Annotated in this window: 41 protein-coding genes and 1 pseudogene (1 of these 42 only partly in view); 17 read left to right on the top strand and 25 right to left on the bottom strand. The window is 65.1% G+C overall.

All coding sequences use genetic code 11. The features are described from left to right. Window positions 1-494 (bottom strand): annotated as a pseudogene (locus MRBLMU1_RS07810) (hypothetical protein); the annotation flags it as partial. Between the two features lie 462 nt (window positions 495-956). Between MRBLMU1_RS07810 and MRBLMU1_RS07805 the strand changes: the two are divergent. The 9 genes from MRBLMU1_RS07805 (at window position 957) to MRBLMU1_RS07765 (ending at window position 9,248) form a co-directional block, all read left to right on the top strand. Continuing rightward, complete coding sequence (locus tag MRBLMU1_RS07805) at window positions 957-2,015, top strand: porin (RefSeq protein WP_363499434.1); 1,059 nt, start codon at window positions 957-959, stop codon at window positions 2,013-2,015. A gap of 163 nt (window positions 2,016-2,178) precedes the next feature. Continuing rightward, a complete protein-coding gene (locus MRBLMU1_RS07800; RefSeq protein WP_363499420.1) occupies window positions 2,179-2,847 on the top strand; it encodes a DUF484 family protein in 669 nt (222 codons plus the stop codon). Between the two features lie 6 nt (window positions 2,848-2,853). After that, a complete protein-coding gene (locus MRBLMU1_RS07795) occupies window positions 2,854-3,789 on the top strand; it encodes a tyrosine recombinase XerC (protein ID WP_363499418.1) in 936 nt (311 codons plus the stop codon). Between the two features lie 152 nt (window positions 3,790-3,941). Continuing rightward, window positions 3,942-5,009 carry a CobW family GTP-binding protein gene (locus tag MRBLMU1_RS07790; protein ID WP_363499416.1) on the top strand — a complete coding sequence of 356 codons (1,068 nt, stop codon included), beginning with the start codon at window positions 3,942-3,944 and terminating at the stop codon, window positions 5,007-5,009. Between the two features lie 113 nt (window positions 5,010-5,122). Next, complete coding sequence (gene dksA / locus MRBLMU1_RS07785) at window positions 5,123-5,569, top strand: RNA polymerase-binding protein DksA (RefSeq protein ID WP_363499414.1); 447 nt, start codon at window positions 5,123-5,125, stop codon at window positions 5,567-5,569. A gap of 136 nt (window positions 5,570-5,705) precedes the next feature. Then, window positions 5,706-7,076, top strand: a complete 1,371-nt coding sequence (locus MRBLMU1_RS07780; RefSeq protein ID WP_363499412.1) for a hypothetical protein — start codon at window positions 5,706-5,708, stop codon at window positions 7,074-7,076. Window positions 7,077-7,146: 70 nt separating this feature from the next. After that, window positions 7,147-7,689, top strand: a complete 543-nt coding sequence (gene hslV, locus MRBLMU1_RS07775; RefSeq protein ID WP_315220365.1) for an ATP-dependent protease subunit HslV — start codon at window positions 7,147-7,149, stop codon at window positions 7,687-7,689. Continuing rightward, window positions 7,686-9,026 (top strand): ATP-dependent protease ATPase subunit HslU, encoded by a 1,341-nt coding sequence (gene hslU, locus MRBLMU1_RS07770; protein WP_363499409.1) that lies wholly within the window; start codon window positions 7,686-7,688, stop codon window positions 9,024-9,026. The genes hslV and hslU overlap by 4 nt, the downstream gene beginning before the upstream one ends. A gap of 15 nt (window positions 9,027-9,041) precedes the next feature. Then, the gene (locus MRBLMU1_RS07765) at window positions 9,042-9,248 is read left to right on the top strand and encodes a hypothetical protein (protein WP_363499407.1); all 207 of its coding nucleotides are present in this window, start codon (window positions 9,042-9,044) and stop codon (window positions 9,246-9,248) included. A 45-nt stretch (window positions 9,249-9,293) separates the two neighbouring features. Here MRBLMU1_RS07765 and MRBLMU1_RS07760 read toward each other — a convergent pair whose 3' ends face one another. Further along, complete coding sequence (locus tag MRBLMU1_RS07760; protein WP_363499405.1) at window positions 9,294-9,890, bottom strand: outer membrane beta-barrel protein; 597 nt, start codon at window positions 9,888-9,890, stop codon at window positions 9,294-9,296. A gap of 166 nt (window positions 9,891-10,056) precedes the next feature. On the opposite strand from MRBLMU1_RS07760, the gene MRBLMU1_RS07755 reads away from it, so the two are divergent. Then, entirely contained in the window at window positions 10,057-10,818 is a 762-nt protein-coding gene (locus MRBLMU1_RS07755; RefSeq protein WP_363499403.1) for a helix-turn-helix domain-containing protein, read from the top strand. Between the two features lie 22 nt (window positions 10,819-10,840). On the opposite strand, the gene MRBLMU1_RS07750 is transcribed toward MRBLMU1_RS07755, so the two are convergent. The 20 genes from MRBLMU1_RS07750 to gpmA form a co-directional block, all read right to left on the bottom strand. Continuing rightward, window positions 10,841-11,707, bottom strand: a complete 867-nt coding sequence (locus MRBLMU1_RS07750) for a nucleotidyl transferase AbiEii/AbiGii toxin family protein (RefSeq protein ID WP_363499401.1) — start codon at window positions 11,705-11,707, stop codon at window positions 10,841-10,843. Beyond that, the gene (locus MRBLMU1_RS07745; protein WP_363499399.1) at window positions 11,695-12,777 is read right to left on the bottom strand and encodes a type IV toxin-antitoxin system AbiEi family antitoxin; all 1,083 of its coding nucleotides are present in this window, start codon (window positions 12,775-12,777) and stop codon (window positions 11,695-11,697) included. The genes MRBLMU1_RS07750 and MRBLMU1_RS07745 overlap by 13 nt, the downstream gene beginning before the upstream one ends. Window positions 12,778-12,847: 70 nt before the next feature. After that, window positions 12,848-15,121 carry a patatin-like phospholipase family protein gene (locus tag MRBLMU1_RS07740; protein ID WP_363499397.1) on the bottom strand — a complete coding sequence of 758 codons (2,274 nt, stop codon included), beginning with the start codon at window positions 15,119-15,121 and terminating at the stop codon, window positions 12,848-12,850. Window positions 15,122-15,130: 9 nt separating this feature from the next. Beyond that, window positions 15,131-15,799, bottom strand: a complete 669-nt coding sequence (locus MRBLMU1_RS07735) for a type II secretion system protein N (protein ID WP_363499395.1) — start codon at window positions 15,797-15,799, stop codon at window positions 15,131-15,133. 26 nt (window positions 15,800-15,825) lie between these two features. Beyond that, a complete protein-coding gene (gene gspF, locus MRBLMU1_RS07730; protein ID WP_363499392.1) occupies window positions 15,826-17,046 on the bottom strand; it encodes a type II secretion system inner membrane protein GspF in 1,221 nt (406 codons plus the stop codon). 17 nt (window positions 17,047-17,063) lie between these two features. Next, window positions 17,064-18,485 (bottom strand): type II secretion system ATPase GspE, encoded by a 1,422-nt coding sequence (gene gspE / locus MRBLMU1_RS07725; RefSeq protein WP_363499390.1) that lies wholly within the window; start codon window positions 18,483-18,485, stop codon window positions 17,064-17,066. A gap of 14 nt (window positions 18,486-18,499) precedes the next feature. After that, complete coding sequence (gene gspD, locus MRBLMU1_RS07720) at window positions 18,500-20,797, bottom strand: type II secretion system secretin GspD (RefSeq protein WP_363499388.1); 2,298 nt, start codon at window positions 20,795-20,797, stop codon at window positions 18,500-18,502. 130 nt (window positions 20,798-20,927) lie between these two features. Continuing rightward, window positions 20,928-21,701, bottom strand: coding sequence for a type II secretion system protein N (locus MRBLMU1_RS07715; RefSeq protein WP_363499386.1), 774 nt, complete (start codon window positions 21,699-21,701; stop codon window positions 20,928-20,930). 28 nt (window positions 21,702-21,729) lie between these two features. After that, entirely contained in the window at window positions 21,730-22,242 is a 513-nt protein-coding gene (gspM, locus tag MRBLMU1_RS07710) for a type II secretion system protein GspM (protein WP_363499384.1), read from the bottom strand. 34 nt (window positions 22,243-22,276) lie between these two features. Further along, window positions 22,277-23,527: a type II secretion system protein GspL gene (gene gspL, locus MRBLMU1_RS07705; protein WP_363499382.1), complete on the bottom strand. Its 1,251-nt coding sequence runs from the start codon at window positions 23,525-23,527 to the stop codon at window positions 22,277-22,279. A gap of 37 nt (window positions 23,528-23,564) precedes the next feature. Next, entirely contained in the window at window positions 23,565-24,611 is a 1,047-nt protein-coding gene (gene gspK / locus MRBLMU1_RS07700) for a type II secretion system minor pseudopilin GspK (protein ID WP_363499380.1), read from the bottom strand. Next, complete coding sequence (locus tag MRBLMU1_RS07695; protein WP_363499378.1) at window positions 24,608-25,222, bottom strand: PulJ/GspJ family protein; 615 nt, start codon at window positions 25,220-25,222, stop codon at window positions 24,608-24,610. The genes gspK and MRBLMU1_RS07695 overlap by 4 nt, the downstream gene beginning before the upstream one ends. 11 nt (window positions 25,223-25,233) lie before the next feature. Next, window positions 25,234-25,620, bottom strand: coding sequence for a type II secretion system minor pseudopilin GspI (gene gspI, locus MRBLMU1_RS07690; protein WP_363499376.1), 387 nt, complete (start codon window positions 25,618-25,620; stop codon window positions 25,234-25,236). Window positions 25,621-25,622: 2 nt separating this feature from the next. Next, complete coding sequence (gene gspH / locus MRBLMU1_RS07685) at window positions 25,623-26,099, bottom strand: type II secretion system minor pseudopilin GspH (protein ID WP_363499374.1); 477 nt, start codon at window positions 26,097-26,099, stop codon at window positions 25,623-25,625. A 20-nt stretch (window positions 26,100-26,119) separates the two neighbouring features. Next, window positions 26,120-26,563: a type II secretion system major pseudopilin GspG gene (gspG, locus tag MRBLMU1_RS07680; protein ID WP_363499372.1), complete on the bottom strand. Its 444-nt coding sequence runs from the start codon at window positions 26,561-26,563 to the stop codon at window positions 26,120-26,122. Window positions 26,564-26,748: 185 nt separating this feature from the next. Beyond that, a complete protein-coding gene (locus MRBLMU1_RS07675) occupies window positions 26,749-28,866 on the bottom strand; it encodes an amidohydrolase family protein (RefSeq protein ID WP_363499370.1) in 2,118 nt (705 codons plus the stop codon). Between the two features lie 37 nt (window positions 28,867-28,903). Next, window positions 28,904-29,677, bottom strand: coding sequence for a HesA/MoeB/ThiF family protein (locus MRBLMU1_RS07670; protein ID WP_363499368.1), 774 nt, complete (start codon window positions 29,675-29,677; stop codon window positions 28,904-28,906). Window positions 29,678-29,713: 36 nt separating this feature from the next. Beyond that, window positions 29,714-31,312, bottom strand: coding sequence for a S41 family peptidase (locus MRBLMU1_RS07665; protein ID WP_363499366.1), 1,599 nt, complete (start codon window positions 31,310-31,312; stop codon window positions 29,714-29,716). Between the two features lie 14 nt (window positions 31,313-31,326). After that, entirely contained in the window at window positions 31,327-32,820 is a 1,494-nt protein-coding gene (locus MRBLMU1_RS07660) for a murein hydrolase activator EnvC family protein (RefSeq protein WP_414646039.1), read from the bottom strand. Window positions 32,821-32,881: 61 nt separating this feature from the next. After that, window positions 32,882-33,628, bottom strand: coding sequence for a 2,3-diphosphoglycerate-dependent phosphoglycerate mutase (gene gpmA, locus MRBLMU1_RS07655; protein ID WP_090325546.1), 747 nt, complete (start codon window positions 33,626-33,628; stop codon window positions 32,882-32,884). Window positions 33,629-33,735: 107 nt separating this feature from the next. On the opposite strand from gpmA, the gene MRBLMU1_RS07650 reads away from it, so the two are divergent. The 5 genes from MRBLMU1_RS07650 to MRBLMU1_RS07630 all read left to right on the top strand — a co-directional run bounded on the left by MRBLMU1_RS07650 (window position 33,736) and on the right by MRBLMU1_RS07630 (window position 36,758). Further along, the gene (locus MRBLMU1_RS07650) at window positions 33,736-34,191 is read left to right on the top strand and encodes a rhodanese-like domain-containing protein (protein ID WP_363499363.1); all 456 of its coding nucleotides are present in this window, start codon (window positions 33,736-33,738) and stop codon (window positions 34,189-34,191) included. 15 nt (window positions 34,192-34,206) lie between these two features. Continuing rightward, window positions 34,207-34,467 carry a glutaredoxin 3 gene (gene grxC / locus MRBLMU1_RS07645; RefSeq protein WP_363499361.1) on the top strand — a complete coding sequence of 87 codons (261 nt, stop codon included), beginning with the start codon at window positions 34,207-34,209 and terminating at the stop codon, window positions 34,465-34,467. 158 nt (window positions 34,468-34,625) lie between these two features. Next, complete coding sequence (gene secB / locus MRBLMU1_RS07640; RefSeq protein ID WP_363499359.1) at window positions 34,626-35,105, top strand: protein-export chaperone SecB; 480 nt, start codon at window positions 34,626-34,628, stop codon at window positions 35,103-35,105. A gap of 117 nt (window positions 35,106-35,222) precedes the next feature. Further along, entirely contained in the window at window positions 35,223-35,666 is a 444-nt protein-coding gene (locus MRBLMU1_RS07635) for an SH3 domain-containing protein (RefSeq protein WP_363499357.1), read from the top strand. 48 nt (window positions 35,667-35,714) lie between these two features. Continuing rightward, a complete protein-coding gene (locus tag MRBLMU1_RS07630; protein WP_363499355.1) occupies window positions 35,715-36,758 on the top strand; it encodes an NAD(P)H-dependent glycerol-3-phosphate dehydrogenase in 1,044 nt (347 codons plus the stop codon). Window positions 36,759-36,853: 95 nt separating this feature from the next. Here the strand turns inward: MRBLMU1_RS07630 and MRBLMU1_RS07625 are convergent, their stop codons facing one another. Genes MRBLMU1_RS07625 through mscL form a run of 3 tightly spaced genes read right to left on the bottom strand, consistent with a single transcriptional unit; the run spans window position 36,854 to window position 39,198 of the window. Beyond that, window positions 36,854-37,546, bottom strand: a complete 693-nt coding sequence (locus MRBLMU1_RS07625) for a DUF2461 domain-containing protein (protein ID WP_363499353.1) — start codon at window positions 37,544-37,546, stop codon at window positions 36,854-36,856. Window positions 37,547-37,555: 9 nt separating this feature from the next. After that, entirely contained in the window at window positions 37,556-38,725 is a 1,170-nt protein-coding gene (locus MRBLMU1_RS07620) for a Do family serine endopeptidase (RefSeq protein ID WP_363499351.1), read from the bottom strand. Between the two features lie 47 nt (window positions 38,726-38,772). Further along, a complete protein-coding gene (gene mscL / locus MRBLMU1_RS07615) occupies window positions 38,773-39,198 on the bottom strand; it encodes a large conductance mechanosensitive channel protein MscL (RefSeq protein WP_363499349.1) in 426 nt (141 codons plus the stop codon). A 370-nt stretch (window positions 39,199-39,568) separates the two neighbouring features. Between mscL and petA the strand changes: the two genes are divergently transcribed. After that, on the top strand, window positions 39,569-40,177 hold the full coding sequence (petA, locus tag MRBLMU1_RS07610; RefSeq protein ID WP_363499347.1) for a ubiquinol-cytochrome c reductase iron-sulfur subunit: 609 nt from the start codon (window positions 39,569-39,571) through the stop codon (window positions 40,175-40,177). A gap of 3 nt (window positions 40,178-40,180) precedes the next feature. Then, window positions 40,181-40,414: the beginning of a cytochrome b gene (locus tag MRBLMU1_RS07605; protein WP_363499345.1), read on the top strand. Its footprint extends 1,179 nt past the window's final position; the window shows 234 of its 1,413 coding nt (coding positions 1-234); it begins with the start codon at window positions 40,181-40,183; its stop codon lies beyond the right edge, outside the window.

Here is a 40,414-nt window from a genome sequence, read left to right as displayed (position 1 = left end):
CGGCCGGCGCGCGCGGACGGCGGCGCCGACGCCAGCGCCGCATGGGCCGCCGGCGCGCCGCCCTGCTGGGCCAGCAGCCACTGCGCCTCGACCGAGCCGGAACGGGCGGCCGTGTCGAGCGCCTGCAGCGCCTTGTCGCGCAGCTGGGCGTGATGGGGGACTTGGGCGGCGTCGTGCAGCGCCGGCTGGTTCAGCACCAGTTGCGCCAGCACCACACCGGCTTGCTCGACACCGGCGTCGTACGCGCGGTCGTACCAGGACAGCACGGCTGGAAGGCAATGTTGGGCGTGTTCGAAAGGGACGTAACTACCGATCAGCATCCAGGCTTCATCCTGGTCCTGCAGCGCGGCGCGGTTCAGCCAGTGCAGCGCCGTTGGCAAGCTCAACGGCAAACTGGCGCCACCAAACAGATACAGCTTCCCCAACGCCAGCTGGCAGACCGCGTCTCCCGCGCGGGCGCCCCGTATGATCCCTAACTCTTCTCGATTTGCCATCGTCTCACTATGAATGTGATTTATCGAAGCGGGCGGTGCATTGGCGCCGTTGCCAGGCGGGCCGGATCACCATGAGACTCCAAGTGTAGCGTGCCATCGACGCCACACCCTAGACATAATGCGCGGCCCCTTGATCTGCCACAAGCCCGAACCCCCTGCCGCCCCTGTACGCTGGAGCTGTTTTGATGCTTCCATGAAAAGAAATAATGCAACAACAGCAGGTTAGTCCCTGTGACGGGGCGGGCCAAGAGCGCGGCTTGTGGAGCACCGATCAAGCGTTTCGAAAATACAACAAGAAGCCGCGATTCCCCTGCTTTTGACACAAACAAGCCGCCATAGTCGACCATTCCAACGCGTTTGTCCCGGTGAGCCTTTAAGGTTCGATCCAACCGGGGAGAGATGAAGCGGCCGGACAGCATTAGACCTTTGTACGTTTTACTCTAAAAAGGAATAACTCAAATGATCAAAAAATCTTTAGTGACCGTGGCACTCATGGGCGCGTTCGGCGCTGCATCCGCGCAATCGTCCGTCGCCATTTATGGCACTCTGGATGCTGGCCTTTCCAAGCGCACCAACTCCGGCAACACCTCCACCATGGTTGGCAAACGCGACAACAACAAACTGGGTTTCCGCGGCGTCGAGGACCTGGGCAACGGCCTCAAGGCCTTGTTCCAGCTGGAGATCCGCTATGAGCCGGACACCGGCGTCATCGAAAACACCACCCGTCCGCTGTTCCAGGGCCAGAGCCGGGTCGGCCTGCAGGGCGGCTTCGGCACCGTGCGCATCGGCCGCGGCCTGACCGCGTTCCAGGAAACCAGCACCGCCTTCGAGCCATGGAGCGGCATGCCGGCCACCGCCGGCTACCAGACCGACCTGCAAGTGGCCGGCTATACCAGCGATCCGCTGAGCGCCGCCGGCAACTCGGCCAACCGCTTCTCGAACGCCGTGTTCTACAACACGCCCGTGATCGGCGGCATCTTCCAGTTGAACGTCACCGTGGCCTCCAAGGACGCCAACAACAACCCGGTCATCATCGGCCGCGGCACCACGCTGGCGCCGCAGTTCCCGGCCAACAGCATGGCCGCCGTGGTGCCGTACTCGCTCAGCGCCACTGCCACCACCGGCCCGTTCGCCGCCTACGGCGCCTACGAGCGCAACGCCGTCGACACCAAGCTGTGGTCGGTCGGCGCGTCGTTCAAGCCGATCCCGGACTTGAAACTGATGGGCTCCTACCAAAAGCAGGACCAGGAAGAAAGCGTCCTGATCAATCCTGAAACCAAGGCATGGCTGGTCGGCGCCAACTACACCATCGGCCCGGGCATGATACGCGCCGGTTACGGCCAGAAAAAACCCGACAACCAAGCCAACAATCCGAACATCGCCAAGACCAAACAGGTCTCGGTCGGTTACGACTACAACCTGTCGGCCCGCACCTATCTGTACGTGGACGCGGCCCGCAAAAAAATCACCCCTGCCGCGACGTTCAATTTCTACAGTCTCGGCATACATCACAACTTCTAAACCTCGCGGTCGGCAAGAACCGCTGGTGTGACGTTGGGGATACGGACAAGGGCGACCTTGTCCGTTTTTTTTTCGCGCGGCGCAGCGTGCAGTTTTCGTTCAGTACAAAGCCTTGCGTCGGTTAAAATATGTGACTAGCCCCAACCTTGCAGATAGAGTACCCATGACCGTCCCACTGGATTCCACACTTGTCGCGCAGTATCTGACAGACCACCCGCACTTCTTCGAAGAACACGCTGACTTGCTCGGTGAAATCAAACTGGCCAGCCCCATCACCGGCCGCGCCGTCTCGCTGCAGGAGCGGCAGATGGAAGTGATGCGCGATAAGTACAAGGCGCTGGAACTGCGCATGAGCAACCTGATGCGCCTGGCTTCCGAAAACGAAGCCATCGCCAACAAATTCCACCGCTGGACCAAGGTGCTGCTGGAGGCCGAGGATGTGGGCTCCATGCCACACTCGGTCGTCAGCGGGCTGAAGTCGGCCTTCGACGTGCCGCAGGTGACCTTGCGCATCTGGGACACCGAGCCCGAGTACGACGGCGAATGGTTCGTCAAAGGCGTGTCGGAGGACGCGCGCATCTTCGCCAACAGCCTGATGGCGCCGTATTGCGGCACCAACAAGGACTTCGAAGCGGTGCGCTGGCTCGACGACGCCTCGGGCATCACGTCCACCGTGATCATCCCGCTGCGCAAGCCTGGCAACAAGAACGCCTTCGGCCTGCTGATCCTGGGCTCGGCCGATCCGGCCCGCTTCACCTCGCTGATGGCGACCGACTTCCTGGTCCACATCGGCGAAACCTCCAGCACCGCGCTGGCCTGGCTGCTGGCCTGAGCCGCCATGGGCGCCGAACCGGACAGCAAGCTGGCCTGGATCGACGCCTATCTCGGCTATTTGCGCACCGAGCGCAAGCTGTCGGCGCACACCACCTCCGCCTACGCGCACGACTTGCGGGAACTGGCCGCGCTGTCGGACGGCCACGACTGGCAGGACATCGACCATTTCCTGATCCGCCGGCTGACCGCCAAACTGCACGCAAAAGACCTCGATCCGCGCTCTATCGCGCGCAAACTCTCCAGCTGGCGCGGATTTTTCGGCTGGCTCGGCGACCGCATCGCGCTCTCCGCCAATCCGGTCCAGGGCGTGCGCGCGCCCAAACGCGCCAAGACGCTGCCGCGCGCCCTGTCGGTCGACGACGCGGTGCGGCTGGTGGCGCCGTCGACGCCGCGCGCCGGCACCGGCACCGAGCCGGCCGACCTGTGCAACCGCGCCATGTTCGAACTGTTGTATTCCAGCGGCCTGCGGGTGTCCGAGCTGGCCGGCCTGGACCTGGCCGCCGGCAAGGACGCGCTGGGCTGGGTCGACCTCGACAACCGTGAAGTGATCGTCACCGGCAAGGGCAACAAGCGCCGCGTGGTGCCGGTCGGCGCCGCCGCGCTCGAGGCGCTGGCGGCATGGATCGCCGTGCGCCCGGCCCCGCGCGACGGCGGCGACGCGCTGTTCGTCAGCACCCGCGGCACGCGCGTCTCGCCGCGCGTGATCCAGCAGCGTTTGCAGGCCCACGGCGTGGCCGGCGGCGCCCCGGTGCGCGTGCACCCGCACATGCTGCGCCATTCCTTCGCCTCGCACGTGCTGCAATCGTCGGGCGACCTGCGCGCGGTGCAGGAAATGCTGGGCCATTCGAGCATCAGCTCGACGCAGGTCTACACGGCGCTCGATTTCCAGCATCTGGCCGAGGTGTACGACAAGGCGCACCCGCGCGCGAAGGTGAAATAAGGCGCACTACCCCGGTAAATCCGGCCCGTGCTGACGTTGCTCAATCGGACCAATTGCTAGCACAATTGAAATTCCGGCATAATCGGCCGATTGTATTTTTGCGGTTGAGCCCAATATAGGGTTCCCGACCACCAGACTCAGGCTGCTAGAACATGGAACTGATCCCCACCACCATCCTGACCGGCTTCCTTGGCGCCGGCAAGACCACGTTGCTCAACCGCATCTTGCAGGAACAGCACGGCATGCGCATCGCCGTCATCGAGAACGAGTTCGGGCAGGAAAACATCGACAACGAAATCCTGGTCCAGGATAGCGGCGAGCAGATCGTCGAAATGAACAATGGCTGCATCTGCTGCACCGTGCGCGGCGACCTGATCGTGGCGCTGACCGGCCTGGCGCAAAAGCGCGCCGCCGGCGAACTGCATTTCGACCGCGTCGTCATCGAGACCACCGGCCTGGCCAATCCGGGACCGGTGGCGCAGACCTTCTTCGTCGACGAGGAAGTGGGCACTCACTATATGCTGGACGCGGTGGTCACGGTGGTCGACGCCCGCCACGCCATGGACCAGCTGGACCAGCACGAGGAAGCGCAGCGCCAGGTCGGGTTCGCCGACAAGATGCTGCTGTCCAAGACCGACCTGGTCACCGAGGAGGAGTTGGCGGCCTTGACCGCCCGCCTCAAGCGCATCAATCCGCGCGCACCGATCGGCAAGGCCGATTTCGGGCGCGCTCCGCTGACGGACGTGCTGGACCTCAAAGGCTTCAACCTGAACGACAAGCTCGAGCTGGACCCCGATTTCCTGGCGACCGACCAGGCCCACGACGACGACCACGTGCACGACGAGCACTGCGGCCACGATCATGGCCACGAAGGCCACGGACACGACGGCCACGACCACAACCACCATCACGGCCACCACAGCGACGACATCGCCGCGTTTGTGTTCAAAAGTACACGCCCGTTCGACACGGCCAAGCTGGACGAATTCCTCGGCGGGCTGGTAAACGTCTATGGTCCTCGCATGCTGCGCTACAAAGGCGTATTGTTGATGCAGGGCGCCGACCGCAAGGTGGTGTTCCAGGGCGTGCACCAGATCATGGGCAGCGATCTGGGCGCGAAATGGGGAGAAAACGACGTTCGCGGCAGCAAAATGGTGTTTATAGGTAAAAATCTGCCAAAAGACATCTTTATTAGCGGTTTGGAACAATGTCTGGTATAAACTATCCGGGTTTTGTGGGGATGGCTAAATTGCTACTGAATTGCCACGATAATTGCCACGAAATCCGGGCTGATTAATTTGAAAACTCTGTCGTATCGAAGGTAAGCGAAGTTATGACCAAAACTAATAAATCGACCCCCGCCGCCGCCGACCACATCCTGACCGAAGAAGAAATTCTGAAGATGGATGAAAAGGACTATATGAATCCGGCGCAAATGGCATTTTTCAAAGCAAAGCTGCAAGCCCTTGAGAAGGAGCTGCTGAAAAACGCCGGCGAAACCACCGAACACCTGCGCGAAACCGTGCTCGTGCCGGACCCGGCCGACCGCGCCACGATCGAAGAGGAACACGCGCTGGAACTGCGCACCCGCGACCGCGAGCGCAAGCTGCTCAAGAAGGTCCAGCAGTCGATCGTCGCCATCGACGGCGGCGACTACGGCTGGTGCGAGGAAACCGGCGAGCCGATCGGCATCCCGCGCCTGATCGCCCGCCCGACCGCCACCCTGTCGCTAGAAGCGCAACAGCGCCGCGAACTGAAGCAGAAATTGTACGGCGACTGATCACGCCGGCCGGCCCCCTGCGGCCGGCCGTCGCCAAGCCGGACCGGAAAGCACGCGCCCGCCGCGTGCTTTTTTACGTGCTTTTGCATACCCTTCCCATCCGTAACACGAAAACCGCTTTCCCTTCCGCTACACTATGTCGCAGGCGCCAGGTGCCGGCGCCGACGACGACGAGGAAAGCGTGGGACTGTTTTCGATTTTCAAAAAAACCGATCAACCGCGCCCGGACGAGGCGCCGGACCCGCTCAGCGACGACGACGCCGCGCGCCTGGCCGCCAACAGCGAAACGGCGCGCCAGCACCAGCAGGCGCGCCAGCGCGAGATCGCCCGCGCCACCGCCATGAAAATCGACGCCATCGAATCGGCGATGGCGTTCGACATCTTCAACGAACCCGAGCCGGCCTGGGGCAGCCAGCGCCCGTCCGCGCGGCGCCACAACGGCGCCGACAGCGGCGACGCGGACGCCGGCGCGCCGGCCGACGTCCCCACCACCCTGCTGCTGCGCGACGACGACCTGCCGGAGGCGGCGGTGGCGGCGCAGACCGCGCCGGTGGTCGAGGAAATCGCCATCCTCTACGCCAACGGCCAGGGCGCGGCGGCCGAGCAGATGCTGACCGACAGCGTGGGCGCCAGCCAGGACCGCACCGTCTGGTGGATGCTGTTCGACCTGTACCAGGTCAGTGGCCGGCAGGAGCGCTTCGACAACCTGTCGATCGACTACGTCAGCACCTTCGAGACCTCGCCGCCGTCGTGGAGCGCGCCGGCCGACCTGGCGGCCGCGTCGCCCGGCTGGGCCGGCGTCACGCCCACCACCACCTTCGGCGGCGTGCTTGGCGAATCCATCGCCGGCCAGCTCGAACACCTGCTGCGGCTGGCCGACGACCACCCGGTGCTGCGGCTGGAATTCCACCGCGTCACCGAGATCGAGGCGCCGGCCTGCTGGCTGCTGCTCGACACCCTACGCCGGCTGCAGGCCCGCCAGCGCGAGCTGATCCTGGTGGGCGCGGCCGAGCTGGCCGCGCAGATCCGCGCCGGCATCGCCATCGGCCGCCCCGACGACACCGAGGGGCCGTGGCTGCTGTTGCTCGAACTGCTGCAACTGCTCAACCGCGAGAAGGAATTCGAGGAGACCGGCATGGACTATTGCGTCACCTTCGAGGTGTCGCCGCCATCGTTCGTCGCCCCGCACAAGGTGGCGATGGCGCCGGCCCAGCGGGCGCCGGCCTCGCCGGACCGCTTCATGTTGCCACCGGTCATGGAAAACCAGCTCGGCCCCCTGCTGCCCGCCATCGAGCGCTACGCCGGCCAATACCAGAACATCGTGTTCGATTGCTCGCGGCTGCTGCGCATCGACTACCCGGCCGCCATCGGCCTGCACGCCTGCCTGCAGCCGCTCGCCGCCGAGGGCCGCAAAATCGAATTCCGCGACGTGAACCATCTGGTCACGGCCCTGTTAAGATTGCTCGGTTACGGCGACATCGCCCGGCTCTACCCGCACAAGTACTAACTTGCAATTCCGGTTTCCAGCCCCACTTTTCAAGTCTTGAAGCAGTTCGCGTCATTACTCTGAGGTCAATATGGAACAATTTCACGGTACCACCATCCTGTGCGTGCGCCGCGGCAAAGACGTCGCCCTCGGCGGCGACGGCCAGGTCACGCTGGGCAACATCGTCATGAAGGGCACGGCCCGCAAGGTGCGCAAGGTCTACCAGGGCAAGGTCCTGGTCGGCTTCGCCGGCGGCACCGCCGACGCCTTCACCCTGCTCGACCGCTTTGAAGGCAAGCTGGAAAAACACCAGGGCAATCTGCTGCGCGCCTCCGTCGAGCTGGCCAAGGACTGGCGCACCGACCGCGTGCTGCGCCGCCTGGAGGCGATGCTGCTGGTGGCCGACCACGAATCGACCCTGGTCATCACCGGCAACGGCGACGTGCTCGAGCCCGAGGACGGCATCGGCGCCATCGGCTCGGGCGGCACCTATGCCCAGTCCGCCGCCAAGGCTTTGGTGGAAAACACGGAACTGTCGCCCGCCGAAATCGTCAAAAAGTCACTGACCATCGCGGGCGAGTTGTGCATCTACACCAACTTGAACCACATCGTTGAAACACTGGAACCAGCATGAACATGACTCCCCATGAAATCGTCGGCGAACTCGACAAACACGTGGTCGGCCAGGGCAAGGCCAAGAAGGCGGTCGCCATCGCGCTGCGCAACCGCTGGCGCCGCCAGCAGGTCGAGGAGCCGCTGCGCCACGAGATCACGCCCAAGAACATCCTGATGATCGGCCCGACCGGCGTCGGCAAGACCGAGATCGCGCGCCGCCTGGCCAAGCTGGCCGACGCGCCGTTCATCAAGATCGAGGCCACCAAGTTCACCGAGGTCGGCTATGTGGGCCGCGACGTCGACACCATCATCCGCGACCTGATCGATATCGGCATCAAGCAGACCCGCTCGGCCGAAATGGCCAAGGTGCGCACCCGCGCCGAGGACGCCGCCGAGGACCGCGTGATCGACATCCTGCTGCCGCCGGCGCGCGACTTCGGCTTCCACCAGTCGACGCCGTCGGACGCGCCGCAGGCCGGCGACGCCACGCGCCAGACCTTCCGCAAGCGTCTGCGCCAGGGCGAGCTGGACGACAAGGAAATCGAGATCGAACTGGCCGAGACCGGCCCGCAGATGGAAATCATGGCCCCGCCGGGCATGGAGGAAATGACCGAGCAGATCAAGTCGATGTTCTCCGGCATCGGCGGCGCGCGCAAGAAGGCGCGCAAGGTCAAGATCAAGGAGGCGATGAAGTTCCTCATCGACGAGGAGGCCGCCAAGCTGGTCAACGACGACGAGATGAAACAGAAGGCGATCCAGAACGTCGAGCAGAACGGCATCGTCTTCCTCGACGAGATCGACAAGATCGCCTCGCGCTCGGAAGTGGGCGGTGCCGACGTCTCGCGCGCCGGCGTGCAGCGCGACCTGCTGCCGCTGGTCGAGGGCACCACCGTCAACACCAAGTACGGCATGATCCGCACCGACCACATCCTGTTCATCGCGTCGGGCGCCTTCCACCTGGCCAAGCCGTCCGACCTGATCCCGGAGCTGCAGGGCCGCTTCCCGATCCGGGTCGAACTGGAGTCGCTGTCGATCGCCGATTTCGAGCGCATCCTCACCAGCACCGACGCCTGCCTGACCAAGCAGTACGAGGCGCTGCTGGCGACCGAGAACGTCAAGATCGAGTTCTCGCCGGAAGGCATCACGCGCCTGGCGGAGATCGCCTATTCGGTCAACGAGCGCACCGAGAACATCGGCGCGCGGCGCCTGTACACGGTGATGGAAAAGCTGCTGGAGGAACTGTCGTTCACCGCCAGCGAGGACGGCGGCAAGGTCATCACGATCGACGCGGCCTATGTCAACGAGCGTCTGGATGCGCTGGCGGTCAACGAAGACCTGTCGCGCTACGTGTTGTAAGAAGGGGGGACGGCGATGGCGAACAAGGCCTTGTCGACGCGGCAGAAGATGACGATCCGCGTCGAGCCGTCGCAAAAGCCGCCGCGCAACCCGGTGGCGCTGGCGGCCAAGGCGCGCGCCGGCGGCGCCGGTCCGCACGCCAAACCGGCTGCTTCCGAACGCCAGGCCGCCAAGCGCCTGCTGGCCAAGGCCAGGCTGAAGCCGGACCCGGACGAGCAGTAAAAACCGTCAGCGGGCGCCGGTGGTGGCGCCCGCTCTCGGGTAATCTTAGAAGTTGTATTTGAGGCCGGCGCTCACCACCGCCGGATCGCTCTTGCTATAGCTGTCGAGCTTGATGGGCATGTAGTTTACGTCCACCGTGGCGGAAATGTTGGGGCTGAGCTTATAGGCCGCGCCAACGCCTGCGATGACGTTGGCCGTGTCACGACTCCAGTTGTAAGAGTTTGGGAGTTCGTAGCTGCGCTTGGTGTGAGTGTACGTCGCGCCCAGCCTGCTGGTCAGCGACCACTTGTCGTTCAGCTTCACGGCGGTGGTCCAGCTCAGGGCCGCGCCGTTGGCCTGGGTTTTGATGCCCGGAATGTAATAGTCGGCATACATGCCATAAGCGTCCTCTTTCATCCTGGTCGTATACAACATCAATTCCAACGCATGCACCTGCTGCAAGTCGAACGCCGTGCTGCTGCCTATCGTCAGACCGCCGTACACACGGGTGATCGCCCTGGTGTTGCCGTCGGCGACAATTGCGCCAATATCGGCGCCCAAATAACCGGGCGAAACCGGCGCGGCATCGGCCGCCTGGACGTTGGAGAAGCTGGACAGCGCGGCAATCATGCCCGCGCACAGGGTTTTGATCATGGTGGACATAGGTTTCCTGGATTGAAGTGGTTCGGGGCGCCGTCCCTTCTACGAGGGACAGCGGACGCAGTGTGGCCCACATCCGCGCGTTGTCCTATTTGAATGTTCCAGGAACCACTTTTCAGCACAGCAAGTACCGTGCTACGATACCTTTGTTTTTTTACTAAGGGCATCCATGAGTTCACCGGAATTGCTGTTGCAGGTACTGCGGACGCAGATGCGGACCGCCGGCGTCACCTACAAAATGCTCGCCGAGCGCATCGCCATGAGCGAGTCGAGCGTCAAGCGCATGTTCGGCCAGCAGGACATGTCGCTGTCGCGGCTGGCGCAGATCTGCAAGGCGGCCGGGGTGGCGATGGAGGACGTGCTGCGCGGCGCTGCCGACGCCACGCCACAGGCCGACGCGCTGACGTTGACCCAGGAAAAATCGCTGCTGACGCAGCCGCATCTGCTGTTGATGGCGATCTGCTGCCTCGGCCACTGGACCCTGGAGCAGGTGCTGGAAACCTACGACCTGACCGAACCCGAATGCATCATGCTGCTGGCCGAGCTGGACCGCCTTGGCGTGATCGAGCTCAAGCCGATGAACCGCTACCGCCTGCGCGTATCGAACGCGTTCCGCTGGCTGCCGGACGGCCCGGTGCAGCAATTTTTCCGCGAGCACGCGGTGGCCGACTACTTCGGCGGCAGCTTCGACGGCGCCGGCGAAACCTTGCTGTGCCTGCCCGCGCGGCTGTCGCTGCCGAGCGCGCAGGAGCTGGTGGGCCGCATCCAGCAGCTGGCGGGCGAGCTGGCGCGGCTGCACCAGGGCGACCGCAAGCTGGCGCCGCAGGAGCGCGACGGCTTCACCCTGCTGGTCGGCTTCCGCTCATGGGAATTCGCCGCCTTCACGGCGCTGCGGAGGGCGCGGGCGCAGCCCGAATCCAAGCCAACATGACGGCCTTGTCCTCGCGGCGCTTTTACCTCAAGCTTAGTGCCCGTAACCAGGCATCGACCTGTCCGAAAGCGTCTTGCTGCCATTGATCCGGGCTGCGAACGCCAAGCATGTTCGTATCTTCGACGAAGCGGCGCACACATGTCGGGCCGAAACCGTCGACGTTATCGAATTTGCCGGCGATGAAGCCGTAACCCGCCGCGCCGCTGGCATGATCAAGTAACGGTCGACACGCTTCGGCGAGCACCTCTGGGCCTCCGGGATAGTTCCGAATGCAGTAATAGATGTCGTAGGCGTCCTTCTGTTTGTAGCGTCCCTCGATGGCGTGGCCTTTCATCGCAAGGAGGGCAGGGATCGAGCAAACGGCGATCTCGACCCGGTTCATCCCTCCAGCGGGCATCGTGCCACTGATCGCCACCAACTGATAAAACCGCACGGCCAAATCGGCGCCGTCCGCTCTTTGCACCGCAAAGTCGCTGATCAGCGGCGGGACGTTCTTAACGATCTCGGCGTCGCGAGGCATCAGGAAATCAACAATGATGTCGATGGGTTTGCCACCATCTCCTGTGGCAACCTGACGGACGAGCTGAAAGCGGCGAAGCTCTCGACGCTGCAGATAGCCATGTCCCTGTAACGCTTCGATCAGGGTGGCGTATTCACCATCACCCAAAGCCTGCGCATCCAAGCCAAGATCGACGTCGAGCGTACCGACGTGTGGCATGTCCTCATTGCTGAGCAAAAGCCACGGTACGGCGCCGCCAACGACCGCGAATTTTCCCTTGAAGCTGCCAAGAATCTGGCCGATCTCGATCAGCACCATTTTGACGGCGGTGGTCGTGCGGTCGTCGTAGTCGGCGGCCGACTGCGGCTCGCCGGGAGTCATTTCATCCATACGAGCCTTTCTTGCCGCAAATGATCCGCCGCCTCGCGCCCGCGTTCGCCGGCGTTGGCAAGATCGAGATAGACTTGAACCGGGCTTGTGCAAACGGCTCCGGGTGCGGGTTCCTCCGTGTCGCGCAACAGGCCGGTATCATTGAGCAGCGTGACCACCACGTTTTCGCCTTTGGAAATCGCCGAGAGCTTCAAAGCTGCCTGTAGGCGTTCAAGGCCAACTTCGTCCGCATAGAAATATTGCGTCCCTGTCCTGGCATATGGCGCGAGCCAATGAGCCGCCGAGAACGATGCAAATGCCGCCAGGCCGATCTCGCCATCGGAGCGAAGCACGCGGCGGGCGGCTTCTTCCAACGCGCCGCCATGCAGGGTTGTATAGAAAGCCAAACGCTTCCCAACCGGTGGCTCGTAGGCGTCCCGCCATTCGTCAAGCAACGCATCCGGCTCCGATAGAAACAGGCCCTCGTCAGATACTTGCGCCCACTCCCGGTCAAGCAGGGCTACACGAACGTTGCTGACGTGGCCGAGGCTTACGCCGGCAACCTGGGCGAGCTCCGTCACGCGCCATGCCCGTTGGGGATCACGTAGCAACACCCGCAACACCTGCGCGGATTTTGGCTTGAACAGCGACTTGAGTTCACGCCGATCGGCGATCGGTTTATTTGCGACCTGACGTTCGATAAAGACGCTGTCGAAGACCAGGCGGGCGTTACCTTCGAGGTCGAGAAAGCCCACGTCGTTCTCGCGGCACAGTGCCTGGGCGCCGGGAGAGAGGTAGGGGGCGATGAAAACAGGCGTGGCCCCTCGCTCATGGCGGCTTAAATATTCGCGCAGCTGGAATAAGGCCATCCGCACATGGCGCGGCTGGCCGCTGGATTTTACTTCGCATGCGAGCACGTGCCGCCGGCCGCAAACATCGATATTTGCGACGATGTCAATGCCCCGGTCTAGCCCGCGGATCTGGTTCCCAAGGTCCAAAACCTTAATCGCAGGTACTTGCTCCAACAGCGAACGAAGCGCCTCGGCAGCTTGGACTTCCAGATTTTTCATTGAATAAGCACATTTCAGCATTTGTTGAAAATAGCACTTTTAGTGAAATTGTCAAGATTATTAGCCGTTTAGCTTAGCTATTCACCAAAGGTCACCAAATCGGCCCGAGGAACAGATACATGCTGCTATCGCCCGACTTGGTGGCGCCGGAACCGAAATACAGCGGCCCGAAGCGCGTATCGACCGCCACGAAGCCGCTGGCGGCATGCTTGAGCGAACCCACCTTGAGCGGGTTGTCGGGCCCGTAGGCGGCGCCGGTTTCCAGCGAAAAGCCCAGCCGCACGTCGCCGCCCAGCGCGGTCGGCATGACGCCGATCCGCTTGGCCATGACCACCCGGCCCAGCACCGTGCGGCTGCCCAGCACCGAGTCGGTGGTGGTGCCTGACAGCCGCAAGAAGCCGCCCAAGGTCGATTGCGCCGCACCGCCCTGGTTGCGCGCCCACTCGCCATACACGTGGCCGGCCCAGCTGCCGAAGCTGAACGCCTTCAGCCACTGCACGCTCTGCCGCGCCGGCACCGGGCCGTCGCGCCCGCGCGTCATCAGCCGCTGCAACTCCACGTTGAACAAGGTGCCGCGCGTCGGGAAAGCCACCGTGTCCAGGCTGTCGATATTGAACGACAGCACCCCGACGTTTTGCGACTCGCGCACCTCGCCCGGCTCGTGCGGGATGGTCTGCTGGGACGTGACCGTCTGGCGCACCGCCGTGTAGCGCACGTCGCCCCAGTTGCCGAGCTGGCGGCCCAGCGCCACCGACACGCTCTTGGCGTTGTAGCCGAAGCGCGCCTGGCGGAAGCCGGAGGCATCGAAGACGTCGAACGCCGACGAGCCGTACTGCAACTCGGGCGCGATGTACCATTGCGACCCCGCCCCCAGCGGCTGCCACCACTGCGTGCCGATCACGCGCTCGGTGCCCACGCGCGCGACCGTGCGCAGCTCCGCGCCCCAGTCGTTGAGCGAGGACAGCACATGCATGACCTTGAGCTCATAGGCGTTGTTGTCGGTGAAGTCGCTGTTCAATTCCAGGCCCACGCGCAGGCGGCTGCGCGCCCAGTCGGCCTCGGTCGGCTTGATCAACACGCTGCGGCCGTCCTGGTCGTCGCGGATCTCGGTTTCCACGCGCGCCAGGTCGCCGCGCCCGAACAGCTGGTTGCCCGCGCGCTGCGCCTGTTCGCTGGTGATCATTTGCCCGACCTTGAGTCCCGACTGCACGGCCAGCGCCTGCGGATTGATGCGTCCGCTGGGCGCGACCTCCAGCTTGGCCAGCCGGACCGGCTGGTCGATCGGCACCGGCGCCGACAGGCGGTTGGTCTCATACGCGGCGTACTGCGCCTCGGGCAGCGCCAGCCGCACCAGCTTGTCGCTCATGGACCGCACCGCCGCCTCGCCCTCCTTCATCGCGCGGTCGTGGCTGCCGAAATCGAGGAAGCCGATGCCGCCCAAATCCGGCGCCAGCAGGATGTCGCCGGGACGCAGGTCCTTGAGCGAGCGCTGGACGTTTTGCTCGGTCAGGATCTGCAGCATCTGCTGCGCGACGCTGACCGCGCTGACCAGTTCCTTCTCCTGCGCCAGCGGCGTGCCGACGTTGACGGCGATGATGATGTCGGCGCCCATCTCGCGCGCCACGTCGACCGGCAGGTTGCGCACCAGGCCGCCGTCGACCAGCAGGCGCTGGTTGACGCGCACCGGCGCGAACACGCCCGGCACCGCCAGCGAGGCGCGCATCGCCAGGAACAGCGGCGTGTCGCGCAGCTCCACCAGCTCGCCGGTGACGAGGTCCGAGGCGACCGAGCGGAACGGCAGTTGCAGCAGGTCGACCGGCTTGTCGCGCGCGCCGTGCGGCAGCACCCGCGTCAGCGCCAGCTCCAGCGCCTCGTTGCCGGCGGCGGCCGGCGGCAAGGTGACGCCGTCCATGCGGGCACCCAGCTCGATGCGCGACGGCAGCAGCAAATCCTCCTCGCGGCGGCGGAACACCAGCTGGTCGCGCGGCGGACGGTCCGCCACCACCGCGTTCCAGTCGGTGCGGCGCACCAGCTGCTCGAGCTGCTCGACCGAGCTGCCGGCGGCGAAGGCGCCGCCGACCACGCTGCCCATGCTGGTGCCGACGACGAAATCGACCGGGATGCGCAACTCCTGCAACGCGCGCAGCACGCCGATGTGGGCGAAGCCGCGCGCGCCGCCGCCGGACAGCACCAGCGCGATCTTGGGACGCGCCTTGGCGTCGGTGTCGGCGGGCGGCGGCGCGACCGCCGGCGCCACCGAGGCGGCGTTCGGATGGACGGGCGTCTGCGCCGACGCGCCGAGGCAGGCGATGGACAAGAAAAAGCCGCAGCAAACGGCTGCGGCCAGGGAGCGGGCGATAACCATAAGCCTCTCTTATTGTTGACGGTCGAAGCCGGGAACGGGCGCGATGGTGGTCGATGACGTGCTGGAACGTGGCGGATTCTGCTGCTGTTGCTGCTGTTGCTGCTGTAACTGCTGCTGTTGTTGCGGCGTCTGCATCGACGGCGGCGGTTGCATGGCCGGCGCCGGCTGCATCGCCGGCGGTGGCACCGGCGCGGGCGCCGGCGGCGCCCCCTGAGGCCCCTGCTGCCCCGGTTGCATCGACTGATACGGCTGGCCGCCGGCCGGCCCCGGCGAACTGGCGGCGCCGGCATCGCTCGGCAAATCGATGCGCTTGATGGCGCCGCCCTCGGACAGCAGCACGTACTTCGGATGCACTTCCTTGACGGTCACGCCCGGCACCACTTCCTTGCCGATGCCCAGCGCCAGCGCCGGCTTGTTGTCGACGGCCAGGATGGCGGCGCTGCCGGAGCCCTGCGAAGCGACCACGCCCTTGAGCTGGTAATTGCTGGCGGCGGCGACCGAGATCTGGCCGCCGAACAGGCCCTTGGCGGCGTCCAGGTTGAGCGCCACCGGCGGTGGCGGCGGCGGCGCGGCGATCGCGCGCTGTGGCGGCTTGAACAACTGCAAGCCCCAATACGCCAGCGACGCCGACAGCAGCACCACGGCCAGCACGCTGCCGACCAGGGGCAAACGCTTCATAGATTCATGCTTCATAACTTCCCTTGTCAGCGTACCAGCTGATTGATTTCGATGATAGGCATCAGCACGGCCAGCACGATCAGCAGCACCACCACGCCCATCGCCAGGATCAGCGCCGGTTCCAGCAGGCCGGCGATGGTCAAGGTGCGGCGCTCCAGGTCGGCCTCCTGCGCGGCGGCCGCGCGGTCCAGCATGGCCGGCAGTTCGCCGGTGATCTCGCCGGCGCGGATCATGTGGATCAGCATCGGCGGAAAATGCTTTTGCGCCGACAGCGAGCGCGCCAGGCTCACGCCCTCGCGCACGGCGTCGCTGGCCTCCTCCACCAGCTCCTTCATGGCGACGTTGGACAGGGTGTCGCGGCTGGTCTCCAGCGCGCGCAAAATCGGCACGCCGGAACCGGTGGTGATCGCCAAGGTGCTGGCGAAGCGCGCCGTGTTAAGGCTGCGCTCGAACTTGCCGTACAGCGGCGCCGTCAGCAGCCAGGTGTGCCAGCGGCGCTTCAGCGCCGGGTTCTGCAGCGCCCGGCGCCACATGAACCACGCGCCCACCAGCAGGATCGCCACCACGATGCCGTAGTTGCGCACGAAGTCCGACACGGCCAGCATGATGATGGTCAGCACCGGCAGCTTCTGCTTGGTGTTGGCGAACACCGAGACGATCTGCGGCACCACGTAGGTCAGCAGGAAGATCACGATCGAGAACGCCACCACGGTGACGATGGCCGGATAGGTGAACGCCAGCCGCACCTTTTGCACCAGCGCGTTGCGGCGCTCGATGTAGTCGGCCAGGCGTGAGAGCACGCGCGACAGTTGGCCGATCTGCTCGCCCGAGGCGACCAGCGCGCGGTAGATCTCGGCGAAGTCGCGCGGATGGCGTCCCAGCACGTCCGACAGCGCGGCGCCGCCGATCACCTCCGAGCGGATCGAGGCGATCAGGTCGCGCATGTACGGACGCTCGGCCTGCTCCAGCAGCGCGGTGAAGGCTTGCTCCAGCGGCAGGCCGGCCTCCAGCAGGCTGGCCAGCTGGCGCGTGAACAACGCCAGCTCGGTGGTCGACAGGCGCTCGCCGAAGCCGCGGCTCTTGGCCACGCCGGCGGCGTCGATCTGCGCGGCGATGGCGTCGACCTTCAGCGGCACCAGCCCCAGGGAGCGCAACTCCGAGCGGGCCGAACGCGCGCTGTCGGAGTTGAGCACGCCTTTTTTGGTGGCGCCGCCGGCGTCGACGGCTTCATAGCGGAATGCGGGCATCGTCGCTTACCTATCCTCTAGTCTTTGGTCACGCGCAGCAACTCGGCCTGCGTGGTGATGCCGGCGGCCAGCCAGCGCTCGCCGTCGTCGCGCATGGTTTGCATGCCGCTGCCGATGGCGGCGGCCTTCACTTCGGCCTCCGAGGCGCGGTTGTGGATCTGGGCGCGGATCTGCTCCGTCGTTTCCAGGAATTCGTAGACGCCGACGCGGCCCTGGTAGCCGGTGTGGCCGCAGTGCTCGCAGCCGACCGCGTGCCACAGCTGGCCGTCGAAGCTCTTGCAGTGGCCGCACAGCTTGCGCACCAGCCGCTGCGCCAGCACGCCCAGCAGCGAGGACGACAGCAGGAACGGTTCGATCCCCATGTCGAGCAGACGGGTGACGGCGGCGGCGGCGTCGTTGGTGTGCAGGGTCGCCAGCACCAGGTGGCCGGTCAGCGAAGCCTGCACGGCGATCTGCGCCGTTTCGAGGTCGCGGATCTCGCCGATCATGATCACGTCCGGGTCCTGGCGCAGGATCGCGCGCAGCGCCTTGGCGAAGGTCATGTCGATGCGCGGATTGACCTGCGTCTGGCCGACGCCGTTCAAGTCGTACTCGATCGGGTCTTCCACCGTCATGATGTTGGTGGTGGCCGCGTTCAGCAGCGACAGCGCCGCGTACAGGGTGGTGGTCTTGCCGGAGCCGGTCGGCCCGGTCACCAGCACGATGCCGTGCGGCTGGTTGATCAGGGCGTCGAACTTGGGCAGCATGGTCTCGCTCATGCCCAGGTGGTTCAGGTCGAGGCGGCCCGCCTCCTTGTCCAGCAGACGCAGCACGGCGCGCTCGCCGTGCCCGGTGGGCAAGGTCGAGACGCGCACGTCGACCGGCTTGCCGCCGATGCGCAAGGTGATGCGGCCGTCCTGCGGCAGGCGCTTCTCGGCGATGTCGAGCTGCGCCATGATCTTGATACGCGAGATCAGCGAGCCGTGGATCGCCTTGCGCGGGCGCACGATGTCGCGCAGCGAGCCGTCGACGCGGAAGCGCACCACCGAGGTCTGCTCGAACGGCTCGATGTGGATGTCGGAGGCGCTGTCGCGCAGCGCCTGCGTCAGCAGCGCGTTGATCATGCGGATCACCGGCGCGTCGTCGGACGATTCGAGCAAGTCCTCGATCGCCGGCACGTCCTGCAGCAGCTTGGTCAGGTCGAGCTCGGCGTCGAACTCGTCGGCCACCATCGAGGCGTTGCCGCCGGCGCTGGCGTAGGCGGTGGCGATGGCCGTCTCCAGGTCGGCGCGCGTCATGCTCTTGAGCTGGATGCGGCCGAAGCGGCGCGACACCTCGGCGATGGCGGCCGGCGCCGTGGCGCCGCACACCATGACGTCCACCGTGTGCTCGGCGGCGTCGCTCTGCTGCGCCAGCACGACGAAGTCGCGGGCGAAGGCGTAGGGTAGAAGATTACTCATCTCGTCGGCTCATCTCACTGCTGCGGTTGCTGCTGTTGCGGCTGCGGCTGCACATTGTCGGCGCGCCCCGGCACGCGCGGAATCGGCGCCGGCGGGATCGGCTTGGCGACCACGCCGCCACCGCTGAGCACGCCGTTCTGCAGCGCGGGCAGCACCGGCTGGCCCAGATCCTCGACCAGCACGCTTTGCGGCGGCTTGATCGCCTCCTGCGACGAGCGCATGTAGTCGTAGCGGTCGGTCGCCAGGCTGGTGCTCTGCTCCTGGTTGCGGATCACGACCGGGCGCAGGAACACCATCAGGTTGGTCTTCTTGCGGCTGCGCGTCTGGTACTTGAACAGGTTGCCGATGACGGGAATGTCGCCCAGGCCGCGCGTCTTGTCGGTGCTGTCGCCCTCGGTGTCCTCGATCAGGCCGCCGAGCACGATGATCTGGCCGTCGTCGGCGATCACGTTGTTCTCGATCACGCGCTTGTTGATGGTGATGCCGGCGGTGGCCGTCAACGTCGATTTGTCGACGCTCGACGTCTCGTGGTAGATCGCCAGCTTGATGGTGCCGCCTTCGGATATCTGCGGGCGCACCTTCAGCGTCAGGCCCACTTCCTTGCGGTCGATGGTCTGGAACGGGTTGCTGTTGGTGCCGGACGTGGTGGTGAACTGGCCGGTCAGGATCGGCACGTTCTGGCCGACCGAGATCGTCGCCAGTTCGTTGTCGAGCGTGATCATGTTCGGCGTCGACAGCACGTTGGCGTTGCCGTCGGACTCCAGCGAGCGCGCCAGCAAACCCAGGCCGAGGCCGCCGGCGACCTGCTTGAACAGGCCCACCGTCAGGCCCGAGCCGGGCAAGGTCGGCGTGGTGGTCGACGACGAGCCGTTGAGCAAGGACAGGGCGACGTTGCCGATGTTGTTGTTGCTGCCGCCGATCGACGACTGCTGCAGGCCGCCGAGCCGGTACTTGCTGTCGGAGTTGCCGGTCGCGCCCAGCCACTGCACGCCGAACTCGGACGCCTTGTCGGACGTCACCTCGACGATCAGCGACTCGATGTAGACCTGGGCGCGGCGCACGTCGAGCTGATCGATGACGGCGCGCAGGTTGCGGTACACCGATTCCGGCGCCGTGATGATCAGCGTGTTGGTGGTGGCGTCGGCCTGGATGTAGCCGGCCTGGCCGCCGCCGCCCTGCTGTTGCTGCGAATTGCCGCTGCCGGTCAGCAGGGGATTGGTCGGGCCGGTGCTGCCGCCGCTGGCCGAGCTGCCGCTGCTGGCGCCGCCGAAGCCGCCGGTGTTGCTGCTCTGGCCGCCCATGCCCTGGCCGCCCTGGCCGGTGCCGCCGGTGCCGGTGCCGCCCTGCTGGTTGGGCGACGAGGTGTCGCCCGACACCAGCGCGCGCAACGTCTGCGCCAGCTTGGTGGCCTCGGCGTTCTTCAGGTAGACCACGTGCACGTTGCCCAGTTCCTGGGTCGGCTGGTCGAGCTTGGCGATCAGCGACTTGGCCAGGTTGGAGCGGGCCGCCGACGGCGCGCGCAGGATCAGGGAATTGGTGCGCGGATCGGCCAGCACGCTGACCCGGCCGGCGTCGCCGCCGCCGGCGCCCGGCGCGCCACCGCCGCCGCTCGCGTCCATCAGTTTGTTGACCATCGACGCCAGGTCACTGGCGATGGCGTAGCGCACCGGGATCACGTCGAGGTCGGCCGTGGCCGGCGCGTCGAGCGCAGAGATGATCTTGGCCAGGCGTTTCAGGTTGTCGGCGTAGTCGGTGATCACCACCGTGTTGTTGCCCGGGTTGGCGTTGATGGTGTTGTTCGGCGAGATCAGCGGACGCAGCACAGTGACGACGTTGCCGGCCGACTCGTAGTTCAGGTGGAAGATCTGGCTGACGATCTGGTCGCCCTTGATCTGCGTCGGCGCCGAGCCGATCTGGGTCGGGCCCGACTGCAGCTTGGCGTCCGCCTCCGGCACCACCTTGGCGTAGCCGTCGCCGCTGACAACGGCGTAGCCCTGCAGGCGCAGCGCCGAGGTCAGCAGGCTGAAGGCCTGCGACTTGCTGATCGATTTTTCCGACACCAGCGTGATCGTGCCCTTGACGCGGGGGTCGATGACGAAGGTGATGTTGGTGTAGTGGCCGACGGCCTTGATCACCGACTCGATGTCGGCGCCGACAAAGTTCAGCGCGGCGTCATCGGCGGCGGCGTGGGCCAGGGCCGGCCACAGCAGCCCGGTGGTCGGCACGGCGCCGAGCGCACAGCACAGCATCGCACCCGCGCTCAAGCGGCGCAGCGCGGGAAGATTGGATTTGCTCACGGACTGTTTTTTCATTGTCTGAACTTTGTATCTAGTGTTGTTGTGACCACGATTGAAACTAATAATGACGACGTCGGCGGCGCTTGGCCGATTACGCGCTGCGCGCTAATCCGCCCTACGAAAAACACGTCTATCGAGAAACCTCTCAACGGACCTCCAACGCGATGACGTTGCGGTCGCTGCCGGGACGGCGCTGGCCGAGCAAATTCAACAGATTGGCCAGCGTGTCCTCGTATCCCTTCGCCGCCTCCGCCTGCCCGGAAAACTGCAGACGGCCATTATTCAGGTTGCCGCGACCGCTCAGCAACAGCGGCCCCTTGACGGAATCGAGCGTCAAGGCCGCCTGCTGGCCGCGCCAGTCGAGCGCCAGCGTGTAGCTGCCCAGCGGGCTGATCGGCGCCAGCCGCGACGACATGTCCGTCATCTCCAGCGTGGTGCGGCCGTTGACGGCGACCTGGCGGTCCTGCAGCGCCAGCTCCAGCGCGGTCCACGACAGGCGCATGATGCCGCTCGGCGCCAGCGTGTTGAGCGGCGCGCCCAGCCCGGCCAGGCCCTGCGCCGGCAACAGCAGCGCCGACGGACTCAATTGCCACTGCGACCAGCTGCCGCGGAAGGTCACCGGCTGCGCCAGCGCCTCGCTGTTTTCCAGCCGCAGGTCGACCATGCCGACCAGCGCCAGCGGCGAGATCCTCCAGCTGAAACGTCCTGGCAGCAAAGGCGTGACCGGCCTGTTGCCGCCGGCCGCGCCGCCGATGAAGGCCGAGCCGCGCCACAGCGTACCCTGCGCGTCACCCAAGGTCAAACGGCCGCCGGTGCGCTGCTCGACGATGGACCCGAGCCACGTGGCCGGGAAAAACACCGCCAGGGTCACCAGCACGCTGAGCGCGATGGTCAGCAACCATAGCACGGCGCGCTTCATGCATGGCCTTTTTGCGCAACCCGCACGCTCATCGCGCGCCCTGGCGCAAGGTCAGCGTGGCGTTGACCATGCCGGCCGTGTCCTGGGCCGAGAAATTGGCGTCCTGGACGGCGATGCGGCTCTCGTTGCGCACCGCGTCCAGCCAGACGACGATGCCGGCGAAGGCCACGTTGTTGAGCTGGACCTTGGCGTACTCGCCGGTGATGTTGACCGACTGCGGCGTCAGGCCGCGCGCGGCCAGGCTGGCCGTCAGGCTGTCGCGCGTCATCGGCGTCGGCTCGATGGTGTTCTGGCCGCGCAGCGCGGCCGCCTCCAGCGCCATCGCCTGCAACTCGGCGGCCTGCTGGCGCAGCACCGGCAACTCCTTGCTCAGTTTCTCGCGGCCCTCGAGCGCCGGCGACAGCAGCACGCCGTAGAACAGGCCCAGCACGACCACGACGCCGCCGATGACCAGCAGGCGGCGCTCCTGCTCGGTGCGCGCCAGCCAGAAGGCCGACGCGCGGGCACGGTAGTCCTGTATCGTTTGATCGAGTTTGCTCATGCCGTTGTGCTCATGGTTCTATTCATCGTGATGCTCATGGTTTGCCTGCGCCGGTGGTGGCGACGCGGATTTGCCAGGTGCCGGGATTGGCCTCCGTCAATTCCAGCTTGCGGGCCTGCAGCGCGGCGCGGATTTGCGTCATCGCGGCGGCGTCGACGGTATTGGGTTTGACCTTGGCCTGAAGAGCGCGTTCCCTATAGTCCAACGTGGCGATCACATCGCGCTTGGGCAACACGCTCAGCGCCTCGGCCAGGTTGGCGCTCATGGCGATGAAGCCGTCGGGCGCGGCCTGGCCGTCGTCGGCCTTGGCCAGCGAAATGTTCTTGCGCATTTGCGCGGCCGGATCGAGGATCACGGTCTCCTTCGGATAGGCCGCCTTGAAGGTTTGCATCATGGCCTGGCGCACTTCGTTCGCTTCGCGCTTGAGGCGCATCCACTCGACGTTCAGCCCGACCACGTTGACCAGCACCGCCAGCGCGGCGATGCGCAACGGCCAGCGCCAGCGTTGCCATTCGCGCGCCGAGGCGCCCGCAGCGCCCAGCGCCGGCGCGAGGTCCAGTCCTGCCGAGCGCGACGCCGCCACCCAATGCTGCCAATGGTCGTCGGCCAGGCTGATGCCATGCGGCGCCGTGGCGGCGTCGGCCAACAGCGGCTCGAACTGCTGCATTTGCTCCTGCGACAGGTACAAGGTGACCGGCTCGTCGCCGGCCATCGCGCGCAGGGTGTGCAGCGCCGCCACCGGCTCGGCCGGCAACGCCAGGCCCATGCCGTCGTATTGCGAGCGGCGCAGGATCAGCTCGTAGCCGGCGTCGCCCAGGCTCAGCGCTGCCGACACCGATCCGGGCTGGAACGGCAGGCACAGCTGCATCGGCAGCACCGAGACGCTGTGCGCGCCCTGCGCCAGCAGCGCCTTGACCAGCACTTCCAGCCAGGCGCGCTGCACCACGGCGACGGTGCGCACGCCGTCATCGTCGGCCGCGCCGGCGGCCAGCACGCAATCGGCCGTGTCGCCCAGCACTTGTTCCTCGACCAGCGCCGGCAGCGCCGCCTTCAGGCGCGAGGCCGACAGCGGCGGCGCCTTCACGCGCAGCAAGGTCGCGTCCGACGCGGCCAGCATCAGCACCACGCGGCGCGAGGCGGCGATCAGCTCCCCCAGATTGCCCAGCGGCGACGTGCCCTGCCGCTCCAGATGGCCGCCGTCGCCGACCAGCGCGAACGGACAGGTCTGGGCCGCGCCGCTGTCGACGCTGGCCTTGGCCGGATAGCGGATAAATAATGTACTCAAAAGGTCTCGCTTTCGTTGATCGCTCTAAATCGCTGCTCTAGTTTTCCCGTATCCAAACCACCGTGGTCAGGCCTGTCGGCGCCCGCGACAGCAAGGACACCGTGTCCAGCGCCGCGCGGTCCAGCTTGACCTGGCTGAAGGCCAGGAAATAGTCGCTGCGGACATCCACCGGCACCGCCGTCTTGCGCTGCGCCGCGCCCATCTGCGGCTGCTGCGTGAAATCGGCCATCTGCCGATAATAAGCGCCCTTGCGGGTGTTGACCATCGCCGCCGCGTCGCCCAGCGACAGGCCCGGCACCAGCGCCGCGATCAGCTCCGCCGGCGCGGTGTTCACGTTGACCTTGGTCGCCTGCGGCAGCACGATGACAAACTCGCGCAGCCGCTCGATCGCCTGCGGCGTGAAGCCGCTGACGGCCAGCAAGTCCTCCAGCCGGACGAAGCCCATCGGCTCGACGCTGCCCGAGACCGGCACCGTGCCCGCCGGTGCGCCGGTGCCGGTGGTCGTGCCGCCGGTGCCTGTGGTGGTGCCAGTCCCGGTGCCGCCCGTGCCGGACGTCGGCACGGTCTGGACCGGTTGCGCCATCGCCACCTGCATCGCCACCTGCTGCGCCAGATTCGGGTCTAATTGCAGATTTGTCAAGAGGCGCTGGAAGACGCCGATCTCCAGCTTGTCCGGAACCCGCGCGGCCGCCAGGTTGGCGAGATTGTAGCGCGACTGCGCGTCGACAATCTTGCCTGACAGGGTGGCGTTGAAATCCTCGCCCTCCCGGCGCTCGCGCTCGACGTAATCGTCCAGCCGCGTCTCCTCCAGCGGCGTCGACCAGATGCCGTTCTGGCGCGTGTACATCTGCGAATCCAGGAAGTCCTGGAACAGGATCAGGCGGCTCAAGTCCAGCGCGCCGCGCACGATCCAGCGCGTTTGCAGTTGCAGCCGCTGGTTTTCCATCGAGCGCACCTGTACCTGCTGCTGCCAGAACAGGCTGGTGACGATGGTCACGGCCAGGGTCGTCAGCAGCAGCGCCGTGATGACCGCCACGCCGCGTTGGCGGATCGGCGCGCGGCGTCGCAGCGCCGGCCGCGTCACAGCGCCCCCAGCAGGAAGGATTTGACCATCGGCACTTCCTGGCCCTGCAAGGCCAGCGACACTTCCAGCCCGGTCGGCGCGTTGCCGGAGCCGCCCGTGGTCACCCCGGCCGCCGGGCGCCACTCGGTGTTGATCCAGTAACGCGCGCCCATCGACAGCACGTCGGACTGCAGCGCCACGCTGGCGGCGGTGTCGGTATCGTTGAGCGCCGCCTGCCACAGCGCGTCCAGTTGCAGCAGATCGCGCGTGGCGTTCGATTCGCGCCGCGTCAGCACGCCGTCGCGCACGCGGTAGGCCACCACCTGCAGCCGGGTCGGCTCGTTTTCCGTCATCACCACGCGCACGAAGGTGAGGCGGTCGTTATCGGCCAGCATATAGGCGCGGTTGTTCAGCAAGCTTGCCGTGGCCAGGCTGGCGCAATCGCTCTGCAGCTGCGCGAACGCCAGTTGCAGGCCGCGCGTCTGCTCCATCTTGGCCGTCAGCGACTCGCGCGAACGGATGATGCCGTCCAGGCCGCGCCAGCCCAGCACGGCGACGATGGCGAGGATGGAGATGGCCACCAGCAGTTCGATCAAGGTGAAGCCACCGCGTCGGCCCCTCGTGCCCCTCATGCCGGTCATGCTCATGAATTCAGCACCAGTTGGACCAGCTTGATGATGCGGCGTTCCGGCTGCGCCTGGTCGTAGACGCTGACCTCGACCCGCCGGAAGCGCGGATTCGGGCTGGCGATGACTTCCTCTTCGCACATCAGCTTCATGTCGCCCTGCGGGCATTCGTAGGTTTGCTTGCCGACCGCCGGGAAGGTCTTGGACAGGCGCAGCTGCACCAGCCGGTTTTCGGCCGACCAGGTCGCCATCATGGCGCCACGCAGGCCGTTGCTGTTCTGGGTCAGGCTGCCGACCGCGCGCAGCGAGGCGCCCAGCGCGGTGCCGACGATGACCAGCGCCACCAGCACTTCGAGCAGGGTGAAGCCTTGGTTTTTGTGGGAGGGTCGACGCGTCTTGTCCATGATCAGTCCACCGTGAAATGGCCGATGCCGTCGGCGCGGATGGCCACGCTGCTGCCGCCGCCGGTCATGGTCAGCACGAACGGCTTGTCGACCGGTTCGCGGCCGAAGATGATGCGCAGGTTGTTGTCGTTCTGGGCGTTCGACGGCGGATCGAGCATCAACGTCACCGGCCCCTGCTTGAACTCGCGCTCGCGCAGCAGGTCGTCCTGCACCGCCAGGTCCCATTGCTTGTCGTTGCGGATCAGGAAGCGGTAGCCGTCCGGTCCGGCCTCGAAAGCGATCTGGCGGTTGCGCACGATCGCCTCGTCGCGCGCCAGTTGCAGCAGCAGCGCGATGCGTTGCGCGTCCTGCAGCATCGCCTGCTTCTGGCCGGGCATCGCGCTGAGCGAGACGATGCCCAAGGTGATGCCCAGGATGACCATCACCACCAGCAACTCAATCAGCGTGAAGCCTCGGCTGGGCCGGCACGCGGCGCGCATGATGGGCAAGCTCCGCGCGGTCAGTTTTCCCAGGAGCCGATGTCGGCGTCGTCGCCGGTGCCGCCCGGCGCGCCGTCGGCGCCCAGCGAGTACACATCGACTTCGCCCTTGATGCCCGGCGACAGGAACTGGTACGGCGCGCCCCACGGGTCCTTCGGCATCTTTTCCAGGTAGCCGCCGCTCTTCCAGCCGTTGGCGGCCGGGCCGCTGGTCGGCTTGGTCAGCAGCGCCTGCAGGCCCTGCTCCGTGGTCGGATAGCGCTGGTTGTCCAGCTTGTAGAGCTTGAGCGCCTGCATGACGGTGGCGATATCGACCTTGGCGGCGGCCACTTTCGATTCACCGGTGCGGCTCAGCAGCTTGGGCACGACCAGCGCCGCCAGCACACCCATGATGACCACCACCACCATGATTTCGATCAGGGTGAAACCGCGCGCGGCGCGACGTTGAGGTGTTGCTTTTTTCATAATCCACTACCAAATTAAAGTGAGTGCAGAGTATAAGGCCGAAACAGCGGTCTCAGAGCAAGCAGAGGTATGATTTTTGCGCGCCGGGGCTTAAACATGCCTTAATAATCGGCGGGTTTAACCGCCTTTTACACGCCTGTCACGAGTTTGTCATGGCATTGTCACACCGCTGTCATACCGGGTCCTTAGTCGTGTTTGCGGGCGGTCGCCTCGATGCGGTTGCGGGCGCCGTCGTTGCCGCCGCCGTGGCCGGCCTCGGCCACGGCGGCGGTCTTGGCCACCTGCGGCGCCTCCTTGACGAACGGGGCGATGCCCAGCGCGGCGTCGATTTCGCGCGGGTAAATCACATAGCCGCGCGTGATTACCGCCGACACCTTGCGCACATCCTTGATGTCCCTGGTCGGATCGCCGTCCACCAGCACCAGGTCGGCCAGCTTGCCCGGCGTGATGCTGCCGCGATCGTTGCTGGTGCGGGTATAGCGGGCGCCGTTGCGCGTGGCCACCTGCAAGGCCTGGGCCGGCGTCAAGCCCGCCTTGACCAGCAGCGCCAGCTCTGAATGCAAGGTGAAACCGGCGATGTCGTCGGTGCCGGCGACGATCGGCACGCCGGCGCGGTACATGACGCCGACGAAGTCGACCATCTTGCCGTACGACTTCTCGTAGCGCTTGAGCTGGTCGGCGCCGTCGATCTTCATGGTGCCGACGGAGAAGCCGCGCGCCACGTCGGGCGGCATGTTGGCGGCGAAGTCGGCGTACGGCTCGTTGACGTCGCCGTCGCGCTGCTTGAGGAAGGCGAACGCCGACATCGTCGGGTCGATGGCGATTTGCTTTTTGGCCAGCTGGGCGACGAAGTCCTTGACCGGCTTCGAATTGAAATCAAGATCGGCCACCTTTTCGGCGGGCAGCACGAAGCGGTTCAGGTTGCGCGTTTCGGTGTCGGGCTTGACGAAGAAGTTCAGCAGCACCTGGTTGATGTGCTGGATTTCGTCGTAGCCGGCGTCGAGCGCCTGCTGCGCGCGCAGGCCGGCCGGCACGTGGCCGGAGACGCGCATGCCGCGCGTGTGGGCGTAGGCGACCGTGTCCTTGAGGATGTCCTTGGGGAAGGAGTTGTAGATCTTCAACTGCGGATAGCCGCGTTGCGCGTACCAGTCGATCGCGTCCTTGGCGCCCTGCAGGTCCTTGACGACGAAACCGCCGCTGGCGCTGTACTGGCTCTCGCCTTCGAGGAAGCCGGCCGGCACCACCTGCGGACCGAGCAGCTTGCCGTCGGTGGTTTCGTCGAGCATCGCCTGCAGCTGGGCGTTGTCGTTGCCCATGTCGCGCACGCTGGTGACGCCGGCCGAGATGTTGAGCGCGCCGGACCAGCGGTCGACGTGGCCGTGCATGTCGAACAGGCCCGGCAGCACGATGCGGCCGCCGGCGTCGATGGTGTTGGCGGCGTCGCGCGCCAGCGAGCCGGCCGGCTGCACCGAGGTGATGCGTCCGCGCAGGATGTAGATGTCCGATGGCGCGCCGACGGTGGCTTTCTCGCTGTCGAACACGCGGGCGTTCTTGACCAGGGTCAGGCCCGGCAACGGGTGCTGCAACTTCTGCGCGACATCGGCCAGCATCTTGCTCTCGGCGGCCTTCTGGCGCTTGGCCAGTTCCGGGATGACGTTCTGCCAGCCCTCTTCCAGCGCGTTCATAAAGCCGGGAATGATGACGGCGAACAAGCGCGGCTTGGCGCCGGTGGTGGCCCACATGAACGAGGGCGACAGGCCGATGCCGGTTTGCGCCAGCAGCTGCACCGTCTGCTTTTGGCCGGAGGCGCTGGTGATTTCCAGCGAATCAAGCTTGGTCTGCGACAAGGTGCCGGACGGCAGCAGCGGCAGCTTGTTGTCCGGCGCGGCGGCCAGCGCGGTGATGGCGGTGGAGATGACCTCGAAGGAACTGTTCAGCGGCACATAGGCGGCCGGGCCGGCGACGGTTTTCTTGCCCTGCTCCGACGTCGATTTCCATTCGGCTTGGTCGCCCCTGCGCTCGAAGCGCTCGTCGACCACGGCGCCGAAGGTGGAATTGCCTTTGACGGCGTATTCGGTCATGGTGCCGTCCGGACCGACGCGGAATTGTTCGGTCAGCTCCGGGCCGCGGCCGTTGTTCTTGTAGATGAAACGCACCTTGGTCAGGCCGTCGTCCTGCTGCTCGACCACCTGCTCCCCCATCTGCTTGCCGCTTTCGGTGTAGATCAGATATTTGGTGGTGCTGGCGGCCTGCGCGCTGAAGGCGGCGGCCAGTGCCAGCGGAAGTACGGCGAGTCGTTTCATCAGCAAGGTCTTCTCCTGGTGGTGGTTTTGGCGGATTCTACGTTGTATTTTTCGTTGTCATTTTACCAGCGCCGCACACCGGGCAGGCGTCATTTCCACCGACGCCGATGCTGGTCCATTCCATGTTCAGGCCGTCGAGCATCAGCAGCCGCCCGGCCAGCGAGTTGCCAACGCCCATCAGCAGCTTGAGCGCCTCGGCCGCCTGCATGGCGCCGACCACGCCCACCAGCGGCGCGAACACGCCCATGGTGGAACAGGCGACGTCCTCGAACTGCTGATCCTGCGGGAACAGGCACGAATAACAGGGGTTGCCTTCCTTGCGCGGATCGAACACGCTGATCTGGCCGTCGAAGCGGATCACCGCGCCGGACACCAGCGGCTTGCCCAGCGCCACGCAAGCGCGGTTGACGGCGTGGCGGGTGGCGAAGTTGTCGGTGCAATCGAGCACGACGTCGGCGTCGGCCACCAGTTCGGCCAGGCGGGCGTCGTCGGCCCTTTCGGTGAGCGCGCTGACGACGACGCCGGGATTGATCTCCTGCAAGGTAATGCGCGCCGAGGCGGCCTTGGGCTGGCCGACCCGCGCCGTGGTGTGGGCGATCTGGCGCTGCAGGTTGGTCAGGTCGACGGTGTCGTCGTCGACCAGGGTGATGTGGCCGACGCCGGCCGACGCCAGGTACAGCGCCGCCGGCGAGCCGAGGCCGCCGGCGCCGATCACCAGCGCGTGCGCGGCCAGCAGCTTTTGCTGGCCTTCGATGCCGATTTCGTCGAGCAGGATGTGGCGCGAGTAGCGCAGCAGTTGCGAATCGTCCATGGTCTCAACCGGCGGCCGGGCCGCCATTCGGTGGTGTTATTCGGCGGTTGGCTGTTTCGCGGCTGGCTTGGTGTCGCTGGCTTTGGATTTGGCTTCGGGCTTGGCGGACGGCTTGTTGCCCGGCTTGGTGGCCGGCTTGCCGTCCGGCTTCACGTCCGACTTGATGTCCGGGACGCTATCCGACTTGATCTCGCCGACGCCGTCACCGCCGGCCGCCGCACCCGCCTCGACCTTCGACAGTTTGACCGGCAGGCCCTTGAAGTGGTTCAGCGCCTGCGCCAGCTGGAAGTCGTCCTTGGAGCCGAATTCGACCGGCTTGGATTTCTTCGCCAGCGACGCCAGGCGCTGCGCGTCCTCCAGCCCGTCGCGCTGGGCGTTCAGGGCCTTCTGCGCGATGCTCTCGCCCTCCGGGTCCTTGTCGTTGCCCAGGTGTTTTTGCAGATCGGCTTCGCGCATGCGCAGGCTGTTCAAGCCGTCGCCGTCGGCGGTCTCGTCGACCATCAGGTCCGGCACGATGCCGCGCGCCTGGATCGAGCGGTTTTGCGGCGTGTAATAGCGCGCCGTGGTCAGCTTGACGGCGGTGTCGGCGGTCAGCTGGCGCAAGGTCTGCACCGAGCCCTTGCCGAAAGTCTGCGTGCCCATGATGGTGGCACGCTTGTAATCCTGCAGCGCGCCGGCGACGATTTCCGACGCCGAGGCCGAACCGGCGTTGACCAGCACCACCATCGGCACATCCTTCAGGCCGGCCGGCAGCTTGGCCAGCGGATCGGTCTTGGCGCGCGGCGCGTAGAACTCGGGGCGGCCGTAGAAGGTTTCCTTGGACGACATCAGTTGTCCGTTGGTCGAAACGATGACCGCGTCCTTGGGCAGGAAGGCTGCCGAGACGCCGATCGCGCCCGGCACCAGGCCGCCCGGATCGTTGCGCAGGTCCAGCACCAGGCCCTTGATTTTCGGGTCTTGCGCGTAGAGCGCGGTGATTTGCTTGGCCATGTCGTCCAGGGTCGGTTCCTGGAACTGCGAGATGCGCACCCAGGCGTAGCCCGGCTCGACGATCTTGGTCTTGACGCTTTGCACGCGGATTTCCTCGCGCGTGATGGTCATGACCAGCGGCTTGTCCTCGTCCTTGCGGCTGATGGTGACGGCCACCTTGGAACCGGGCTCGCCGCGCATCTTCTTGACACTCTCGTCGAGCGACATGTTCTTGATCGGCGTGCCGTCGATGCGGGTGATCAGGTCGCCCGTCTTGATGCCGGCCTTGAAGGCGGGCGTGTCCTCGATCGGGGAGACGACCTTGATGTAGCCGTCCTCGATGCCGACCTCGACGCCGATGCCGACGAATTTGCCGGCGACGGTCTCCTTCATCTCGCGGAAGGCTTTCTTGTCCAGGTAGACCGAATGCGGGTCCAGCGAGGACACCATGCCGGAAATGGCGTCGGTGACGAGTTTCTTGTCGTCGACGTTTTCGACGTAGTCGGACTTGATCAGGCCGAACACGTCCGACAGCTGGCGCAGTTCCTCCAGCGGCAACGGGGTGCCGCCGGCTTTCTGCGCGATGGCGGGGAACTGCAACGAGGCGGTGACGCCGGCGATGGCGCCGAGTCCGATCAAAGCGATGCTCTTAAACTTGTTGCCCATTTTCTCCGCGAACCTTAAAACTTGACCCAGCCAGCCGGATCGAATGCCGTGCCCTGATGGCGAAGCTCGAAGTATAGCCCTGATTCCTCGTTGCCGCCGCTGTTGCCCGCGCTCGCTATCGGGTCGCCCGATTTGACGATGTCGCCGGCCCTTTTCAGCAACGATTGATTATTGCCGTAAATACTCATGTACTGGCCACCGTGGTCGACGATGATCAGGTTGCCGAAGCCGCGCAGCCATTCGGCGAACACGACCCGGCCGCCGGCGACGGCGCGCACGTCGGCCCCCTCGGCGGCGCGGATGAAGACACCCTTCCAGCTCGGCCCCTGGCCGCGCTTGCTGCCGAACCTGGCCGCGACCTGGCCGCTGACCGGCGAGCGCATCTGGCCTTTGAGGCTGGCGAAGGCGCCGGCCGGCGCGGCGGGCGCCAGCGCGATGTCGGCGGCGCGGGCCGGCGGACGGGCCGGCTCCTCGACCGGTGCCGGCGCCGGCTCGGGCTTGGCCGCGACTTTCGGTTCGTCGGCGTCGATCGGGTCGGGCCTGGCCGGCGCCGGCGGCTTGGTCGGTTGGGCCGGCTGCGCCGGCTTGATGGTGCCGGATTTGTTGGCGTTGGCCTTGGCCAGGCGTTCGCGCTCGGCCTGCGCGGCGGCGGCGGCTTTCGCGCGCGCCTGCGCCTGGGCCAGCAGCTGGGCCTTTTTCTCGGCGTCGGCCTTGGCCTTGGCGGCGGCGCGCGCGGCCGCCAGTTGTTCCTGGCGCTTTTTCTCGGCGGCGGCGGCGATCGCCTGCTCCTCGATCAGCTTGTTCAGCCTGTCGACCAGGCCGCTGATGCGCTGCTCGTCGCGTTCGACCGCGCCCGCTTCCTTGCGCTGGGCCACCAGCTTTTGCGACAAGGTCGACAGCAAGGCCGCGCGGCGCGTCTTTTCCTGTTCCAGCTTGGCTTTCTGCTGCATTTGTTCCTGCGCGATTTCGGCCAGCTCGTCGTTGGCGTTCTGCGCCTCGGCCTGGTTCTCCTCGACGGCCTTGAGGTTGGCGCGCAGCGCGTCCAGCAGACGGGCCTGTGCCTGCGACACATAGGCCATCATCTGCAGATCGCGGTTGATGCGGTTGGGGTTATCGCCAGAGAGCAATAATTTGATGCGGTCTTCATTGCCGGCGACATAGTGCTCGCGCAGCAGCTTGGCCAGCTGCTGTTTCTGCAGCGCGACCGTGGCCGTCAACCGTTCGCGCTCGGCGGTCAGCTGCTGCAGTTTGCTGTGGGTGTCGCCCTGCTCCTGCTGCAGGTCGCGCAGCGCGCGGTTGGCGTCCGAAATCGCCTGTTCCGACTCGGCCAGGGTATCGGCCGCGTCGTCCTTGGCGCTTTCGGTCTTGCTGATGTCCTTTTTGAGCGCCGACAGCTTTTGCTGCAAGCCGGCGCGTTCGGCCTCGGCCAGCGCCTTCTGCTTGCTGCGCTCGGTGGGCTTGCCGGACCGGGCGGCTTGGGCGTGGACGCCCAGGGACGTTATCAACAGCAGGGCCGCGCCGGTGGCGGCGGCGGCCTTGCGCCAACCTCTAAATGAAGAATGAGACAAATTACTTGGCCTTGCCCTGGTTGGCGACGGCGGCCTGGGCCGCTGCGATGGCGTCGGCGTCGCCGAGGTAGTAGTGGCGGATCGGCTTCAGGTCGGCGTCCAGTTCATACACCAGCGGCTGGCCGTTGGGGATGTTGAGGCCGACGATGTCGTTGTCGCTGATGCCGTCGAGCATCTTGATCAGCGCGCGCAGGCTGTTGCCGTGGGCCGAGATGATGATCTTCTTGCCGGCGCGGATGGCCGGGGCGATTTCCTCGTCCCAGGCCGGCATCACGCGCGCCACGGTGTCCTTCAGGCATTCGGTCAGCGGGATCTGCGACTTGTCCAGGCCGGCGTAGCGCGGGTCGTTGAACGAGGCGCGGTCGTCGCCCTCTTCCAGTGGTGGCGGCGGCGTGTCGTAGCTGCGGCGCCATACCAGCACCTGCTCGTCGCCGTACTTGGCGGCGGTCTCGCCCTTGTCCAGGCCCTGCAGCGCGCCGTAGTGGCGCTCGTTCAGGCGCCAGTCGTTCTTGATCGGCAGGTACATCATATCCATCTCGTCGAGCGACAGCCACAGCGTGCGGATGGCGCGCTTGAGCACCGAGGTGTAGGCCAGGTCGAAGGTGAAGCCCGATTCCTTAAGCACCTTGCCGGCGGCCTTGGCTTCGGCCACGCCTTTTTCGGTCAGATCGACATCGGTCCAGCCGGTGAAGCGGTTCGACAGGTTCCAGGTGGATTCGCCATGGCGCATGAATACGATTTTATACATGTGGACTATCTTCAAAAAAGGAGTGAATCGGAGGATTACCAGTGCTTTAAGAACTCTTCCAGCTTCTATTTTATAATGCGCGGATTAAGTTAAACCATTGGAACCCCGTGAAATTCTTCATTGACAATATTTTCATCATCGCCGTCGTCGTTCTGTCCGGCGGCGCGCTGCTGTGGCCCTTGCTGACCCAGCGCGGCAAACGGGCGACCCCGCAAGACGTGACGATGTTGATTAATCGTAGCAAAGCCACCATTGTAGACGTACGGGACGCGAAAGAATTCGCCAACGGTTCCCTGCCGGACGCGAAGAACATCCCACTGGCCGAACTGGACCAGCGGATCGGTGAACTGGACAAGTTCAAGAGCAAGAGCGTGGTGGTGGTTTGCCAATCCGGCGCCCGTGCCTCGTCCGCTGCGGCTAAACTGTCCAAAGCAGGCTTCACCGACGTGGTGAATCTGGAAGGTGGCATTGCCGCATGGCAAAAAGCCGGTCTACCGCTGGCCAAGCCATCGGCGACACCGCCGAAGCCATCGGTCACGCTAACCAAGCCGCAGGCAAAATAATTGGAAGGAAGCATCATGACGACCGAAGTGATCATGTACACCACCGCCGTGTGCCCGTACTGCACCCGCGCCGAGCGCCTGCTCGAAGCCAAGGGCGTGACCGAACTGAAGAAAATCCGCGTCGACCTCGACCCGGAGCAGCGAGTGCTGATGATGCAAAAAACCGGCCGCCGCACCGTGCCGCAAATCTACATCGGCGACAAGCATGTCGGCGGTTTCGACGATTTGTATGCGCTCGATCAAGCCGGCGGCCTGTCACCCTTGTTAAATGGCTAACTGGCGCCAAATACAACGAGCGGGCGGAAATCCTTTGCATCGATAGTGGTTTTGATACAATTGCCCTCGCGTTTGATTTGAGCTTTTATTCGGCCATCCCAAGCCAACATCATCTGAGCGGCGCGTGCCGCTCGTTTTCACTATAACGAAAGCGTTCCATGTCTGAAGAAAACCTGCAACCAGTATTCCAAATCCAACGCGTCTACCTGAAAGACATGTCGCTGGAGCAACCGAATTCCCCAGCTATCTTCCTGGAACAGGAAGCGCCGACCATCGAAGTGGCCCTGGACGTGGGCGCCGAGCCGCTGGCCGACGGCATCTTCGAATCGACCGTCACCATCACCGTGACCGCCAAAGTCAAAGACAAAGTCGCTTTCCTGGTCGAAGGCAAGCAAGCCGGTATCTTCGAAGCCCGTAACATCCCTGCCGATCAACTCGATCCGCTGCTGGGCATCGGTTGCCCGAACATCGTCTACCCTTACCTGCGCGCCAACATCGCCGACGTGATCACCCGTGCCGGTTTCCCACCAGTGCACCTGGCAGAGATCAACTTCGAAGTGTTCTACCAGCAGCGCCTGCAAGCAGTGGCCGACGCCGCCGCAGCAGCACCGGCCGCCGACGGCGCCACCACGCACTAATAAGCGTAGCAATCCGCTTAGAGTTATACTGTAGCAACGTCGCCGGACGCTCGTCCGGCGGCTGTTTCACCCGATTAGCCGCGCCCCGCGCGCTGTCCTCCATCAGCAAGGTAAGCCATGACATTTCCCCGTTTGATCGCAGGTTTGAGCCTGATGCTGGCCGCCGCGAGCAGCCACGCGTTCGACTTCAAAACGGTGGGCGCCGCGCCCGTGGTGCTGTACGACGCCCCGTCGACCAAGGGCGGCAAGCTGTTTGTCGTGCCGCGCGGCGCACCGCTCGAAGTGGTGCTGGCCTACGGCGAATGGCTCAAGGTGCGCGACGTCAACGGCGAAATGGCCTGGACCGAGGCCAAGGGCCTGACCGCCAAGCGTAATGTCATCTCGCGCGTCGCCAACCTGAAGGTCCGCGCCACGCCGGACGATGCCGCCGCCGCCGTCTTCACCGCCGACAAGGGCGTGTTGATGGAAGTGACCGAAGTGGCCGCCGGTGGCTGGGTCAAGGTGCGTCATCGCGACGGCCTGGTCGGTTACGTCAAGAATGCCGAGATCTGGGGCATATAATCCCAGGATCTGAACAACGGCCCATACATTGGCGCCGAACGGGATCCCATGCTAGATAATCAAACCAAACAAGCGGCGCCCGGCGTGCGCAAGGTGACCGTGCTCGGCGCGGGTGCCTGGGGCACCGCCGTCGCCATCGCGCTGGCCCAGCGCCACGACGTGCTGCTGTGGGGCCGCAACGGCGCCGCCCTGCAAGCCATGGGCGAGGCCCGCGAGAACACCGAATACCTTCCCGGCCATCCGTTTCCCGACCGTTTGCAAGTCGCCGCCGGCTTCGACGCCGCGCTGGCGCACGCGGCCGGCGCCGACGGCCTGCTGATCGCCGCCTGCCCGGTGGCGGGCCTGCGTCCGCTGCTGGAGCAGCTCAAGCCGCACGCGGTATCGCATGTGGTGTGGCTGTGCAAGGGCTTCGAATACGGCACCGGCCTGCTGCCGCATCAGATCGTGCGTGAAGTGCTGGGCGACGGCGTCGCCGGTGGCGCGCTGTCGGGACCGTCGTTCGCGCAGGAAGTGGCGCGCGGCTTGCCGTGCGCGCTGACCATCGCCTCAAGCTCGGCCGCGCTGCGCGATTGCGTGGTCGCGGCCGTCCATGGCGGCAATATCCGCGTCTACTCCAGCGAGGACTTGGTCGGCGTGGAGGTCGGCGGCGCGGTCAAGAACGTGCTGGCGATCGCCACCGGCGTCGCCGACGGGCTGGGGCTTGGATTGAACGCGCGCGCCGCGCTGATCACGCGTGGGTTGGCGGAAATCACGCGCCTGGGCACCGCCCTGGGCGGGCAGACCGAAACGTTCATGGGGCTGACCGGCATGGGCGACTTGATACTGACCTGCACCGGCGATCTGTCGCGCAACCGGCGCGTAGGCTTGGGACTGGCGCAGGGCAAGGCGCTGGATACCATCGTGCAAGAGCTGGGGCATGTGGCCGAAGGCGTGCCGTGCTCGAAGGCGGTGCGCGAGCTGGCGGCCAAAATGGGGGTCGACATGCCGATCACCAACGCCGTGGCCGGCGTGCTGTTCGACGGCGACCAGCCGCAGGCGATGGTGGCGAGATTGCTGTCGCGCGATCCGCGCGATGAAAAGGTCAAACGCTGAACCCGTGAGCCGTCTCCGCTGATCAACCGGTGCGGCCATGGGGTCGTACCCCGTACGGGGTACGACCCCGCCACACGAGACCGGTAGGCCGCCGCTCAATCCTCGGGTTGCTCTTCTTCCTTGGCTTCGCGCATCCACGCCACCAGCGGGAACGCATCCTTCAATCCGTTGACGATCAGCGGTACCAGCAACTCCGGCTTGTTCATCGGCACGTCGATCTCGGTCCACACAAAGAAACTCTTCAGCTTGATGTACTCGATGTGCTCGTGATCGGCGTCGAAGCCCTTCGGCGGACGCATCAGCTTGCCCTCGTCGCGGATATCCCCAAACGTCAGGCGCAGCTTCTTGTTCTTCAGTACCTTCTTGAACCCGGCCGCGTCGTCGACCATGTGCTGGCGCAAGGCCTTCAAGCGGCCCGCCGGCGGCATGTACTCGCCCGCGCCGAACAGCAACCTGCCGTGCCCGTCGATCTGCATGTAGTAGGTCGGCCCGCCGGTCTGGCTCGGGCGGCGCATGTCGTTCGGCGCCACCGCCGCCGAGAACCGCGTCTTGTACGGACTCTTGTCATGCGCGAAGCGCACGTCGCGGTTGATCCGGAACATCGCCTTCTTCGGATTGCTGAACTTGACCGCCGGATCGAACTTGCCGACCCCGGCGATCATTTCGGTGACCACTTGCAAGAATTCTTCGCGCAAAATATCGTAGCGCGGCTTGTTCATGATGAACCATGGACGGTTGTTGTTGTCAGCCAGTTCTTTGAGGAATTGAGTCAGGTCGCGTAAATGCATGGGCTAGGTTTACTTTATTTTGGCGCTGGCCGGACGCTTGCCGACCGTGACGTCGATCGTCGTTTCGCGGCTCTTGCGCAAGATCGTCATTTTAGCTTTTTCGCCCGGAGTCAGTTGGGCGATGAGGTTGAGCATGCCGTTGGTGTCGGTGACCGGCTTGCCGTCGACCGTCAACAGGATGTCGCCCGGCTTGATGCCGCCCTTGTCGGCCGGGCCGTGGCGCACCACGCCGGCGATGATGGCGCCGCTCTGGCGCTTCAGGCCGAAGCTGCTGGCCATCTCCGGCGTGATCTCCTGCGTTTCCACGCCGATCCAGCCGCGCACCACGTGGCCGGACTTGATGATCGCTTCCATCACCGTCTTGGCGGTCGATACCGGAATGGCGAAGCCGATGCCGACCGAGCCGCCGCTCTGCGAATAGATCGCCGAGTTGATGCCCAGCAGGTTGCCGGTGACGTCGACCAGCGCCCCGCCCGAGTTGCCGAAGTTGATCGCGGCGTCGGTCTGTATGAAGTTCTCGAAGTGGTTGATGTGCAGGTTGTTGCGCCCCAGCGCGGAGATGATGCCCATCGTCACCGTCTGGCCGACGCCGAAGGGATTGCCGATCGCCAGCACCACGTCGCCCACCTGCGCCTGCTCGGCTTGGCCCAGCACGATCACCGGCAGCTTGTCGAGCGTGATCTTGATGACCGCCAGGTCGGTCTCCGGATCGGTACCCACCACCTTGGCGGCGGCCTTGCGGCCGTCGGCCAGCACGACCTCGATCTCGTCGGCGGCCTCGACCACATGGTTGTTGGTCAGGATATAGCCCTCGGCCGAGACGATCACGCCCGAGCCGAGGCTGGCCTCGTCGTCGTCGCCCTCGCCGTCGCGGTCGCCGAAGAATTTCTTGAAGAAGGGGTCGCGCAGCAGCGGATGCTTGCGGTGCTTGGGCTTTTTGCTGGTGATGATGTTGACCACGGCCGGCATCGCGCGCCCGGCGGCGGCCCGGTAGGAGCCGACGGCCGACGCCGGCGCCTTGCCCGGGCCGGCCTCCATCATCACGGCCGGCCGCTCGGGACTGCCCATCTGCTGCAGGCGCACCGGCGCGCCGCCCTGCGGCCCCACGGCCGCGTAGACGAAGTACAGCGCCAAAACGACGGTCACCGTTTGCGCAAACAATAACCAGAGTCGTCGCATAGCTTGCATCTGCCGCCCGGCGGGCGGCGTCCCGTGGTTATTCCTGATTATTTCTTGAGGGCGTCGCGGATTTCGCGCAGCAACACGATGTCCTCGGCCGGCGGCGCCGGCGGCGGGGTCACCACCGGATGCTCGCGCAGGTTGCGCGCGCGGTTCATCAACCGCACCATCTGGAAGATGACGAAGGCCAGGATGATGAAGTTGAGCAGGATCGTGGCGAAGTTGCCGTAGGCGAACACCGCGCCCAGCTTTTTGGCTTCCGCCAGGCTCAGGCCGGCCGCCTGGCCGTTCAGGCCGATGTAGTAGTTGGCGAAGTCGAGCCCGCCGAACAGCTTGCTGATCGGCGGCATGATGATGTCGGTCACCAGCGAATCGACGATCTTACCGAAGGCGCCGCCGATGATCACGCCAACGGCGAGGTCGACCACATTGCCCTTCATCGCGAATTCTTTAAATTCTTGCATCATTGCCATTTCTATATCCTCGACATGTGGTCATTTGTGAACAAAACCGCGTGTGGATCATACTATTTTTTCAATTAGATTCCAAACACGCTTGCTGTTCGCGCATTTGGACAGCGATTTACGTTATAAGTTTGACCTATATCAATTGCCGCAACCCGGCCCTCCCCTCATAGGGCAGAGTCCGCTAAAAATCAAGCCCAAAACGGTGCGCAAATCGCCCCAATTGGGGTTACGGCAACGTTTTTGCTTTAATTCGCTACACGGTTACCTTATAATTTAAGGTTGCTAGAAGCTACATTCGTGCTTCATCAAGTTTTCAGTTTTCAGGTTTGTTCGCGGTTTCCAGATTTTGTTCGCACTTTGACTGATTGGGGTTTGTATGAGTAACGAAAAGCAGGTCGATTCCGGCCGTCGCGGTTTGCTCGTCGCAACAGGCGCGGCGGGTGGTGTAGTGGGTCTGGCAACCGCGGGGGCGCTGGTGAGCACCTTCCAGCCGTCGGAACGGGCGAAAGCCGCCGGCGCGCCGGTCGAGGTGGACATCTCGGCGCTCAACCCCGGGGAAATGACGACCGTCGAATGGCGCGGCAAGCCGGTCTGGATCATCAAGCGCACGCCCGAAATGGTGGCGTCGCTGAAAAAGACCGACGGCAAAGTGGCCGACGCCGACTCCAAACGCAATCCCGAAGAATTCACGCCCGAATACGCCCGCAACGAATGGCGCTCGCGCAAGCCTGACATCCTCGTCGCCGTCGGCATCTGTACCCACCTCGGCTGTTCGCCCTCGTCCAAGTTCGCCCCCGGTCCGCAGCCCTCGCTGCCGGACGACTGGGAGGGCGGCTTCCTGTGCCCATGCCACGGCTCGACCTTCGACATGGCCGGCCGCGTCTTTAAAAACAAGCCGGCGCCGGACAATCTGCAGGTTCCGCGCTACATGTTCTTGAGCGACAACAAGCTGGTCATTGGCAAAGACGAGAAAGGCGAGGCGTAAATCATGGCGGCTTTCAAAGAGACAAAACTGCCGGCGAACGCGCCGGTGGCACAAAAAGCACTAGGCTGGGTCGACGACCGCTTCCCCCTGACCAAACTGTGGAACGATCAATGGGGCAAATACTACGCCCCGAAAAATTTCAACTTCTGGTACATCTTCGGCTCGCTGGCGATGCTGGTGCTGGTGCTGCAGATCGTCACCGGCATCTTCCTGACCATGCACTACAAGCCGGACGCC

This window comes from Burkholderia sp. LMU1-1-1.1 (assembly GCF_040675865.1).
GTDB lineage: Bacteria > Pseudomonadota > Gammaproteobacteria > Burkholderiales > Burkholderiaceae_D > Rugamonas.
The sequence above is the reverse complement of the archived record's forward strand: the minus strand, read 5'-3'. Positions and strand labels throughout refer to the sequence as shown.

What these genes read in the sequence shown, in the direction of transcription:
- MRBLMU1_RS07800 (WP_363499420.1), top strand. Translation starts at nt 2,179, where the DNA reads ATGACCGTCCCACTGGATTCCACACTTGTCGCGCAGTATCTGACAGAC.
- MRBLMU1_RS07795 (WP_363499418.1), top strand. Translation starts at nt 2,854, where the DNA reads ATGGGCGCCGAACCGGACAGCAAGCTGGCCTGGATCGACGCCTATCTC.
- MRBLMU1_RS07790 (WP_363499416.1), top strand. Translation starts at nt 3,942, where the DNA reads ATGGAACTGATCCCCACCACCATCCTGACCGGCTTCCTTGGCGCCGGC.
- dksA (WP_363499414.1), top strand. Translation starts at nt 5,123, where the DNA reads ATGACCAAAACTAATAAATCGACCCCCGCCGCCGCCGACCACATCCTG.
- MRBLMU1_RS07780 (WP_363499412.1), top strand. Translation starts at nt 5,706, where the DNA reads ATGTCGCAGGCGCCAGGTGCCGGCGCCGACGACGACGAGGAAAGCGTG.
- hslV (WP_315220365.1), top strand. Translation starts at nt 7,147, where the DNA reads ATGGAACAATTTCACGGTACCACCATCCTGTGCGTGCGCCGCGGCAAA.
- hslU (WP_363499409.1), top strand. Translation starts at nt 7,686, where the DNA reads ATGAACATGACTCCCCATGAAATCGTCGGCGAACTCGACAAACACGTG.
- MRBLMU1_RS07765 (WP_363499407.1), top strand. Translation starts at nt 9,042, where the DNA reads ATGGCGAACAAGGCCTTGTCGACGCGGCAGAAGATGACGATCCGCGTC.
- MRBLMU1_RS07760 (WP_363499405.1), bottom strand. Translation starts at nt 9,890, where the DNA reads ATGTCCACCATGATCAAAACCCTGTGCGCGGGCATGATTGCCGCGCTG.
- MRBLMU1_RS07755 (WP_363499403.1), top strand. Translation starts at nt 10,057, where the DNA reads ATGAGTTCACCGGAATTGCTGTTGCAGGTACTGCGGACGCAGATGCGG.
- MRBLMU1_RS07750 (WP_363499401.1), bottom strand. Translation starts at nt 11,707, where the DNA reads ATGGATGAAATGACTCCCGGCGAGCCGCAGTCGGCCGCCGACTACGAC.
- MRBLMU1_RS07745 (WP_363499399.1), bottom strand. Translation starts at nt 12,777, where the DNA reads ATGCTGAAATGTGCTTATTCAATGAAAAATCTGGAAGTCCAAGCTGCC.
- MRBLMU1_RS07740 (WP_363499397.1), bottom strand. Translation starts at nt 15,121, where the DNA reads ATGGTTATCGCCCGCTCCCTGGCCGCAGCCGTTTGCTGCGGCTTTTTC.
- MRBLMU1_RS07735 (WP_363499395.1), bottom strand. Translation starts at nt 15,799, where the DNA reads ATGAAGCGTTTGCCCCTGGTCGGCAGCGTGCTGGCCGTGGTGCTGCTG.
- gspF (WP_363499392.1), bottom strand. Translation starts at nt 17,046, where the DNA reads ATGCCCGCATTCCGCTATGAAGCCGTCGACGCCGGCGGCGCCACCAAA.
- gspE (WP_363499390.1), bottom strand. Translation starts at nt 18,485, where the DNA reads ATGAGTAATCTTCTACCCTACGCCTTCGCCCGCGACTTCGTCGTGCTG.
- gspD (WP_363499388.1), bottom strand. Translation starts at nt 20,797, where the DNA reads ATGAAAAAACAGTCCGTGAGCAAATCCAATCTTCCCGCGCTGCGCCGC.
- MRBLMU1_RS07715 (WP_363499386.1), bottom strand. Translation starts at nt 21,701, where the DNA reads ATGAAGCGCGCCGTGCTATGGTTGCTGACCATCGCGCTCAGCGTGCTG.
- gspM (WP_363499384.1), bottom strand. Translation starts at nt 22,242, where the DNA reads ATGAGCAAACTCGATCAAACGATACAGGACTACCGTGCCCGCGCGTCG.
- MRBLMU1_RS07695 (WP_363499378.1), bottom strand. Translation starts at nt 25,222, where the DNA reads ATGAGGGGCACGAGGGGCCGACGCGGTGGCTTCACCTTGATCGAACTG.
- gspI (WP_363499376.1), bottom strand. Translation starts at nt 25,620, where the DNA reads ATGGACAAGACGCGTCGACCCTCCCACAAAAACCAAGGCTTCACCCTG.
- gspH (WP_363499374.1), bottom strand. Translation starts at nt 26,099, where the DNA reads ATGCGCGCCGCGTGCCGGCCCAGCCGAGGCTTCACGCTGATTGAGTTG.
- gspG (WP_363499372.1), bottom strand. Translation starts at nt 26,563, where the DNA reads ATGAAAAAAGCAACACCTCAACGTCGCGCCGCGCGCGGTTTCACCCTG.
- MRBLMU1_RS07675 (WP_363499370.1), bottom strand. Translation starts at nt 28,866, where the DNA reads ATGAAACGACTCGCCGTACTTCCGCTGGCACTGGCCGCCGCCTTCAGC.
- MRBLMU1_RS07670 (WP_363499368.1), bottom strand. Translation starts at nt 29,677, where the DNA reads ATGGACGATTCGCAACTGCTGCGCTACTCGCGCCACATCCTGCTCGAC.
- MRBLMU1_RS07665 (WP_363499366.1), bottom strand. Translation starts at nt 31,312, where the DNA reads ATGGGCAACAAGTTTAAGAGCATCGCTTTGATCGGACTCGGCGCCATC.
- gpmA (WP_090325546.1), bottom strand. Translation starts at nt 33,628, where the DNA reads ATGTATAAAATCGTATTCATGCGCCATGGCGAATCCACCTGGAACCTG.
- grxC (WP_363499361.1), top strand. Translation starts at nt 34,207, where the DNA reads ATGACGACCGAAGTGATCATGTACACCACCGCCGTGTGCCCGTACTGC.
- secB (WP_363499359.1), top strand. Translation starts at nt 34,626, where the DNA reads ATGTCTGAAGAAAACCTGCAACCAGTATTCCAAATCCAACGCGTCTAC.
- MRBLMU1_RS07635 (WP_363499357.1), top strand. Translation starts at nt 35,223, where the DNA reads ATGACATTTCCCCGTTTGATCGCAGGTTTGAGCCTGATGCTGGCCGCC.
- MRBLMU1_RS07630 (WP_363499355.1), top strand. Translation starts at nt 35,715, where the DNA reads ATGCTAGATAATCAAACCAAACAAGCGGCGCCCGGCGTGCGCAAGGTG.
- MRBLMU1_RS07625 (WP_363499353.1), bottom strand. Translation starts at nt 37,546, where the DNA reads ATGCATTTACGCGACCTGACTCAATTCCTCAAAGAACTGGCTGACAAC.
- MRBLMU1_RS07620 (WP_363499351.1), bottom strand. Translation starts at nt 38,725, where the DNA reads ATGCGACGACTCTGGTTATTGTTTGCGCAAACGGTGACCGTCGTTTTG.
- mscL (WP_363499349.1), bottom strand. Translation starts at nt 39,198, where the DNA reads ATGGCAATGATGCAAGAATTTAAAGAATTCGCGATGAAGGGCAATGTG.
- petA (WP_363499347.1), top strand. Translation starts at nt 39,569, where the DNA reads ATGAGTAACGAAAAGCAGGTCGATTCCGGCCGTCGCGGTTTGCTCGTC.